51 protein-coding genes (1 of these 51 only partly in view) are annotated in these 57,671 nt (G+C 65.7%); 26 read left to right on the forward strand and 25 right to left on the reverse strand.

What is annotated here, in order from left to right; all coding sequences use genetic code 11:
• The first annotated feature begins 217 nt into the window (after positions 1-217).
• Genes A5645_RS15130 through A5645_RS15140 form a run of 3 tightly spaced genes read left to right on the forward strand, consistent with a single transcriptional unit; the run spans position 218 to position 2,963 of the window.
• Positions 218-517 carry a PE family protein gene (locus A5645_RS15130; protein WP_065034560.1) on the forward strand — a complete coding sequence of 100 codons (300 nt, stop codon included), beginning with the start codon at positions 218-220 and terminating at the stop codon, positions 515-517.
• A 27-nt stretch (positions 518-544) separates the two neighbouring features.
• Positions 545-1,753 carry a PPE family protein gene (locus A5645_RS15135; RefSeq protein ID WP_065130098.1) on the forward strand — a complete coding sequence of 403 codons (1,209 nt, stop codon included), beginning with the start codon at positions 545-547 and terminating at the stop codon, positions 1,751-1,753.
• Positions 1,754-1,757: 4 nt separating this feature from the next.
• A complete protein-coding gene (locus A5645_RS15140) occupies positions 1,758-2,963 on the forward strand; it encodes a PPE family protein (RefSeq protein WP_065130099.1) in 1,206 nt (401 codons plus the stop codon).
• An 8-nt stretch (positions 2,964-2,971) separates the two neighbouring features.
• Here A5645_RS15140 and A5645_RS15145 read toward each other — a convergent pair whose 3' ends face one another.
• From A5645_RS15145 to A5645_RS27805, 7 genes are all read right to left on the reverse strand, one after another.
• The gene (locus tag A5645_RS15145; RefSeq protein ID WP_065034557.1) at positions 2,972-4,213 is read right to left on the reverse strand and encodes an SLC13 family permease; all 1,242 of its coding nucleotides are present in this window, start codon (positions 4,211-4,213) and stop codon (positions 2,972-2,974) included.
• Between the two features lie 4 nt (positions 4,214-4,217).
• Positions 4,218-5,141: an MBL fold metallo-hydrolase gene (locus A5645_RS15150; protein WP_065130100.1), complete on the reverse strand. Its 924-nt coding sequence runs from the start codon at positions 5,139-5,141 to the stop codon at positions 4,218-4,220.
• Entirely contained in the window at positions 5,141-5,899 is a 759-nt protein-coding gene (locus A5645_RS15155; RefSeq protein WP_065130101.1) for a LamB/YcsF family protein, read from the reverse strand. Before A5645_RS15155 ends, A5645_RS15150 begins: the two co-directional genes overlap by 1 nt.
• Before the next feature lie 72 nt (positions 5,900-5,971).
• The gene (locus A5645_RS15160; protein ID WP_065034554.1) at positions 5,972-6,685 is read right to left on the reverse strand and encodes a sensor domain-containing protein; all 714 of its coding nucleotides are present in this window, start codon (positions 6,683-6,685) and stop codon (positions 5,972-5,974) included.
• 52 nt (positions 6,686-6,737) lie between these two features.
• Entirely contained in the window at positions 6,738-7,577 is an 840-nt protein-coding gene (locus A5645_RS15165; RefSeq protein ID WP_065034579.1) for a metal ABC transporter permease, read from the reverse strand.
• Between the two features lie 17 nt (positions 7,578-7,594).
• Complete coding sequence (locus A5645_RS27800; protein ID WP_065130102.1) at positions 7,595-8,362, reverse strand: metal ABC transporter ATP-binding protein; 768 nt, start codon at positions 8,360-8,362, stop codon at positions 7,595-7,597.
• Between the two features lie 6 nt (positions 8,363-8,368).
• Positions 8,369-9,232, reverse strand: a complete 864-nt coding sequence (locus tag A5645_RS27805; protein ID WP_414467382.1) for a metal ABC transporter solute-binding protein, Zn/Mn family — start codon at positions 9,230-9,232, stop codon at positions 8,369-8,371.
• 149 nt (positions 9,233-9,381) lie between these two features.
• Here A5645_RS27805 and A5645_RS15180 point away from each other — a divergent pair, with 149 nt between their 5' ends.
• Positions 9,382-10,461 carry an Rv3575c family transcriptional regulator gene (locus A5645_RS15180; RefSeq protein WP_065130103.1) on the forward strand — a complete coding sequence of 360 codons (1,080 nt, stop codon included), beginning with the start codon at positions 9,382-9,384 and terminating at the stop codon, positions 10,459-10,461.
• Positions 10,462-10,464: 3 nt separating this feature from the next.
• Here A5645_RS15180 and kstR read toward each other — a convergent pair whose 3' ends face one another.
• On the reverse strand, positions 10,465-11,064 hold the full coding sequence (gene kstR, locus A5645_RS15185) for a cholesterol catabolism transcriptional regulator KstR (protein ID WP_036363883.1): 600 nt from the start codon (positions 11,062-11,064) through the stop codon (positions 10,465-10,467).
• A gap of 252 nt (positions 11,065-11,316) precedes the next feature.
• On the opposite strand from kstR, the gene A5645_RS15190 reads away from it, so the two are divergent.
• Positions 11,317-13,434: an acyl-CoA dehydrogenase family protein gene (locus A5645_RS15190; protein WP_065130104.1), complete on the forward strand. Its 2,118-nt coding sequence runs from the start codon at positions 11,317-11,319 to the stop codon at positions 13,432-13,434.
• Between the two features lie 104 nt (positions 13,435-13,538).
• On the opposite strand, the gene A5645_RS15195 is transcribed toward A5645_RS15190, so the two are convergent.
• Both A5645_RS15195 and A5645_RS15200 read right to left on the reverse strand, forming a co-directional pair.
• Positions 13,539-14,069, reverse strand: coding sequence for a hypothetical protein (locus A5645_RS15195; protein ID WP_065130105.1), 531 nt, complete (start codon positions 14,067-14,069; stop codon positions 13,539-13,541).
• 32 nt (positions 14,070-14,101) lie between these two features.
• Positions 14,102-15,190, reverse strand: coding sequence for a ferredoxin--NADP reductase (locus tag A5645_RS15200; RefSeq protein ID WP_065130106.1), 1,089 nt, complete (start codon positions 15,188-15,190; stop codon positions 14,102-14,104).
• 147 nt (positions 15,191-15,337) lie between these two features.
• Between A5645_RS15200 and hsaA the strand changes: the two genes are divergently transcribed.
• The 5 genes from hsaA (at position 15,338) to A5645_RS15225 (ending at position 19,634) form a co-directional block, all read left to right on the forward strand.
• Positions 15,338-16,522, forward strand: coding sequence for a 3-hydroxy-9,10-secoandrosta-1,3,5(10)-triene-9,17-dione monooxygenase oxygenase subunit (gene hsaA, locus A5645_RS15205; RefSeq protein ID WP_065038490.1), 1,185 nt, complete (start codon positions 15,338-15,340; stop codon positions 16,520-16,522).
• Positions 16,519-17,394: a 4,5:9,10-diseco-3-hydroxy-5,9,17-trioxoandrosta-1(10),2-diene-4-oate hydrolase gene (gene hsaD / locus A5645_RS15210; protein WP_065130107.1), complete on the forward strand. Its 876-nt coding sequence runs from the start codon at positions 16,519-16,521 to the stop codon at positions 17,392-17,394. The genes hsaA and hsaD overlap by 4 nt, the downstream gene beginning before the upstream one ends.
• Complete coding sequence (gene hsaC / locus A5645_RS15215; protein WP_065130108.1) at positions 17,391-18,293, forward strand: iron-dependent extradiol dioxygenase HsaC; 903 nt, start codon at positions 17,391-17,393, stop codon at positions 18,291-18,293. Before hsaD ends, hsaC begins: the two co-directional genes overlap by 4 nt.
• A gap of 2 nt (positions 18,294-18,295) precedes the next feature.
• Positions 18,296-18,862, forward strand: coding sequence for a 3-hydroxy-9,10-secoandrosta-1,3,5(10)-triene-9,17-dione monooxygenase reductase subunit (gene hsaB, locus A5645_RS15220; protein ID WP_065038493.1), 567 nt, complete (start codon positions 18,296-18,298; stop codon positions 18,860-18,862).
• A 163-nt stretch (positions 18,863-19,025) separates the two neighbouring features.
• Positions 19,026-19,634 carry a hypothetical protein gene (locus A5645_RS15225; protein ID WP_065130109.1) on the forward strand — a complete coding sequence of 203 codons (609 nt, stop codon included), beginning with the start codon at positions 19,026-19,028 and terminating at the stop codon, positions 19,632-19,634.
• A 9-nt stretch (positions 19,635-19,643) separates the two neighbouring features.
• Here the strand turns inward: A5645_RS15225 and A5645_RS15230 are convergent, their stop codons facing one another.
• Positions 19,644-21,362 (reverse strand): GMC oxidoreductase, encoded by a 1,719-nt coding sequence (locus tag A5645_RS15230; protein ID WP_065130110.1) that lies wholly within the window; start codon positions 21,360-21,362, stop codon positions 19,644-19,646.
• Positions 21,363-21,626: 264 nt separating this feature from the next.
• On the opposite strand from A5645_RS15230, the gene A5645_RS15235 reads away from it, so the two are divergent.
• From A5645_RS15235 to A5645_RS15280, 10 genes are read left to right on the forward strand one after another with little or no spacing between them, the layout of a single operon-like run.
• Positions 21,627-22,538, forward strand: coding sequence for an MlaE family ABC transporter permease (locus tag A5645_RS15235; protein WP_081288366.1), 912 nt, complete (start codon positions 21,627-21,629; stop codon positions 22,536-22,538).
• Positions 22,538-23,422, forward strand: coding sequence for an MlaE family ABC transporter permease (locus A5645_RS15240; protein ID WP_065130111.1), 885 nt, complete (start codon positions 22,538-22,540; stop codon positions 23,420-23,422). The genes A5645_RS15235 and A5645_RS15240 overlap by 1 nt, the downstream gene beginning before the upstream one ends.
• Positions 23,423-23,425: 3 nt before the next feature.
• Positions 23,426-24,391 carry an MlaD family protein gene (locus A5645_RS15245; protein ID WP_065130112.1) on the forward strand — a complete coding sequence of 322 codons (966 nt, stop codon included), beginning with the start codon at positions 23,426-23,428 and terminating at the stop codon, positions 24,389-24,391.
• Positions 24,388-25,392 (forward strand): MlaD family protein, encoded by a 1,005-nt coding sequence (locus tag A5645_RS15250; RefSeq protein ID WP_065130113.1) that lies wholly within the window; start codon positions 24,388-24,390, stop codon positions 25,390-25,392. The genes A5645_RS15245 and A5645_RS15250 overlap by 4 nt, the downstream gene beginning before the upstream one ends.
• On the forward strand, positions 25,389-26,390 hold the full coding sequence (locus tag A5645_RS15255; RefSeq protein ID WP_253867009.1) for an MlaD family protein: 1,002 nt from the start codon (positions 25,389-25,391) through the stop codon (positions 26,388-26,390). Before A5645_RS15250 ends, A5645_RS15255 begins: the two co-directional genes overlap by 4 nt.
• Position 26,391: 1 nt before the next feature.
• The gene (locus tag A5645_RS15260) at positions 26,392-27,519 is read left to right on the forward strand and encodes an MlaD family protein (protein WP_065130114.1); all 1,128 of its coding nucleotides are present in this window, start codon (positions 26,392-26,394) and stop codon (positions 27,517-27,519) included.
• A complete protein-coding gene (locus tag A5645_RS15265; protein ID WP_065035264.1) occupies positions 27,516-28,514 on the forward strand; it encodes an MlaD family protein in 999 nt (332 codons plus the stop codon). The genes A5645_RS15260 and A5645_RS15265 overlap by 4 nt, the downstream gene beginning before the upstream one ends.
• A complete protein-coding gene (locus A5645_RS15270; protein WP_065130115.1) occupies positions 28,511-29,476 on the forward strand; it encodes an MlaD family protein in 966 nt (321 codons plus the stop codon). Before A5645_RS15265 ends, A5645_RS15270 begins: the two co-directional genes overlap by 4 nt.
• A complete protein-coding gene (locus tag A5645_RS15275; RefSeq protein WP_065130116.1) occupies positions 29,473-30,138 on the forward strand; it encodes a hypothetical protein in 666 nt (221 codons plus the stop codon). The genes A5645_RS15270 and A5645_RS15275 overlap by 4 nt, the downstream gene beginning before the upstream one ends.
• 38 nt (positions 30,139-30,176) lie before the next feature.
• Positions 30,177-31,001 carry a CHAD domain-containing protein gene (locus A5645_RS15280; RefSeq protein ID WP_065130117.1) on the forward strand — a complete coding sequence of 275 codons (825 nt, stop codon included), beginning with the start codon at positions 30,177-30,179 and terminating at the stop codon, positions 30,999-31,001.
• A gap of 19 nt (positions 31,002-31,020) precedes the next feature.
• Here A5645_RS15280 and A5645_RS15285 read toward each other — a convergent pair whose 3' ends face one another.
• Both A5645_RS15285 and A5645_RS15290 read right to left on the reverse strand, forming a co-directional pair.
• A complete protein-coding gene (locus A5645_RS15285; protein ID WP_065130118.1) occupies positions 31,021-31,512 on the reverse strand; it encodes a hypothetical protein in 492 nt (163 codons plus the stop codon).
• 96 nt (positions 31,513-31,608) lie between these two features.
• Positions 31,609-34,692: a serine/threonine-protein kinase gene (locus A5645_RS15290; RefSeq protein WP_065130119.1), complete on the reverse strand. Its 3,084-nt coding sequence runs from the start codon at positions 34,690-34,692 to the stop codon at positions 31,609-31,611.
• Between the two features lie 183 nt (positions 34,693-34,875).
• On the opposite strand from A5645_RS15290, the gene A5645_RS15295 reads away from it, so the two are divergent.
• Entirely contained in the window at positions 34,876-35,721 is an 846-nt protein-coding gene (locus A5645_RS15295; RefSeq protein WP_065130120.1) for an arylamine N-acetyltransferase family protein, read from the forward strand.
• Here A5645_RS15295 and A5645_RS15300 read toward each other — a convergent pair.
• The 5 genes from A5645_RS15300 to fadD3 are packed head-to-tail and all read right to left on the reverse strand — an operon-like array spanning position 35,686 to position 41,437.
• A complete protein-coding gene (locus A5645_RS15300) occupies positions 35,686-36,852 on the reverse strand; it encodes a pyridoxal phosphate-dependent aminotransferase (RefSeq protein WP_065034316.1) in 1,167 nt (388 codons plus the stop codon). The genes A5645_RS15295 and A5645_RS15300 overlap by 36 nt on opposite strands.
• The gene (gene ipdE2 / locus A5645_RS15305; protein WP_065130121.1) at positions 36,849-37,805 is read right to left on the reverse strand and encodes an acyl-CoA dehydrogenase IpdE2; all 957 of its coding nucleotides are present in this window, start codon (positions 37,803-37,805) and stop codon (positions 36,849-36,851) included. Before ipdE2 ends, A5645_RS15300 begins: the two co-directional genes overlap by 4 nt.
• Complete coding sequence (locus A5645_RS15310) at positions 37,802-38,737, reverse strand: acyl-CoA dehydrogenase family protein (RefSeq protein ID WP_065130122.1); 936 nt, start codon at positions 38,735-38,737, stop codon at positions 37,802-37,804. Before A5645_RS15310 ends, ipdE2 begins: the two co-directional genes overlap by 4 nt.
• Positions 38,737-39,870, reverse strand: coding sequence for an acyl-CoA dehydrogenase family protein (locus A5645_RS15315; RefSeq protein WP_065130123.1), 1,134 nt, complete (start codon positions 39,868-39,870; stop codon positions 38,737-38,739). The genes A5645_RS15310 and A5645_RS15315 overlap by 1 nt, the downstream gene beginning before the upstream one ends.
• A gap of 1 nt (position 39,871) precedes the next feature.
• Positions 39,872-41,437: a 3-((3aS,4S,7aS)-7a-methyl-1,5-dioxo-octahydro-1H-inden-4-yl)propanoate--CoA ligase FadD3 gene (gene fadD3 / locus A5645_RS15320; RefSeq protein WP_065130124.1), complete on the reverse strand. Its 1,566-nt coding sequence runs from the start codon at positions 41,435-41,437 to the stop codon at positions 39,872-39,874.
• A 61-nt stretch (positions 41,438-41,498) separates the two neighbouring features.
• Here fadD3 and ipdE1 point away from each other — a divergent pair, with 61 nt between their 5' ends.
• Together ipdE1 and ipdF are read left to right on the forward strand one after the other, a co-directional pair.
• A complete protein-coding gene (gene ipdE1, locus A5645_RS15325; RefSeq protein WP_065130125.1) occupies positions 41,499-42,647 on the forward strand; it encodes an acyl-CoA dehydrogenase IpdE1 in 1,149 nt (382 codons plus the stop codon).
• Positions 42,644-43,432, forward strand: coding sequence for a (5R,7aS)-5-hydroxy-7a-methyl-1-oxo-2,3,5,6,7,7a-hexahydro-1H-indene-carboxyl-CoA reductase (gene ipdF / locus A5645_RS15330; protein WP_065034322.1), 789 nt, complete (start codon positions 42,644-42,646; stop codon positions 43,430-43,432). Before ipdE1 ends, ipdF begins: the two co-directional genes overlap by 4 nt.
• Before the next feature lie 43 nt (positions 43,433-43,475).
• On the opposite strand, the gene A5645_RS15335 is transcribed toward ipdF, so the two are convergent.
• The 4 genes from A5645_RS15335 to A5645_RS15350 all read right to left on the reverse strand — a co-directional run bounded on the left by A5645_RS15335 (position 43,476) and on the right by A5645_RS15350 (position 51,505).
• The gene (locus tag A5645_RS15335) at positions 43,476-45,179 is read right to left on the reverse strand and encodes a PPE family protein (RefSeq protein WP_065130126.1); all 1,704 of its coding nucleotides are present in this window, start codon (positions 45,177-45,179) and stop codon (positions 43,476-43,478) included.
• Positions 45,180-45,348: 169 nt separating this feature from the next.
• Complete coding sequence (locus A5645_RS15340) at positions 45,349-46,977, reverse strand: PPE family protein (protein ID WP_065130127.1); 1,629 nt, start codon at positions 46,975-46,977, stop codon at positions 45,349-45,351.
• A 437-nt stretch (positions 46,978-47,414) separates the two neighbouring features.
• Positions 47,415-49,217, reverse strand: a complete 1,803-nt coding sequence (locus A5645_RS15345; RefSeq protein ID WP_065130128.1) for a PPE family protein — start codon at positions 49,215-49,217, stop codon at positions 47,415-47,417.
• Positions 49,218-49,801: 584 nt separating this feature from the next.
• Positions 49,802-51,505 carry a PPE family protein gene (locus A5645_RS15350; protein WP_065130129.1) on the reverse strand — a complete coding sequence of 568 codons (1,704 nt, stop codon included), beginning with the start codon at positions 51,503-51,505 and terminating at the stop codon, positions 49,802-49,804.
• Positions 51,506-51,676: 171 nt separating this feature from the next.
• Here A5645_RS15350 and kstR2 point away from each other — a divergent pair, with 171 nt between their 5' ends.
• The 3 genes from kstR2 (at position 51,677) to A5645_RS15365 (ending at position 54,420) form a co-directional block, all read left to right on the forward strand.
• Positions 51,677-52,279, forward strand: coding sequence for a TetR family transcriptional regulator KstR2 (kstR2, locus tag A5645_RS15355; protein ID WP_155768029.1), 603 nt, complete (start codon positions 51,677-51,679; stop codon positions 52,277-52,279).
• 1 nt (position 52,280) lies between these two features.
• Complete coding sequence (fadA6, locus tag A5645_RS15360) at positions 52,281-53,441, forward strand: steroid 3-ketoacyl-CoA thiolase FadA6 (RefSeq protein WP_065130130.1); 1,161 nt, start codon at positions 52,281-52,283, stop codon at positions 53,439-53,441.
• Between the two features lie 109 nt (positions 53,442-53,550).
• A complete protein-coding gene (locus tag A5645_RS15365) occupies positions 53,551-54,420 on the forward strand; it encodes an endonuclease domain-containing protein (protein ID WP_065130131.1) in 870 nt (289 codons plus the stop codon).
• Between the two features lie 74 nt (positions 54,421-54,494).
• Here A5645_RS15365 and A5645_RS15370 read toward each other — a convergent pair whose 3' ends face one another.
• The 3 genes in view from A5645_RS15370 to ipdB are tightly spaced (at most 34 nt apart) and all read right to left on the reverse strand, a layout consistent with a single transcriptional unit that may run on beyond the window.
• Complete coding sequence (locus tag A5645_RS15370) at positions 54,495-56,513, reverse strand: fatty acid desaturase (protein WP_065130132.1); 2,019 nt, start codon at positions 56,511-56,513, stop codon at positions 54,495-54,497.
• Positions 56,514-56,547: 34 nt separating this feature from the next.
• On the reverse strand, positions 56,548-57,615 hold the full coding sequence (gene ipdC, locus A5645_RS15375; RefSeq protein WP_065130133.1) for a (3aS,4S,5R,7aS)-5-hydroxy-7a-methyl-1-oxo-octahydro-1H-indene-4-carboxyl-CoA dehydrogenase: 1,068 nt from the start codon (positions 57,613-57,615) through the stop codon (positions 56,548-56,550).
• Between the two features lie 10 nt (positions 57,616-57,625).
• A protein-coding gene (gene ipdB / locus A5645_RS15380) for a cholesterol ring-cleaving hydrolase subunit IpdB (protein WP_065036157.1) crosses the window boundary here: on the reverse strand, positions 57,626-57,671 show its final stretch. 698 nt of this gene lie beyond the right edge of the window; 46 of the gene's 744 nt are visible here — the last part of the coding sequence; the start codon falls outside the window, past its right edge — the gene reads right to left on this strand; its stop codon occupies positions 57,626-57,628.

The raw sequence follows: 57,671 nt of genomic DNA on the forward strand, positions 1-57,671 counted from the left end.
TGAAGTGAATAGTTGGCTGCATCGGTTTCTGTGTCTTCTCATCCAATCTACTGTGTTTCACATGAGAAGACGCCAAAGTTGTTGACCACAAACATCACCGACACTAAGATCACCGGCCTTTTCGCGCCTATCAATGAGTGGATAGACGCCCTCTCGCACCAGCGGCAATAACTTCGCCGTTCTTGCCAAGCATCTACATCTACCCGGAGGAATCTCGATGTCTTTCGTACGCACATACCCAGAACACCTCGCGGCCGCCGCCAGCAATCTGCAGACCTTGGGCACGGCCCTGAATGCGGGCACCGCGGCCGCTGCGGCGCCGATCACGGGGGTGATCCCCGCCGCTATCGACGAGGTGTCGATCCTGACGGCGGCGCAGTTCGCCATGCACGGTCAGCGGTTCCAAGAACTGAGTGCGCAGGCTGCTCGGATCCAGGCGATGCTTGCGGCGGCGCTGGCCACCAGTGGCGGCTCCTACGGCGAGACCGAGGCGGCCAACGCCGTCTTGGCGCACTGAACGGCCGAGGCGCGAGGAGCCAAAGCAATGGTCGACTACGGTTTGCTGCCGCCCGAAATCAATTCCGCCCGAATCTATGCCGGGCCGGGGGCGGCGTCGCTGATCACGGCAGCGGTGGCATGGAACAACCTGGCGGCTGACTTCCAGGCCGCGGCCTCGGGGCACCGTTCGGTGATCGAAGGGTTGACGAGCGGTCCGTGGCTGGGTCCGGCTTCGACGAAGCTTGTCGCCGCTGTTTCCCCGTTCATCATCTGGCTGAACAGCAGCTCGGAACAGGCGGCTGAGGCCGCCAGCCAGGCGGCCGCCGCGGCGTCAGCTTACGAAAGGGCTTACGCGGCAAGCGTTCCACCACCGCTGATCGCGGCCAACCGCAACCTGTTGCAGGAGCTGGTCGCGACGAATCTGCTCGGGCAGAACAGTGCGGCGATCTCGATGCTGGAGGCCCAGTACGGAGAGTTCTGGGCTCAAGACTCGGGGGCGATGTACACCTATGCCGGAAGCTCCTCAGCGGCAACAAATTTGACCCCCTTGGCCGCACCCGCCGAGGTGGTGGATCCGCTCGGGGTGGCCGACCAGGCTTCCGCCGTTCTCAAGGCGGCGGGTCAAGGCGTACAGAACCAAATGAACAGCATGGGATCCCAGATAACTCCGCGCGTGAGCGACATGGTGAAGGCGTTGTCCTCGCCGCTCAATGGTCAAGGCCCGGCGCTGGACGCCTGGATCATGGCTAACACCCCCTTTGACGACATCGTCCCGCTGTACAGCAAGTACCTATCGCCGTACGTCAACTCGCTCGCAGCCATGATCCAGTCGACGCAGACCGTCGGTCAGAACACCAGCGGTTGGTCCGGCATCGGCAACCTGGCGAACACGCTGCTCAAGCCGGCAGCGCCGGCGGCGGCGAAGGCCGCCGAGGGTGCCGCGCAGGCCGCGGCCGGCGCCGCGCAGGCGGCGAGCGGGGCCGCCGGCAACCTCGGAACTGGACTGGGGGGCATCACCGGAAGTCTGGGTAAGGCACTGCCGATCGGCGGTTTGTCGGTGCCGTCCAACTGGGTCCCGTGGCATGCCACCACGAATCCTGGTGTCGCCGCGGCCATTCCAGCTGCCGCGGAAGGTGCCAACACCTTCCCGATGGCCCCGCCGTTCGGACAGTTCGTCAACGGCGGTTATGGCCGCAACGTCCCGACGTATGGCTTCAAGCCGTTGGTCATGGCGAAGCCACCGGCCGCCGGTTGAACCAATGGTGGACTATGGCATGTTGCCGCCCGAGATCAACTCCGGGCGCATATACACCGGGCCGGGGGCCGGTCCGCTACTGGCTGCCGCAGCGGCATGGGGTGGCGTGGCGGGCGACTTCGAATCCGCTGCGGCAGGCCATCGTTCGGTGATCGGGGAGCTGACCAGCGGTCCGTGGCTCGGGCCTGCGTCGGAGTCGCTGCTGTCCGCGGTGACGCCGTTCATCGCGTGGCTGGACAACAGCGCCGAGGAAGCCGGCCAGGCGGCGAGCCAAGCGTTCGCGGCCGCGGCGGCTTACGAAGCGGCGTTTGCAGCGTCAATACCCCCACCGGTGATTGCGGCCAACCGCGCGCTACTGGCGGCGTTGGTCGCGACCAACTTCCTCGGGCAGAACACTGCGGCTATCGCGGCGACCGAAGCGCTGTACATGGAGTTTTGGGCTGAGGACGCCGCGGCCATGTACAACTATGCAGGCAGCTCGGCGGCCGCGACGGAGCTGGACGAGTTGCCGCAGCCGGCCGAGGTGGTCAACCCGGGCGGGGCGGCCGACCAGGCCGCCGTGGTCGCCAAGAGCGCGGGTGAAGCCGTTCAGACGCAACTCAATAGCATTCAGGCGCAGCTCATGCCGCGACTCGGCGACGTGCTGCAGACGCTGTCGTCGCCGCTCAACGGTCAGGGCACTGCAATCGATCAGTGGCTGATGGCAAACACACCGTTCGACGACCTCGTTCCGCTCTACAACAAATACATCTCGCCTTATATGAACTCGGTAGCGTTCATGTTTCAGGACACGCTCTTCGTCGGCGACGAAACCGCCGGCTTCGCCAAGCTTGGCAGTTTTGCCAACGATCTGGCTCCTACGCTGCAGGCCGCGGGCCAGGCGGCGCAGGCTGCAGGGCAGGCGGCGGCCAGCGCCGGGGCCAATCTCGGTAACAGCCTCGGCGGCGTGGCGGCCGGCTTGGGTAAGGCCGTTCCTCTTGGCAGCGGTTTGTCGGTCCCGGCGAGCTGGACATCGGCGACCGGATCGGCGGGGTCGGGGGTGACGGCGATCGGTAATGCGACGACGGCTTCGGTGGCAGCCGAAGGCGCGGCAAGTAATGTGCCGATGCCTCCGCCGTTCGGGCAGTTCGTGAACGCCGGCGGCGGTCGGAAAACTCCGGCATACGGACACCGACTGACATTCATGACCAGGCCGCCGGCGGCCGGCTAGCAACCGCACTAAAGACCGAAAACGCGGACACTGATCCAAAGCGCGACTACGGATATCACAAGGGCCGCGGGCACGGTGCACAGGCCGAGCCGGGTGTACTCACCCACGCTCGGCGCGACGTTGTGCTGGCGCAGCACCCGGCGCCACAGCAGATTCGACAGCGAGCCGACGTAGGTCAGGTTCGGGCCGATGTTGACGCCGATCAGCGTGGCCAGCACGGCCGGGGGGCCGCTGGCCGCGACCAGCGGCACCAACACCAGCGTCGCCGGCAGGTTGTTGACCATGTTGGCCAGCACCGCGGCCAGCGCGGCGATGCCCAGCAGGGCCGGCAGGCCGGTTCCGGTCGGCACCAGCGACGACATCTTGGCCGTCATTCCGTTGAGCATCACAGCTTGTACGACGATGCCCAGAGCCGGGACGAATACCAGGAACGGCACGTTCGCCGAGCGAACGATCTCGACAAGGGAGGTGTGCCGACGGCGCAGACTCCGTACCGCCAGCACGGACGCGCCGGCCAGCGCCGCCCACGCCGGCGCGACGTCCAACCATTCGGCAACGGCAAACCCGACCAGGGTCAGCCCGACCACCACCAGCACGAATACCGGGGGAGTCGGGGGCGGACCAAGGTCGGTGCGGTCGGGCTGGGTGCGCAGGTCGCGGGCGAAGAACCAGCGGAAGACGACGTACACCGCGGCTATTGCCGACAGCCACGGTAACGCCATGACCAGGGTGAACTTGACGAACGAGATGTGCGCACTGCGGAAGACGAGCAGGTTCGTCAGATTCGACACCGGAAGCAGCAGCGACGCCGAGTTGGCAAGATGCGCCGTGGCATAGGCGTACGGCGGGGCCGGGGTCCGCAACTGGCGCACGGTGACGAGCACCACCGGCGTCAGCAGCACGACCGTCGCGTCCAGGCTGAGTACCGCGGTGATGACGCCGGAGATGACGAACACCTGCCGCAGCAGACCGTACGACCCCGAACTGCCGCGCGCCATCGCCGCACCGGCCGCCTCGAACAAACCCTCGTCGTCGCACAGCTTGGCCAGCACCAGCACCGCGCCCAGGAAACCGACCACCCGGCCGAGCCCCACGATCTGCGCTCCGGCCTGATGCGTGGAGATCGCTCCCATCGCGATCAGGATGGCCGCCGCGGGGACGGCCGCCGCAGCCTCCGGCCAACCCCGCGGGCGCGCGACCGCGAACCCGAGCACGACAGCCAGCAGTACCAGCGAAAGGGTCAGTATCAACGTGTCAGGCCCAGGGATCCTCGCGCTGCCAGACCGTCGGCATCTGCACCGCTATTCCGTCCTCGGCGGCCAACTCTTCGAGCACCCGGATAGAGACATCCAGGTCATCCCCGGCATAGGGCAAGGCCCGCAACGGCTTTGACAGCGGGCGGAAAAAGTCGTCCCAATGGATGAGGACCACGCGCCGGGCTCCCACCGCCCGTACGGTCTCGTTCCAGTATTCGACGACATAGGAGCGCGGCTGCAGGCCTAGTTGTCCCACGCTGAGATAGACGGCATCGGCACGCATACCGTTGAGCGCCCCGGCGACGTAGCCGGCGCTGCCCTGGACCAGCAGTCGCCGGTCCGACGGGCGATGGTGGATCAGCGTCGACCAGGACTCGCCGCAGCGGTAGGCCGAGGCCTTCACCGGCGGGCGGACCGGAGCGCTGATCACCCCGGGAAAGCGGTCCGGCGGGCAGTGGTGTGACTCGACCAGCGTTACATCGAAGGCGCCCAACGTCATTGGCACCCTCGATGCCGCCACGACGAGCCGGTCCTCCGGCAACCCGTGTCCACGTCCCACGTTGGCCGCCGACTGCCCGCCGACCAGTGGGGCACCGGTGCGTTCGGCCACCAAGGCCGAATCCAGCACGTGGTCGATGTGGGTGTGCACGGGAATCACCGCGGCAAGCCGAGAAACCTTGGCCCGGGCCAGGCAACCGTCGACCCGGGCCGCTGACGGGGCCACCCTGCCCGCCGCGACTTGGGCCAGGCCCGGACGGGAAAAATAGCCGTCGGTCAGCAGCGGCGGGGATGATCCGTCGTCGACCAGCAGCGTCGCCACACCCATCCATGTCACCGAAAGCGGTGAATCGTTTTCTGCCGCTGGGACATTGAAGCGATCCGTGTAGCGCGCGAGATCCGGACGACCGAATTTCAGCCGCATCAGCAGAACGCTCCGATCTCGACGCCGGCCGCTTCCAGTCCAGCACGCACCCCGCGGGCGATATCCACGGCGCCTGGCGAATCACCGTGCACACAAACGGATTTGACAGTTATAGGAATCGTCGACCCATCGATCGCGGTGACCTGCCCGTCGGACACCATGCGCGCCACCCGCTGCGCGATCGTCCTCGGATCGTGCAGCACCGCATCCGGTTCACGACGGGAGACCAAACTTCCGTCAGGCCGGTAGGCGCGGTCGGCGAACGCTTCGGCCACGGTGCGCAGGCCCAGGCGTTCGGCTTCGTCGAAGAACGCCGAACCGACCATGCCCAGTACCGGCAGCGCGGAATCGACACTGTCGACCGCCTCGGCGACCGCGGCGGCCTGCTCCCGGTTGGTCACTATCGTGTTGTACAGCGCGCCATGAGGTTTGACGTAGGACACCACCGAACCGGCCGTCTGCGCCAGCGCCTGTAGCGCACCGATCTGGTAGATGATGTCGGCGAGCAGATCCTCGGCCGCGACGTCGATGAAGCGCCGACCGAAGCCGGCCAGGTCCCGGTAACTGACCTGCGCGCCGATGCGTACGCCGCGGTCGGCGGCCGACCGGCATACCCGCAACAGCCCGGCCGGGTCTCCGGCATGGAAACCGCACGCCACGTTGGCGCTGGTGACGATCTCGAGCATCGCGTCGTCGTCGCCGAGCTGCCAGACGCCGAACCCTTCGCCCAGGTCGGCGTTGAGATCGATGCGGTCCACCTGGCTAGCTTAGGCCCGCCGACGATGTCCGCCGCTTGCGGTAGCGGAGGAGGTGGGCGATCCAGGTCCGGCCTACAGCTTCGCGATGTTGCCCGCGATCTGGTTGGCGATCTCGACTGCGGCCGAGCCCATTTGGTCGTAGGAGCACGCCACGATGTCGATCGCAATGTTGTTGCGCACCGTCAGGGCCCGCTGGCAGGCCCAGCCGTTGCCGGCTTCCTGGGTTTGCGAGCTGGTCAGAATGCCATTGTCGTCGGTCACGTCGCCCACCGACCAGATGGTGTCGGGCTGAGTCGGGCTGACGTCGTTGAAGCGACGGTTCGAGCAGGCCTTCCAGCTCTGCACCGAAGACCGGTAAAAGTTGCTGGCGTCTTGGGCATTCGGGAACGCCACCACCGCCTGGATGGCGTAGTGCTTGCGTTTCTTGGAGTCGTCGACGCTGTCGTCCAGGCGCTGTCCGCGCATGGCGGTCCACCCGGTGCCCGCATAGACCTTGTCCTGCGCGGCACCGTCCACAGCCAGGCAATCCTTGTCGGACACGTTCTTGCTCCAGTCCCACATCCCCTTGGCGGGAAACCAGACCTTCATCGAGGTGGCGCCCAACGCGCTGTTGATCTGGCTGGAATCCAGCAACAGCCCCTCCAGAGCGTTGACGGCAACTGGCCTCTGGTTAGCCAGGCCTGCTTTCTCCCCGGCAATCGCGCTGCCGTCAACCAGATCCGTGCAGCCGGCGGCGAGCAAGCACACGCCGGCCAGCGCGACGAGCGCGACGATTCGCTGGCGCACGTGATTCCCTCCCCACCTTCACGGGCTGCGGTTCCCCAACCGAATCTCCAGCTTAGTGCCGCGCCACGCGGTATTTCCCCAGCATCCAGCAAAACAGGTAGATGACAAACGAAATGGCGGCCACGAATACCGAGACGGGAACCCCCGGCGCCAGGGACAGCACGATCCCGCCGACCGCGGCGACCTCAGCGAACAGCACCGACGTCGCTATCGCCAACGCGGGCGCGGTGACCACGCGCGCGGCCGCGGCCGCCGGAGTGATCAGCAACGACATCACCAGCAGCGCCCCGACGATCTGGACGGCCTGGGCGGCGACCACCCCGACCAACGCTGCGAACACGATCCCCAGCGCGCGCACCGGGACCCCGCGGGCCGCCGCGACGTCCGGGTCGACCGTCGCAAACAGCAACGGCCGGTAGCAGCAGCCCAGGACGGCGATGACGAGCACGCATACCGCCGCGAGCATGGCCAAACCCGCGTAGCCGACTCCGACGATCTGACCGGTCAGCAACGCGAAACTGGTGCCGGTACGGCCGGGGTACAGGTGGATGAACAGCACAGCCAGGCCCAGGCCGAAAGCGAGCACCACCCCGATCGCCGAATCTCGTTCCCGGGCGCGCTGGCCGAGCACCCCGAACAGGGCGGCCGCCAGCGCGCTGCCCACCAGAGCGCCCACCCCGACGTCGAACCCGGCCAGCAAAGCGAATGCCGCTCCGGTCAAAGATAATTCGCTAGACCCGTGCACAGCGAACGACATCTGGCGCAGCACGATGAACGGCCCGATCAACCCGGCCACCAGACCCAACAATGCCGCGGCGATCAGCGCCTGCTGCACGAAATCATGCCGGAGCAGATGCGCGGTCAGATCGACCGCGAACAGATGGTCCAACATCTCGGTGAGGCGTTCGTTCACAGGTGCCGCCCGTCCGGAACGCCAACCACGAAGTACTGGTCCTTGACCCTGACGACTTCGACGTCGGCCCGATACAGTTCCGACAGCGTCCGGGCGGTCATCACCGACTCGACGGTGCCGACCCGGAACCGTCCGTCCACCAGGTACAGCACCCGGTCCACATACGGCAGGATCGGATTCACCTCGTGGGTGACGACGATGACCGCTGTGCCGGCATCGCGGCGGCGCCGGTCGATCAGCGCCGCGATGAGCCTCGCGTTGGCCGGGTCAAGCGCCAGCAGCGGCTCATCGCACAGCATGACGGCTGGGTCGCTGGCCAGCGCCTGCGCTATCCGTACCCGCTGTAGTTCACCGCCGGACATCAGCCCGACCCGCACATCGGCCAACCGTTCGCCGCTGACCTGCTGCAGTGCCCGCTGCACGGCCGCCCGCCGCCGCGCCCGGTCGCTGCGCCGCAGCGCCAACACACCCCAGCGGTGGCCGTCGACGCCCATGCCGACCAGGTCGCGTCCGCGCAGTAGCACCTCCCGATCCAACGGATGATGCTGCGGCACATAGCCAACCGGCCCCTGCACCGTCGCGGTCCCGGCGCTCAACGGTAGTTGCCCGAGCAGCACCTTGAGCAGCGACGTCTTGCCGCTGCCGTTGGGACCCAGTACCGCGATGAATTCGCCGGCAGAGACGTTCAATTCGAGATTGTCCCAGAGCACGCGGTCACCGAAGGCCAGTCGCGCGCCGGCCAGCGCGACCGCTTCAGCGCCCACGGATCCTCAGCTGTCCGACTTCAGCGCGTCCGTCAACTGGCTGACGGTATTGCGCTGCCAGGTCAGGTAATCGGAACCGCTGGGTAGGTTCTCGGACACTTCGGCCACCGGAACCCCGGCTCGGCGGGCGGCGGCCTGAAGGTCGGCGATGGCGGGGGTGCTGGTCTGCGGGTTGATCAACAGCGCCGCGACGTCGCGATTGTTGATCAGGTCCAGGACGGACGCCATGTCGGCGGGGGCGGGGTCGTCGTCGTTCTCATTGGCTTCGGCGAAGGCCGGCGGAGTGCGGTTGATCAGTCCCGATGCAGTCAGCAGGTAGTGCACCACCGGTTCGGTCGCGATGACGCCGGTGGCTGGGTGCGCGGCCGCGATGGCGTGCTCGGACTTGACGATCGCATCGGCGCCGCGGCCGAATTCGATTGCGTTGGCCCGATAATCCATCGAGTTGGACGGGTCGATCACCGCGAGGCGCTCGGCGATGGCCGCGGCCACCGCCTTGGCGACTGTCAGGTTGTAAAAGACGTGCTCGTCGGGAGCGTCGTTCACGGTTCCCAGATAGGCAAAAGCATCGACCGCCTGAATGCCGCGATGTACGGTCAGCACCCGTTCCACCCACGGGTCATAGCCGCCGCCGTTGTAGACCACCAGATCCGCGTCAGCCAGCGCGGCCGCGTCGGCGGCGGTGGCCTGATACGAGTGGGGGTCGGCGTTGGCGCCGTTGAGGATGGACTTGACGGCGATGTGGTTACCGGCGACCGCCCGTGCCACGCTGCCCCACACCTCTGTGGAGGCCACGACCGCAACGGCTCCCGGGTGAGCCGGACCGGTGGATGCGCAACCCGACAGCGCGGTCGAGCCGAGCAGGCCCACCGCGACGGCACGCAGCCACGTCCGCCAGCATTTCCGCACGTCGATTCCTTCCACCCGGCCGAGAGGCCGACGCACCATACTAATGAAAACCGTTTCCATTAGAAAGTCGGGTGCAGGCCTACCGCCGCATCCGTTGTAGCCTCCCGAGCATGAGTCCCACACCGCGCAGGCGGGCGACTCTGGCGTCGTTGGCGGCCGAACTCAAGGTGTCCCGCACCACGATCTCCAACGCCTTCAACAGACCGGATCAGCTCTCGCCCCAACTCCGGGAGCGGGTGCTCGCCACCGCCAAGCGCCTAGGTTACGCGGGACCGGACCCGGTCGCGCGATCACTGCGCACCCGCAAGGCCGGTGCCGTCGGCCTGGTGATGACCGAGGCGCTGACGTACTCGTTCAGCGACCCGGCGGCACGGGATTTCGTTGCGGGAGTAGCGCAGTCGTGCGAGGAGCTCGGACAGGGGCTGCTGCTGGTGGCGGTGGGACCCAGCCGCAGCATCGAGGACGGCACCGCGGCCGTGCTGGGGGCCGGGGTGGATGGTTTCGTGGTCTATTCGGTCCGCGACGACGACCCGTACCTGCAGGCCGTGTTGCAACGTCGCCTGCCCGTGGTGGTGGTCGACCAACCGGTCGGCCTGTCGGGGGTGTCGCGGGTCGGCATCGACGACCGCGCCGCCATGCGCGAGCTCGCGGAGTATGTGCTGGGCCTGGGGCATCGTGAGATCGGTTTGCTGACAATGCGACTCGGCGACGACCGGCGCATGGGCCTGGTGGACGCCGAACGGCTGCGGTCGCTGACCTTCGACGTGCAGCGGGAACGCATCATCGGCATCTGGGAGGCAATGACGGCGGCCGGTGTCGACCCGGATTCGCTGACGGTGGTGGAGAGCGACGAGCACCTGCCGACCTCGGGCGGTGATGCCGCGAAGCTGGCGCTGGAAGCCAATCCGCGCATCACCGCACTGATGTGCACCGCGGACATCCTGGCCCTGTCGGCGATGGATTACCTTCGCGCACACGGGATTTACGTGCCTGGTCAGATGACGGTCACCGGGTTCGACGGTGTCGACGATGCCATCAGCCGTGGGCTGACCACGGTCGCACAGCCGAGCTTGCAGAAGGGCCGGCGCGCCGGTGAATTGGTGCTCAAGCCGCCGCGGTCCGGGCTGCCGGTGGTCGAACTGCTCGCCACCGAGCTGATCAGGGGCCGCACTTGCGGGCCGCCCGCGTGACGGTCAGCTCGCGGACTGATCGCCGATCAGCAACCGCACGGCCAGATCCAGTCGCTTGCTGACGTCGGTGGCCGAGGCACGGCGGGTGAGCCAGGCCAGCAGGTTGGAAAGCCACACATCCGAGATGACCCGGGCGATGTGGTACTGGTCCTCGGTCGGTTCGCCGTCGCTCATCGCCCGCGCGAACATGCTGTCGATCAGCTTCTCAACCTGATCGACCTCGGCGGCCGCGGATGCGTCGGCGAACACGTAGGCGCGCGTCATGGCCTCGGTCAGCAGCGGATTGCGCTGCATCGCCCGGTTGAGCTTGCCGACCATGAAGTTCAACCGCTGGAACGGAGTGCCGCCGGCTACGGCCGACCGGTCGGTCTTGGCGTCGATGCGGCTGAACTCCCGCCCCAGCGCCGACACGAGCAGGTGCACCTTGGACGGGAAGTACCGGTACAGCGTGCCGACGGCCACGTCGGCGCGGTCGGCCACGGCGCGCATCTGCACGGCCTCGTAGCCACCCTTGGACGCGATTGCCATGGTGGCGTCCAGGATTCGCTTGCGGCGTTCGCGTTGCGCCTCCGAGCCGAGTTCGGACTCAGCCAGTACCGCCATGTTCAGAACCTCACCGGGCCGGCGGCCGGGAGCAGTGTGCCGAGTCTGGTCCGCGGACGACATGCCCACGAACGATACGCATTCTCAGCGTGCATCTCCCACCTCCCCGCAGCCGGGACAACGACGTGTACTGGCCGAATAACCGCCGACTTGACGGTTGATCGCTTCCACTATTAGAACACGTTCTAGTGTGGAGGAAAGATTCCCGGACCCATCTCGGCCATGTGGCCACGCCGACGCGGAGGACTACTGGTGGTAGCGACCGTCACCGATGAACAGTTCGCGGCGCGCGAACTGGTGCGCGACTGGGCCCGCGGCGCGGCCTCGGGCTCGTCCGCGACGGTGGCGGTGCGCGCCGTCGAGCAGGGTGACGCCGACGCCTGGCGTCCGGTGTTTTCCGGGCTGGCCGACCTGGGCCTGTTCGGGGTGGCCGTCGCCGAGGACGCCGGCGGCGCCGGTGGCAGCATCGAGGACCTGTGCGCGATGGTCGAGGAGGCGGCCAAGGCGCTGGTGCCGGGACCGGTGGCGACGACCGCGCTGGCCACTTTGCTGGTCACCGACCCCGAGTTGCTGGGTGCGCTGGCATCCGGGGAACGGTTCGCCGGCCTCGCGCTCGAGGCCGACGTGCGATTCGACGGTCAGGTGGCCTCCGGCACCGTGGCGTGGGTGCTCGGCGCCGCCGCCGGCGGTGTTTTGCTGGTGCCCGCCGAAGAGAACTGGCTGCTCGTCGACACTTCGGCCGAGGGTGTCGAGTTGGAGCCGCTGCAGGCCGCGGACTTCTCCCGGCCGCTGGCGCGGGTGGCGCTGACGTCGGTGCCGGCCACCGTTGTGGAGGTATCGGATCAGCGGGTGCGCGATCTGGCGGCGACCCTGCTGGCCGCCGAGGCCGCCGGCATCACCCGGTATTCGCTGGAGACGGCGGTGGCCTACGCCAAGGTGCGCGAGCAGTTCGGCAAGCCGATCGGAAGTTTCCAGGCCATCAAGCACCTCTGCGCGGAGATGCTGTGCCGCGCCGAGCAGGCCGAAGTGGCCGCTGCCGATGGGGCGCGCGCCGCATCGGATCCCGACCCGCAGCAGTTCGCCATCGCCGCCGCACTGGCCGCGAGCGTCGGTATCACCGCCGCGAAAGCCAACGCCAAGGACTGCATCCAGGTGCTCGGCGGGATCGGTTGCACCTGGGAACACGACGCGCACCTGTATCTCCGCCGGGCCCACAGCATCGGCCGTTTCCTGGGCGGCTCAGAGCGCTGGCTGCGCCGGGTCGCCGCGCTGACCCAGCAGGGTGTCCGCCGCCAGTTGGGCATCGACCTGTCCGACGTCGAGGGATCCCGACCCGAGATCGCCGCCGCGGTCGCGAAGGTCGCCGAACTTCCGCAGGAAAAGCGGCAAGTGGCGCTGGCCGAAGCCGGCCTGTTGGCGCCGCACTGGCCGGCCCCCTATGGGCGCGCCGCGCTGCCGGCCGAGCAGCTGCTGATCGACCAGGAGATGGCGGCCGCCGGGGTGGTGCGGCCGGATCTGGTGATCGGCTGGTGGGCGGCGCCCACTCTGCTCGAACACGGCACACCCGAACAGATCGAGCGCTTCGTGCCGGCCACCCTGCGCGGCGATTTCCTTTGGTGCCAACTGTTTTCCGAGCCGGGAGCCGGTTCGGACCTGGCGTCGTTGCGCACCAAAGCCGTGCGCGGTGACGGCGGCTGGCTGCTCACCGGACAGAAGGTCTGGACGTCGGCGGCCCACAAGGCGGCCTGGGGCGTGTGCCTGGCCAGGACCGACCCCGACGCGCCCAAGCACAAGGGCATCACGTACTTCCTGATCGACATGAAGTCGCCGGGCATCGAGATCCGGCCGCTGCGCGAGATCACGGGTGACTCGCTGTTCAACGAGGTGTTCCTGGACAACGTCTTTGCACCTGACGACATGGTCGTCGGCGCGGTCAACGACGGGTGGCGGCTGGCCCGCACCACCCTGGCCAACGAACGCATCGCGATGGCCACCGGCACCGCGCTGGGCAACCCGATGGAAGAGCTACTCAAGGTCCTCGCCGAGATCGACCTCGACGCCGCCCAACAGGATCGGCTGGCCGGGCTCATCCTGCTCACCCAGGCCGGCGCGCTGCTCGACCAGCGCATCGCGCAGCTCGCCGTGGGCGGCCGTGACCCGGGGGCGCAATCCAGCGTCCGCAAGCTGATCGGCGTGCGCTACCGGCAGGCGCTCGCCGAATACATGATGGACGTCTCCGAAGGGGGCGGTCTGGTGCACAACTGCGCCGTGTACGACTTCCTCAACACGCGGTGCCTGACCATCGCCGGCGGGACGGAGCAGATTTTGCTGACGGTCGCCGCCGAACGGCTGCTGGGCCTGCCGCGCTAGGTTCTGCGACCCGGTTTCGCCGAGACTGAAAGTCTGCGGGTCCCTACTCGCACTTCGCTGCGGATTTTCAATCTCGGTGGGGCGCAGCCGCACCCGCTCGAACCCTAGGTGATCTGCGTCTGTGCGCAGGTACTGGGCGAGGTCAGGTTCACGCCCGAATAGACCACCTGCATGTGGGTGCACACGAACACCATCGCGTTGCCCATCGGCTGGCCCGTCGACCAGCTCGTCGAGTTGATGACGCCGGTGGTCTGATACTTGTCCGGCGGGCCTTCACCGAAGTACTGGGTGGTGATCGTGTCGGTCCCACCCTCTTTGAACACCCGCTCGAACTGGCTGGTGGCGTGCGCGTCCAGATACGCCAGTCGGTTGTTGGACCGGATCTCGGTGGTCTGCCGGGCCCACAGTCCGGGCGGGAAACCCGCCGGGCCGTCGGGCGTGCGCAGGTTGGCACCCGCAACGAAGTCACAGGTGCCGCCACCGTGGCAGTTGACGTAGGAGTGAGTCTCGAGCTGGTTCGCCTCGTCCACCGGGAACAGCGTGGTGGCCATGTTGTCGCCGGCGGCCGCGATGGGGCTGGGCAAGAACGCCACCATGAGCCCGACCAGCGCGAGACCCGGTAACAGCCGTTTCATCCTGTTGTCCCTTCCCGGGGTGACTCCTGTGCCTACTCGTCGTAGGTGACTTCTACCGAATCAGATTCCGGGTGAGATTGACAGGCCAAAATTAGCCCCTCGTCTAGGTCTTCTTGCTCCAGCACGTCGTTGACCTCCATCGAGACTTTGCCGCTGCGCAGGGTGCAGGCGCACGCGCCGCAGTGGCCCTCCCGGCAGGAGAAGGGCGCGTCGAGGCCCTTGGCCAGCAGCACATCGAGCAGCTTGGCGCTGCGCGGCCAGGAGACGGTGTGGGTTTCGCCGTCCAGCTCCACCACCGCGGTGGCTGGCGGCTCGTCGCCCGTCTGCTCGACCTTGACCGCCGCGAACGGATCGGACTCCAGCGACTTGAACACCTCGATGTGTATCTGACCGGCCGGCACCTTGAGGGCTTCCAGGGCTTGGCGCGCCGCCTCCATGAACGGCCCGGGCCCACAGATGTAGGCGGGCCGGTCGGTGAACGGCCCGGCCAGCTTGGCCAACGCGGCCGCGCTGGGCAGTCCCTGCAGCGATTCCAGCCAGTGCACCACGGTCAGCCGGTCCGGGTACTTGGTCGCCAACTCCTGCAGGGCGTCACCGAAAATCACCGAGCGGTCGTCCCGGTTGGCGTAGACGAGCGTCACCTGCCCACTGCCTTCGATCAGCGCCGACTTGCAGATCGACATGATCGGGGTGATCCCACTGCCGGCCGCCAGCAACAGGAAATCGTCGTCCAGCGTCTTGGGCACGAAGGTGCCCGACGGGGCCAGCACATGGATCCGCATGCCCTGGTGCGCGTTGTCACACAGCCAATTGGACCCGTACCCGTCCGCGGTTCGCTTGACGGTGACCGTCAGCGCCTCGTCGGTGTACGGCGAGCTGCACAACGAGTAGCAGCGGGCGACCGAGCCGGTGCGGTCGCTGGGGATGCGCAGCGTCAGGAACTGGCCGGGCGCATACCGCAGCCGCCCCGGCGGGAGCTCGGGGTCTCCGGCGCCGTCCGGGACGGTGAACACCAGCGACCGCGCGTCATCGGTTTCGGCGACCACTTCGGCGATCTGCAGCTCTAGGACGTGATCGCCGAGCGGCTCGTCGGGGACGCCCCCGGAAGTATCCGCTGTCACGACCTGCCCTTCCTTCCGTCTGAACTAGAACATGTTATAGAAAACCCGTTTAGTACCGCTACCAGCCGCAGGAATACCCTGCTCGACACAAATCGGAACGTGTTCTAGTCTTTTGTCTATGTCCGCTCTCCCAGGAGGCAAACGTAAGTGACGTCCATTCAACAACGTGACGCGCAGTCGGTCCTCACCGCCATCGACGATCTGCTGCCACGGATTCGGGAGCGCGCCCAGGCGACGGAAGACCGGCGCCGGTTGCTCGACGAGACGGTCCAGGAACTGGACGAGGTTGGTTTCTTCACCCTGCTGCAGCCTGAGCAGTGGGGCGGGCTGCAATGCGACCCGGCCCTGTTCTACGAGGCGACCCGGCGGCTGGCTAGCGCGTGCGGCTCCACCGGCTGGGTCAGCTCCATCATCGGCGTGCACAACTGGCACCTGGCGTTGTTCGACCAGCAGGCGCAGGAAGAGGTCTGGGGCGACGACCCCAGGACGCGGATCTCGTCGTCGTACGCCCCGATGGGTGCCGGCGTCGTGGTCGACGGCGGCTACCTGGTCAACGGCTCGTGGAACTGGTCATCGGGGTGTGACCACGCGTCCTGGGCATTCCTGGGCGGACCAGTCATCAAAGACGGCCGGCCGGTCGACTTCGGCAGCTTCCTGATCCCGCGCAGCGAGTACCGCATCGACGACGTCTGGCACGTGGTGGGGCTGCGTGGCACCGGCAGCAACACGATCGTCGTCAAGGACGTGTTCGTGCCCCGGCACCGGTTCCTGTCCTACAAGGCGATGAACGACGGCACCGCCGGCGGATATCAGACCAACACCGCGCCGGTGTACAAGATGCCTTGGGGCACAATGCATCCCACTACAATCTCGGCGCCGATCGTCGGGATGGCCTACGGCGCCTATCAGGCGCACGTCGAGCATCAAGGCAAGCGGGTGCGCGCGGCGTTCGCCGGTGAGAAAGCCAAGGACGACCCGTTCGCCAAGGTGCGCATCGCCGAAGCGGCCAGTGACATCGACGCGGCGTGGCGGCAGTTGAGCGGCAACGTCGCCGACGAGTACGCGCTGCTGTCCGCCGGCAAGGAGATCCCGTTCGACCTGCGCGCCCGCGCCCGCCGCGACCAGGTGCGTGCCACCGGGCGGGCGATCGCGTCGATCGACCGGCTCTTCGAAGCTTCCGGCGCCACCGCCCTGGGCAACGATCAACCGGTGCAACGCTTCTGGCGCGATGCGCACGCCGGCCGGGTGCACGCGGCGAACGACCCCGAGCGGGCCTACCAAATCTTCGGGAACCACGAGTTCGGGTTGCCGCCCGGCGACACGATGGTATGACCGCGACCGACGAGATAACGTTCGAGTCCACCTCGCGTTATGCGGAGGTCGATGTCGATGGGCCGCTGAAGCTGCACTACCACGAGGCGGGGATCGGCAACGCGCCGACGGTGGTGCTGTTACACGGCGGCGGGCCCGGCGCGTCGAGCTGGACGAACTTCTCCCGCAACATCGCGGTCCTGGCCGAGCGCTTCCACGTGCTGGCCGTCGATCAGCCCGGCTACGGGCACTCCGACAAACGCGCCGAGCACGGGCAGTTCAACCGCTACGCGGCCAGGGCGCTCAAGGGCCTGTTCGACCAGCTCGGTCTGAAACGCATTCCGCTGGTGGGTAATTCGCTGGGCGGGGGCACCGCGGTGCGCTTCGCGCTGGACTATCCCGACCTGGCCGGCCGCTTGGTGCTGATGGGTCCGGGCGGTCTGAGTGTCAACCTGTTCGCCCCCGACCCGACCGAGGGCGTGAAGCGGCTCGGCAAGTTTTCCATGGAGCCCACCCGGGAAAATCTCGAAGCGTTCCTTCGGGTGATGGTCTACGACCAGAAGCTGATCACCCCGGAATTGATCGACCAGCGGTTCGAGCTGGCCAGCACGCCGGAATCGCTAACCGCTACGCGCGCGATGGGAATGTCGTTCTCCGGGGCCGACTTCGAGCTCGGCATGATGTGGCGCGAGGTGTACAAACTGCGCCAGCCGGTGCTGCTGATCTGGGGTCGCGAAGACCGGGTCAACCCGCTCGATGGCGCCCTGGTTGCGCTGAAAACCATCCCGCGGGCTCAATTGCACGTTTTCGGGCAGTGTGGACATTGGGCCCAGGTGGAGAAGTTCGACGAGTTCAACAGACTCACGATTGATTTCTTAGGAGGTGCGAGATGAGCATCCGGTCACTGGGCTATCTACGCATCGAGGCCACCGACATGGCTGCGTGGCGCGAGTACGGCCTGAAGGTCCTCGGCATGGTCGAGGGGAAGGGCACCACCGAAGGTGCGCTGTACCTGCGCATGGACGACTTCCCCGCACGTCTGGTGATTGTGCCGGGTGAACACGACCGGCTCGCCGAGGCCGGCTGGGAATGCGCGAATGCCGAAGGGCTGCAGGAGATTCGCAATCGGCTCGACGTCGAGGGCACCCCGTATAAGGAGGCCACCGCCGCCGAACTCGCCGACCGCAGGGTCGACGAGATGATCCGGTTCTCCGACCCGTCGGGCAACTGCCTGGAGGTCTTCCACGGCGCCGCGCTGGAACACCGGCGGGTGGTGAGCCCCTATGGGCACACGTTCGTCACCGGTGAGCAGGGTCTGGGCCACGTGGTGTTGACCACCCGCGACGACGCCGAGACATTGCATTTTTACCGGGATGTGTTGGGCTTCAAGCTGCGTGACTCGATGCGGCTGCCACCGCAGCTTGTTGGACGGCCTGCCGATGGAGCGCCGGTGTGGCTGCGCTTTTTGGGCTGCAACCCCCGTCACCACAGCCTCGCCTTCATGCCCGGGCAGACGCCCAGTGGCATCGTGCACCTGATGGTGGAGGTGGAGAACGCCGACGACGTCGGGCTGTGCCTGGACCGGGCGCTGCGCAAGAAGGTGAAGATGTCGGCAACCCTGGGCCGGCACGTCAACGACCTGATGTTGTCCTTCTACATGAAAACGCCGAGCGGCTTCGACATCGAATTCGGTTGCGAAGGAAGGAAAGTCGCCGACGACGACTGGATCGCCCGGGAAAGCACCGCGGTGAGCCTATGGGGCCACGACTTCTCGGTCGGCTTCAAGAGCTAGCCATGAATGCTGCGCCGATCGATCCGCGCGCGTTCCGTAGCGTGCTGGGCCAATTCTGCACCGGCATCACCATCATCACCACCGTGCACGACGACGTGCCGATCGGTTTCGCCTGCCAGTCGTTCGCCGCGCTGTCGCTGGACCCGCCACTGGTGTTGTTCTGCCCGACCAAGGTCTCGAGATCGTGGAAAGCCATCGAGGCCAGCGGCCGGTTCTGCGTGAACGTGCTGACCGAGAGCCAGAAACACGTCTCCGCGCGCTTCGGCTCCAAGGAGCCCGACAAGTTCGCCGGAATCGACTGGCAGCCATCGGAACTCGGTTCGCCCGTCATCGAGGGATCACTGGCCTACATCGACTGCACGGTCGCGTCCGTGCATGACGGTGGCGACCACTTCGTCGTCTTCGGTGCGGTCAACTCGCTGTCCGAGGTGCCCAAGATCAAGCCGCGCCCGTTGCTGTTCTACCGCGGCGAGTACACCGGCATCGAGCCGGACAAGACCACCCCCGCTCAGTGGCGCGACGACCTGGAAGCCTTCCTCACCACGACCACCCAGGACACCTGGCTCTAGCGAGCCGATGTAAACAAATTCGACAAAGCATTGGTGCATCGGAAAATGTCCAATAATTGGACTTTTGCCCGCTCGATTATCGCCATTGTTTTTTGCAATAACTGCATTTAATTTCTCTGTGACGGCCCCGTGCCGGGGTACCGACCACAGATAGGGCAAAGCAATGACAATCGAAGCAGCCGAATCCCGGGTTTCCGAACTGCGCAAGCGCGAGGCGTCCGACGAAGCCTGGCAATGGATTCTCGAACTGAAAGAGCGGGCTAAGTCCGATGGGGCGGCCGCGGAGGTCGAGCTCAACGCGATCTTCAGCAAAGGCGCCGTACCGACCAGCCTGGACGGTCCGACGAACGGGATCCTGGTCATGACCACGACCAACCCGGTTGTCGACGCGGCCGTCCGGTTCGTCACCAACCTGTGGATGCCGTGGCAAGGGAAGCGCTTCGACTCCGAGGGTCGCGCCGGCGACAACCGGATGACATCCAGCTCGCGCCTGCCGTCGAAGCTGCTGTGGCCGCTGTACCGGATGAAAGACGCCGCCGACGGCAAGCTCGCCTTCGACTTCAAGACCTATCACGACGCCGGCAAGCTGGACCCGGACGTGCAGGTCCTGGTCATCGACTATGCCGACGTCAAGGAGAACCCGTACGTCATCATCCGCAGCATCCGCGACGAGCTGGTCGAGGTGGTGCCGGGCACCTATCTCGGCAAGATCCTGTTCCGGCTGCCGAAGGGGCGCTACGAGATGATCGGCTTTTTCGCGCTGCGCACCTAGACGTCCGGCTCAGGCCCGGTCGTCAGCCTCGACGGCCGGGTCGTAGCCGGGCAGGTCCAGTTCCTCGCGCAACAGTTCGGCGGCACGTTCGGCGAACATCGAGATCGTCAGGAACGGGTTGACCCCGATGGCGCGCGGGATCACCGAGGCGTCGCACACGTACAGGCCGTCGTAGGTGCCACCGTCGGGCCGGAACACCCGCCCGGCGTGGTCGACCACTCCGGCGTCGACGTTGTCGGCGGTGACGCACCCACCCATCGGGTGAGCGGTGATCAGGTGTTTGCCCAGGAAGCGCTTGTCCCAGCGCGGGTTCTTGATGTACGTGCCGCCGATGGCCTCCACGGCCGGGCGCATCACGGCGTCCACGTCCTTGTACACCCGCTCGGTCGGGGCACCCGGCCAGTCGATCTTCACGCTGCCGTTCTTGCGCAGCACCAGCTCTCCGTCGGAGTTGTCGTGCACCATGATCAAGAAGCCCAGCGAGTGATTCATCGCCCCATCGGTGTTGAACGTGATGTCGCGGCGCCAACGCTCCAACTTGGCCTTGCGGTAGTCGCGGTGGCTGGCCGCCGCCAGTCCCATCAGGCCGAACCGAAAGCTGTCGACGAGCGCTCGTGGCAGCGAGAGATCTTGAACCGTGAATCGTTTTCGCAGGTCAGACTGGTCGGCACCGAAGCGCATCGCCGCCGTGATGCTGGGGCCGCAGGCCAGCAGTGAGCGTGGCGGGCCATCGGTGGTCGCCCAGGTCTGGGTGTCGGTGCGCATGTCGGTGTTGTAGGCGATGCCGAAGTTGTCGCCGTTGCCGCTGAAGTTCTTGCCGAGCCGGGTGGACAACGGCAATCCCGCCTGGCTTGAGCGCAGCAGGATCCCGTTGCTGCCCAGCGTCCCCGCCGACACCACCACCCGCCGCGCGACGACTGCGATCTCCTTGCCCGCGCCCTTGTCACCGGTGCGCCGGGTCACCACGCGCCAGCGTCCGTCGCCTGCCGGCTCGATGCGCTGTGCCTCGATGCCGGCGAACAACTCCACGCCGAAGTGGGCGGCCATCGGCAGGTAGTTGGTCATCAACGTGTTCTTCGAACCGGTGTTGTCGCCGGTGCCGTCGCCGCCGTGATTGGGGCAGCGCCGCCGCCGCACGCCGTACTTGGTGACCCGATCCTCGGTGCTGACCGTGATGTCGAGCAGCTGCAGCTGGGCCCCGGCGTTCTTGGCGATCTGCGTGAACGCCTCTACCCGGCGCAGCGGCACGTTCTCGGCGTAGGGCACGGCACCGAGCATCCGCTTGGCCCGCGCATAGTACGTTTCCAGACCTCCGACGGACGGGCCTTGGTCCACCGACCGTTGGAACTCCCGCGGCCACGAGGACAGGAAGACTTCCCGGTCAGGCACGATCGCCACGTTGAAGTTGATCAACGAGGTGCCGCCGAGGCCGTTGGCGTGGATGACATCGATGGTCTTGAACCGCTCGACCTCGATCAGGCCCAGCGGGTTGAACGGCGATCGCAACTGCGCCGCCGCCGCCTTCTCGGTCTCGGGGAAGCTGCCCGTCGGATGCTCCGACCCGCGCTCGAGCACCGCAATGCGCAGCTTGGCGCCCGCGCGCGCATTGGCGACCCCGAGCCGTGCGGCGGTGATTGCGCCGCCGTACCCGGAACCCAGGATCACCACGTCGTACTCGCCGCCCAATGCTTGCGGCGGTGTCGCCAGAGGCGCAGCCATTTCCGCCATGTCAGCAACCTCCGAATCGGTCGAATGTGTAGCGCAGCTTAAACCCTCGACCACGCTGCTACCAGAGTTGTCGCGACATTCGCTCCGCGATTTACGTTCGCCGCATTCAATGGCGATAATCGTGTCAGCGTAAAGTTGCTTTACATCACGAATTCGGCACCCGGTGTCAGCAATGAAAAAATGGCGGATAAGTCTCGCTTTAATAATCTGCGGTGTTGTACTGTGCGAACTCACCACTTTCCAGCTTCACTGATCGGGACCGCCATGCCGTTTTTGTCTGCCGCGCCGGATTTGTCGGCGACAGCCGCGGAATTGCAGGCACCTCGGCAGTCGGCTCCCGAGACCACCCGCCGCGCGCCCGGTGGGGCTGTCGTCAAAGTGGGACGCCGCGCGGTGGGCAAGGCCGACCGTTCGCTGCAGACCCTCGGCCGCTTCTTCGAACTGGCCGCTCAGTCGGCGATCTACCTGGCCACCGACCTCGTCCGGCTGCGCCACCCGTGGCGGGACACCCTCAACCAGGCGGCGTTCATCGTCAGCGTCACCGCCATACCGGCTCTGCTGATCTCCATCCCGTTCGGTGTCATCGTCGCCGTCCAGGTGGGCAGCCTCATCCAACAAGTGGGCGCGACGTCGATCTCCGGCGCGGCCGGCGGCCTCGGGGTGATCCGTCAGGCCGCGCCGATCGTGGCCGCGCTGCTGCTGGGTGGGGCCGCCGGTGCCGCGGTGACCACCGACTTGGGCGCCCGGAACATCCGCGACGAGGTGGACGCCCTGCGGGTGATGGGTATCGACCCGGTGCAGCGCCTCGTCACGCCGCGGCTGGCGGCGATGGTCCTGGTGGCGCCGCTGCTGTGCGTCTTCATCATCTTCATGGGGCTGTCCGCCGGCTACGTGATCAACGTCGGCTATCAGTCCGGCACCCCGGGCAGCTACATCGCCTCCTTCGGATCGTTTGCCACGACAACAGATCTCGTGGTGGCCCTGCTCAAGACCTGGCTGTTCGGTGTGATCGTCACCTTGATCGCCTGCCAGCGCGGGCTGGAGGCCCGAGGCGGCCCACGCGGTGTCGCCGACGCCGTCAACGCCTCGGTGGTGCTGGGCGTGGTCACGGTATTCCTGCTCAACCTGGTGATCACGCAGTTCGTCACCATGTTCATGCCGACCAGGGTCGGCTGATGACCGGGTTCACCGCGCGACCGTCGCGCTACCTACCGCACGGACTGGCCACCGCCGTCCGGTTGCCGATGTCACTGGGCCACCGCGGCCTGTCGTTCTTCGAGCGCCTCGGCCATCAGGCGACATTCGTCGTCCAGATGCTTGGCGCGGTACCGCGGACATTCGCCAGGTACCGGCGCCATACCGGCACCATCCTGGTCGACATGGTCTGGGGGAGTGGGTCACTCATCGTCGGTGGCGGAACGGTCGGCGTGCTGGTTTTCATGGGCGCCGCGATCGGGGCGTCGGTCGGAATCGAAGGGTATGCCGCCCTGGACATGGTCGGCATGGGACCGCTCACCGGATTCATCTCCGCCTACGCCAACACCCGCGAAATGGCGCCGATGATCGCCGCGATCGGATTCGGGGCCCAGGCCGGCACCCGGATGACCGCCGAGCTCGGCGCCATGCGTATCTCCGAGGAGATCGATGCCCTTGAGGTGCAGGGGATTCAGTCGATTCCGTACGTGGTGACCCCACGGGTGATCGCCAGCGTGATCACCATCGTCCCGCTCTACCTGCTGGCGTTGGTGCTCAGCTACCTGTGTTGCGCGCTGGTGGTCAATGTGGTGCACCGGCAGTCGTCGGGCACCTACGGCCACTACTTCGACCCGTTCATCCAGCCGTCCGACGTGCTGCTCTCGATCGTCAAGGCAAGCATCTTCGTGCTGCTGATCGTGGCGATCCACTGCTACGAGGGTTACTACGCCGCTGGTGGCCCAGAAGGCGTCGGGCACGCTTCCGGGCGGGCGATCCGCGCCAGCCTGATCTCGGTGGTCGTGGCCGACATGGTGCTGACGTTGGTGTTCTGGGGCAACAATCCGGGTCTGCGGCTGTCGGGGTAGCGGATGACTAGTTCTCGCGCCCTGCGCATTCGGGGTTTGATCGTCGCGGCCGCATTGGTCGCGGCCGGCGGCGTGCTCTACGAGACCGCACACGGCACCTATGACGACACCTTCAAATTGACGTTGGTGGCCAATACGATTGGCGAGGGCCTGGCACCCGGGGCGGAGGTCAAGTTCCACGGTCTGGCCATCGGTTCGGTGAAGGCGCTGGAGTCCGTCGGCTACAACAAACAGAAGATGACCGTGGTGCTCGACCCGAATCAGGCCCGCGCGCTGACCACCGACACCAAGGCCAGGTTCACATCGTCGAATGTCTTCGGCACGGCCGCAGTCGAACTCGTCAGCACGGGCACCGGGCCGTCGTTGCGATCAGACCAAACCTTGGTGATGGCCGCCGACGTGCAGGCGGCCTCGATCACCGGGCTGCTGCGCCAGGGGCAACGGTTGAGCCGCAGCTTCGATACACCTGAGTTCGCGCATGTGATCGAGGTGCTGCGCCGGCACGCCGGCATCGTCGAGCCGGTCGCCAGGGCCGGTGCGGACCTGGCCAGAATCGTCGCTGATACGGACACCATGCCGGTGGCGCAATCACTTTCGGTGCTGGCATCGTTTGTGGGCGGGCTGCGTGACGTGCTGCCCGTCGTCGGCTTGACCACCGGACTGCTCGACGGGCTGACCCCGCTGGTGTCGCCCGGTGCTGTCGACCGCACCAACCTCGTTTTCCAGCAGACCGGTCAGCTGCTGACGGATGTCGGCCAGATCTCCGCCCGGAACAACCCCTGGGTCATCCAGTTGGTCAACGCGATCATGAACCTCGGAATCCCGGCGTCGTTCGCCGCCGGCAGCCTGGCGCCGGCCTATGACCGGCTCTCCGGACTACTCGACCGCGCCGACGGTGCGCTCACGGTGGTCGACGGCCGAGTGCAGCTGCGCACCGAGGTGACGCTGGACGCCGGAGCACCTCAATGAGACAGCTTGGCAAACCGCTGTTTTGGTTGATGGCATTCACCGCGATAGCGGTGGTATGCGCGATCCTGCTCCTCACCGCCTTACGCAGTCCGGTCAGCGGTCCGGTTTCGCACTACACCGCGACGTTCACCGACGTATCGGGTCTCGACGTGGGCAACGACGTGCGGATCTCGGGCGTGCAGGTCGGCAAGGTCGAGGCCATTCTTCTCGAAGGCCGCACCGCGAAAGTCGACTTCACCGCCCTGAACACACACCCGTTGTATCGCAACACCATTGCCGCGGTGCGCTACCAGAACCTGCTGGGCCAGCGCTATGTCGAGCTGGTCCAGCCGCCCGCCGCGGGTGACAGACTGCCCACCGGCGCAGCCATCCCGCTCGGGCAGACCGTGCCGTCTTTCGACATCACTCGACTGTTCAACGGGTTCCGTCCGGTGTTCCAGACACTTGATGCCGCGCAACTCAACCAGTTCGGCGAGAATCTGCTCCGCCTGATCCAGGGTGACGACAGCGGGATCGGGCCGGTACTGCGAGACCTCGACGCCATCTCCAAATACGCCGTCAACCGCCAGGCCGTCATTACCGTGCTGCTGCGCAATCTCAGCGCGCTTTCCCAGGACCTGGGCGGTAAGTCCCAACAGCTGTTCCACCTCATCGATGCGCTGACCGACGCCCTGAACACCTTCACGTCCCGGGCCGAGCAGTTCCGCACCTCCATCGACATCGAGCTGCCGATGTTGCGCAGCCTGGTTCAGGTATTGCGAACCGCGGAACAAGGTTTCGACGCTTCGACTTCTCCGCTATACGGCCTGACCACCAGGTTGTTCCCGCAGACGCCGACCGTCATCGCCGGCCTGTCGCTGACCCCGACGCTGATTCAGGGCTTGCGGGATTCTCTGGTCGACGACGAACGCCCCGCGTTCACCTGCTCCAACGGTGAGTTGCACCTGCCTGGAATCGGCGAAGTGTCATTTGCCCAACAGGGTTTGGTGATGTGCCGGTGACCAGGTTCAGGTTGCGCAGCCGGCGGATGCTGCACGACCGCGACGAAGCGACGCGCAGTCGCCGGCTCGGGATCGTCGGTGTATTGGCGATCGCGGTCGCGTTGGCCACGACCGGGCTGGCCTATGTCAATCCCACCGGGCAGGCCGACTACACGGCCCACGCCACCACCTCCGGCGGCGCGCGGACCGGCGACGAGGTTCGGATTGCCGGTGTCCCGGTCGGAAAGGTCACCAGTGTGCGGCTTGACCGGACGCTGGTCGAGTTGAAGTTCAGTGTCAAACGGTCGCTGCTGATCGGGTCCGAGTCAACTTTGGACATCAGGCTGCTGACACCGCTGGGCGGACACTACCTCGCACTGGACCCGCAGGGCGGCGCACCACTGGGCCGTAACGGAATTCCCCCGCACCGGGTGAAGGTCCCGTTCGAAGGCAACGACATCATCCAGGCGGTGACCCCGTTCCTGCGGGATGTCAACGGCCAAGTCATTCACGACACCTTCACCGAACTGGCCGACGCGACCAACAAGTACCCCAATGCGCTGCGCGAAATCATGCAGTCCGCCAACGAGTTGACCCGATCGCTGAGCAAGATGAGCGGCGACTTCCACCGCGGCGTGGACTTCGTCGACCATGCCGGTAGCGCGCTCGCGGCCGGCCGTCACCAACTCACGGCGTTGCTGGAACAGTTCGCGTTGGTTGGGCAGCGCTACACCTCGAAATCCGTTGACATCATCGAGTTCTTCACGCTGCTGGCCGAACTGACCCGCATCATCGACCGAGTCATGGTGTTCTACAACCGCGAGCTCGCACCGTCGATCAACGGCATCGACGACATCGTCTCGGCGCTGGTAGCCCATCCCGAGCGGGTGGGCAAGGCCAGCGAGGGCCTCGGTCAGATCATCAACGTGTTGCTGCCCATGCTGCGCGGGAACGGTGTCGTCGTGGACCGGCGCAATGCGCCGACGATCTGTCTGCCGAACATGGTGAAGCAGTGCTGAAATGAAGAGGCCAATACTGATAGCCGTGTCCGCGGCGGGTGTGGTTGCCACGGTGGCGACGGGAGCCAAGCTGATGGCACCCGACTTCGGCACTTCCTGGACACTGTGTGCGGAATTCCGTGACGCCGTCGGCCTGTACCCGGGCAACAAGGTGCAGTTGCTGGGCATCGACGTGGGCGCCGTGACCGCGATCACCAACGAGGCCGACCATGTCCGGGTCGACTTCAGTGTGCCGAACGACCTCGTGTTGCCGGCCGATGTGGGGGCGCTGAGCTATTCTCAGTCGGTCGTCGCCGACCGGCATGTCGAACTCACCAAGCCGTATGCTGCCGGTCCGAAACTGACTGGCGCGCAATGTATCAAGCTCGAGTCAACCCGAACCCCGATCAGTGTCAGCCAAACTTTCTCCGCCGTCGACAAACTCGCCGGCACCATCCTGGGTTCAGGCGAGGGCCAGGACCCGATGAAGGCGCCCGGGGCTCACGCGATCAACGAAAGTCTGGCCGCGCTGAGTAGCTCGCTGGCAGGCACTGGCCCACAACTCGGCGAGACGCTGCGCAACCTGGTGGCCCTCGTCGGCGATCCCAGCAATGCCGACGCCGAATCCCGCCGGCTGCTGGCGAACAGCGAAGTGCTCACGTCTGACTTGCTGCAGCACTGGGACACGTTCAGCGCCGTGATCCAGACGCTGCCCGAGAGCCTGCGGATGATCGAGGGACTGTCGACCGGCTTCGGGTCGGCGCTGGGCTACTTGGCGCACTCGCTGCCGCTCCTGGTCGATGCGTTGAACAGGTTCGGCCCCCGGGCGTACAACAACATTGGCGACAAGCTGATCCCGTGGCTGCGGGACGTCCTCACCGCGTTCACACCGCAGATCGTCGGATTCATCAACGCGTTGCCGCCCGTGACCAACTGGATCGCTTCGCAGTACCAGCCGGCCTGGGGCACCCACAACGTCACCTACCTTCCGCCGCAGGTTTCGATATCACCCGCTCAAGCGCGTACGGTCTGTGATGCCTTGCGGCAGAACAACATACCGGGTGCCGAGGCGGCGTGTGCACCGGACAGGTCCCCGGACGCGGTCTCGCTGGGCCTGACCGACCTCTTGCTGGGGGCGGCGGTCTCATGATCCGGCGCTTCCTGCCTGCCCTGATGGTGATCGGGCTGCTGTCCGGCTGTGCGCTGGACCCGACCCGGCTCCCGGTACCCGGTGCGTATACGCCAATCGACAAGTACTCCATCAAGATCGAGTTCTCCAGCGTGCTGAATCTGCCGGCCCGGGCCAAGGTCGATTTGGGTGGAGTGCAGGTGGGCGTCCTGGACCGGGTCCAATTGGTCGGCAACACGGCGGTCGCCCACGTCGACGTCGACAACACCGTCAGGCTGCCGCGTGACATCCGCGCCGAGTTGCGCCAGGCAACGGTGCTGGGCGACATCTACATCGCGTTGCTGCCCTCGGAGAGCCCGGCGCCGTCATGGTTGCGTGACGGCGACACCATTGCGCTGCGCAACACCGTTCCGGCGGACAACGTCGAGGACATTTTGCGCTCCGTGTCGACCCTGGTATCGGGTGGCTCGCTGAACACCCTGCAAGAGTCGGTTGTCAACTTCAACCACGCGTTCTCCAAGGACCCGGCCGAGCTGGACCGGATGCGGCAGAAGCTCGCCGGGATGCTGCACGACCTGGCGGCGAACGAAGAGGTGATCGACGAGATCCTCAGCAGCACCGCAACTGTGAGCGAAGGCCTGCTCGCCGACACGTGGGCGTTCGACCGGCTGGTCAACGAGGGGCCCGCCAGGCTCCGGGGCATGGCCGCCGTGCTACCGGGCATCATCCAGCTCCTTGTCTGCGCACAGGATCTCGGCCGTTACGGCGGCGAACTGCTGGTCCCCAATACTCCGGACTTGCTGCGGATGCTGTCCTACATCACCCCGACGGTACGGACCATCGCATCGGCCGACACCACCTTGCCGGCCATCGCCGAGAAGTTCGTCGCATTGATGCGGGACAAGTTGATCCCGTTCTACAGCAACGGCGGTCCCAAACTGAGCGTCACCACCGACCCCGGAACGCGCGCGGACGAAGCTATCTCGGTACTGCGGACGATGGGGATGCTGCCATGAGGTTCAACGCGACGATCACCTCGGCCATCCTGGCGGTGGTGACATTGCTCGGAGCTGCCTATCTGACGTTCGGTGTGCTCAAAGTCGAACCGACCGGCCAGACCACCCGGCTCACCCTGCTGCTGGACAACTCCGGTGGATTGATGCCTACCTCGCAGGTGACGATGCGGGGGATCCGTATCGGCAAGGTATCCGGAATTCAAACCACCCCCAGTGGATTGCGGGTTGCGATCGATATCGACCGGCAGCATCCGGTCCCGGCCGACAGCGCCATCAGCATCCAGAATCTTTCCCTGGTCGGTGAGCAGTACATCGACTTCACGCCGAATCGTGTTGCGCCGCCCTACTTCACCGACAACACCGTCATCCCGGCGGAGCGGGTCGCCGCGGCCGTCACCGTCAGCGATTTGCTCAACAAGGCCAATGCGTTGCTTTCGGTGCTCAACCCGAGCTACGTGAACAACATCGTCGGCAGCATCTCCCAGGCTTTCGCCGGCAACGACGCCGCCCTGGACTCGCTGGCGACCACTGCACGGCTGGCCGCGAACATGGAGCGGGACAACAAACTTCTGCTGACCACGCTGTTCGGCAACGTCGCGATGCTGACCACCGGCATCAGTAACCAGGATGTCGGGTCAGTACTCACCAGAACCGGTGCGGCGCTGCCCAGTTCGGTGTCGGCCTTGGCGGATCTGACCCGCAGGGTCGACGAATATGCGCACACCGGTGACGGCGTCTTCGCCCCCGGCGCCCCGGTCCCCACCCTGGTGTCCAACCTCCAGCGGTACCTCGACATGCTGTCCGGGCCGCTGAGTACCTTCGCCGCGGCGCTGGAACCGGCCACCGCACCACTGCGCGAATTCAAAGTGGACGCAGGACACTTCGTCGACGTGTGGGAGTCGACGTTCAACGACGCAGGCGGCGTCCGCGTGCACGTCACCGTACCGAAAGGACACCCATGAGCAATGACACCTTGATCGAGGAGACGATCGAAGACGTCACCGAGACCGACGACGTCACCGAGACTGACGACGTCACCGAGGCGCCCGACGTTGGCGCCCAGCGCGCTCCGCGCCGCCGGCGTGGGCTATGGGTGCTGCTGGTTCTGGCGCTGCTCGCGGCCGGATGGTTCGGATTCGACGAATACCGCAACGTCTCCGGGGAGTTGACGGCGCTGCGGCGCAGCGAAGCCGATCGCCAAACCGCGTCGCAGCTCGCCAGGGACTACGCGATGAAATCGCTCACCTACAGCTTCGAGGATCCCGACGCGTTCTTCCGTGCGGTGGAGGATGGCGTCTCGCAGGCGCTCAAGGACAAGTACGTCAACGCCACCGAATTGCTCAAAGGCATCATGACGCAAGCGCAGGTCACCTCATCCGGGGAGGTACTGGCCACCGACGCGGTAGCGCAGGCGGGACAGGTTTACCAGGTTGTGGTATCGGCCGCGCAGACCACCCGCAATCTGCAGAACCCGAAGTCACGGGTGTCGCTGATTTTGTTGCAGGTCACCGTCAACAAGGCCGGCGACAGGTGGCAGGTGTCCGACATCGGACCCAAGGCGGGCAGCCACGCCAACGCAGACCCGATGTCACCACCGGACCCAGGTCCCGTCCCCGGCCGATAAAGGTTTGGCGACCGCATTGTGCGGAAATGCGGTGCCGTATGCCGGACACTCGGGCCGTCGAGGCACTCACTGACTACCTGAACACCCAACTCGACGAAATCACCGCCGGGGATGCCGGGCTGCGCCGTGGAGACGACCCGATCCACGACACCCGGGTGGCGATCCGACGGCTGCGCAGCACGCTGCGGGCGTTCCGCAAGGTGCTTGACGGTTCGGCGGTGGGTGACATGGACGACGAACTCAAGTGGTTCGCGGGCCTGCTCGGCGAGGTCCGCGACTGCCACGTCCAATCACGCCGCTTCTCCGATGCGCTCGACGCGCTGCCCGAAACCCTGGTTCTGGGCCCGGTCCGGTCGCGAATTCGCAACGAGCTGAAGGCGATTGAGTTGCCGGCCCGCACCCGCGTCAGCGAGGCGATGGAGTCCGAACGCTACCTCGCTCTCACCGCGGTGCTACGCGACTGGCGCGACGACCCACCCATTGCTGCCGGGCTCACGCGCAAGCAACTGCGCAAGCGTACCGATCGCGCGCGGCACAAAGCCGACAAGCGCCTGGCCGAAGCTCTTGACGACGGGTCCGGCGAGATGCTGCACCGCGCACGCAAGGCCGCCAAGCGTGCCCGGTACGCCGCCGAACTGTGCCGTCCGATCGACAAGGGTGCCAAGCGGGGTGTCAAGCGGTACAAGCATATTCAACGGGTATTGGGCGACCACCAGGATGCCGAGGTGGCTACCGCGACACTCTGGCGGTTGGCGATCGGAGCCGGCACCACTCCCGGAGAGAACGGGTTCACCTACGGGCTGCTGTATGCGGGGGAGCGTCAAATCGCAACGCGCAGCCGGGATGCGGTGCGCCGGCTCTGACTATCTTTGACTATGGGGACTATGGGGTGGTGTTCGCCCCGCGGTAATGCTCGGCGTCGCGCCGGGAGCCGTCCTGGTAAGTGGGGCTGGTGAACTCCTGGCTCCACGCCGTGTCTTCGGTTGGCGTGTCATCCTGGTCGGCGCGCTCGGCCTTGTCCCTGCGGACCGTCGGGTCGATGGAGTCGGCGTGCTTCAGCTGCTCGTCGAGCTGCTCGCGCGATGTCGCCACCTCGTCCTGGTGGGCGGCGGCGCGTTCCTGCAGCCGGGCGGCTTCGGCGGCTTTGGCCTCCGCTTCGGCTTGCGCGGCACGCGCTTTGGCAGCGGTTTCCTGGGCGAGCGCCTCGCGGCGTTCCACTCGGGCGGCGTCCACCCGGGCCTGCTCGCGGATCTGTTCTGCTTGCTCCAGCTGGCGGCGGCGCTTGGCCCTGTTCGAGACGACGACCAGTGCGGCAATGAGCGCGATGACCACCAGGGCGGCAATCACAATCCAGACGATATTGCTGGTACTCATAATGAGCTCCATCGATAGATCGGTGTGCGGTTGTGCGGCAGCCGTCTCTACCGGATCCCCATCTTGTACAGAGATAAAACAAGCGATCTGAGACCGCTAGCTGAAATCGAGCGCCTCAACCGTCGCAGTCCCGCCCTCGTGCGAGGGACGGTTGGCGCCACCGATCACATAGATCGTCCGGCCCACCGTCGCGACCGCTTCACCGTGCCGCGCGGTCGGCATGGGGGTCAGGGTCGACCACTTGCCGTCGGCGATGTCATAGGACTCCACCACGGCCAGGACCCGGGTCGGTTCCTCCCCGCCGACGGCCACGACGCGGCCGTCGATGTAGGTGGCACCGTAGCTTCCGCGCGGGGTGGGCATGTCGACCAGCTTGGTCCAGGTGCCGGACGCCGGGTCATATCGCTCGAAGGCGGCCGAGTTCTTGTCGGCCGACAGGAAGCGGCCGCCCACCACGTAAACGTAGGTCCCGTCCGATACTGCGGCCAGGTGTTCGCGCGGGGTCGGCATGTCGGCCGTGTCTTTCCAGGAGGTGCCATCGAAGACTTCGGTCTGCGGCACCACCTGCTTGGCATTCTGGCCACCGACGACCACCAGCTTGTCACCGACCACGGCGGCGGCCGGTGCGGCTCGGGGGTGGCTGAGGGGCGGCAGCTCAACCCAGTTGTTGCCCCGCAACGCGAACACCTTGTTGGAGGCATCGGCGATGTTTTCAGTCGCGCCGCCGAGCACCACCACTTCGCCGCGATAGGTGGCGGCCGCGGCGTGGTGCAGCGCCACGGGTAACGGCGGACCGGTCTCCCAGGCCCCGGACCGCGGGTCGTAGCTCTCGACAGTGTTCAGCACGGTGCCGTTCAACAGACCGCTGATCACCCAGATCTTGTCGTTCAGCACCGTCCACGCCATCATCAGCCGCGGTGTCTTCGCGTCGGGCAGGCTGCGCCACTGCGCCGCCGGCTGAATCTTGCGCGCAGGCAGCGTGAGCGCCTCCGCCGAGGAGACCACCCGCTGATCCGCGGGACCCGTCGACCCACCGATCGCATACACGGTCTTCTCCACCGCGGCGACCGCCATCCCGTGCCGCGCCGTCGACATGTCCGGCAGCGCGTCCCACACTTTGGCCGTCAAGTCGAACACCGACACACTCTTGAGGGTTTCGCCACCGGACAAACCACCGACAGCGACCAGACGTCCATCGGCGATCGCCACACCGAGATCGCTGCGCGGCCGCTGCAATGGTGGCAACGTGCTCCAGGACTTGGCGGCGGGGTCGTACGCCTCGACCGCGGCGGAGTCCGTGCTGCCGCTGGCTCCGCCGACGGCGTACACCAATTTGCCGTCGGTGGCCGCGGCCAACAACTGCCGTGGCGTCGGGATGGGCGCTCCAAGAGTCCAGGTATTGCCGTCGAAGATCTCGGTGGTGTTCAGCAGGGCGCCGTCGGCGTCCACACCACCAGTGACGACGATGCGGTCACCGACCACCGCCGCGGCGGCCGCCGCCCGGGGCTGCAGCAGGCGCGGCAACTCGACCCAGTGACTGTTGATTACTCGCCAAACCTGGTCGGTCGCAGCAGGTTTCGTCCCGGTAGTCTTCCAGCCGCCCAGGACCACCGGGTTGCCCTGCCAGGTCACCGCTGCGGCGCGCTGCACGGGGACGGGAAGGTCGTCGCCGCCTTTCCACTCGTCGATGGCGGGGTCGTAGCCCTCGTGGCGCGCGGTAACCGATCCGTCGCTGCCGATGCCGCCGAAAATCCAGATGGTGCCGTCGGATTGGGTCGTCGCTGTCGCGTCGCGCGCGGTGCGCGCATTGGTGATCGGTTTCCACTGGACGGGCGCCTGGGTCCGCGGCTGGCTCGTCGCTTGGTTGTGCTTGTTGTCGTCCTGGGACATCGCGATGACGACACCGCCGATAACCAGCAGCAGGACCACCGCGATCGCCCCGGCGATCATCAGCCGGTTCTTCTTGGTGGCGGACCGACCGAGGAGCGCTTTGGGGCCCTTCGGGCCCGTGGATTTGCCTGGGACGGCGGGCGGCGGTGCCTTGGCGACCTGGGGCTCGGTGTGTGCCTGCATGCCGCGCAGGATGTTGGTGGCCTCGGCGAAGTCGCTCTGACCTGAGTCTCCGCGGGGTGGGGGCGGCGGACTGATGGGTGGCGTGATCGGGGAAGTGCGGTTGTCGGTAGGCGGGCCGGGGGGCCGCGGCTGGCGGCTATCGCCGGCTGCACTGGGTGGGCCGCCCGGGGCGCCCGGAGCCAGGATGGCGGTGCGCCCGGTGTCACCGACCCGGGTGATCGCCATGGCATCGGGCTTGAGGCCGTTGGCCCGCTGCGCGGCCTGCAGATCGTGCCCGAACTCCTCCGCCGTGGCCGGGCGTTGGGTTGGGTCGATCGACATCGCCCGCTCGATCGCCGAGCACACCGAGTCCGGGATGCCCTCCGGTCGCATATCCGGGATCCCCGAGGAGCTGATCCGCAGGTACTGCGCGATCAGGTCCTCACCCTTCCTGCGCTCGTGGGCGGCGTTGCCGGCGATCAGCGCATAAATCGTCGCGCCCAGCGAGTAGATGTCCGCCGCCACCGTCGCGGGATTACCGGTCATCACTTCCGGCGCGGTGTAGTCGATGGTGCCGGAGAAGAATCCGGTCGCCGTTTCGTAACCGCCCTCGATGTGCGCGATCCCGAAGTCGCTGAGTTGCGGCTCCCCGTAGTCGTTGATCAGCACATTCGCCGGCTTGATGTCGCGGTGCAGGGTGCCGTTGCGATGCGCGGTCTCGAGCGCTCCGCACAACTTCACGCCGATCCGCAGTGCCTCGGGCCAGGGGATGGGCCCCTCGTGCCGCAATCGCACAGCCAGCGAGTCCGCGGCGTGGTAGGGCATGACGATGTAGGGCCGATTGCTGGTCGTCATTCCGACGCGCAGGATGTGGACGATGTTGGGATGGCCGGACAGCCCGCCCATCGCGTAGCCCTCGCGCAGGAAGCGTTCCCGGCTGTCCTCCTCGTCGAGGTGGGACGGCAGCACCTTGACGGCGACGCTTCGCCCCAGCGACGTCTCGTAGCAGCGGTAAATCACCCCTGCCCCGCCGCGACCAACCTGGCGGGCATCCTCGAAGCCTGCGGCGGCCAGTTCCGTGATGATCGCGCTCGGCGCCGCCCCCTCCGCTGAAGGTTCTTCAGGCATGTCGTCGGCGCTTCCCTCCGCGGAATTTGGTTGTTCGCGAAATCAACAGTAGCGAACCTCACCTCCGCTAGGAACCGTTCTGGCAACGATCGTTTCGGCGAGTCTTCTGGGCTAAACGCCAGCCCGGCAAAGCCGGAAGGGGTACCCACCGCGGCGGGGACGCCTGGCCGGAGAATGGCTGTTATGGGATTGGATTTGACTGCGTACTTCGATCGCATCGGCTATGGCGGGGCAAGCGAACCGACTCTCGATGTCCTGCAAGGCCTGGTGACCGCGCACACCCGCGCCATTCCGTTCGAAAACCTCGACCCGTTCACCGGTGTGCCTGTCGCTGACCTCGGTCCAGAAGCGTTGTTCGACAAGCTTGTTCGCCGCCGCCGGGGTGGTTACTGCTATGAGCAGAACGGGCTGATGGGCTACGTGCTGGCCGACCTCGGATATCGGGTGCGCCGACTCGCCGGGCGGGTGGTGTGGATGCGGCCGCAGGACGCACCGCTGCCGGCCCAGACCCACACAGTGCTGGCGGTGACGTTTCCCGGCTGCGTGGGGCCGTACCTCGTGGATGTGGGTTTCGGTGGGCAGACACCGACCTCGCCGTTGCGCCTGCAGACCGGCGGCGTGCAACAGACCACGCACGAGCCGTACCGGCTCGAAGACCGCGGCGACGGGCTGGTGCTGCAAGCCCAGGTGCGCGGGGAATGGCAGGCGCTGTACGAGTTCAGTACCCAGACCCGGCCGCAGATCGATCTGACCGTCGGGAGTTGGTACGTCTCGACCCATCCCGATTCACACTTCGTCACCGGCCTGATGGTCGCGGCGGTTACCGACGACGCCCGGGTGAACCTGTCCGGCCGTGATCTCGCCATCCATCGCGCCGGAGGCAGCGAGAAGATCCTGCTCGACGACGCCGCCGCGGTGCTGGACGCGTTGAGCGAAAAGTTCGGCATAAATGTGGCGGACCTCGGTGCCGTCCTCGAACCGCGGATCCGCAGCCTACTGGCCAGGCAGCCAGGACCCGATCCGGCGTAGCGCCTCCCCGATATCTTCGGTGGGGCCGGCGAAAGACAGTCGGACGTAGGAGTTTCCACGGCCGGGGTCGAAGTCGATGCCCGGTGCGATCGCAACACCTGTGTCGGCCAACAACTTCGAGCAGAAGGCCAGCGAGTCGTTGGTGAAATCCGAGACATCGGCGTAGACGTAGAACGCGCCATCGGTGGGTGCGAGGCGATCCAAGCCCATTCCGCTCAGGCCGTCGAGCAGCTTGCGGCGGTTGATCGAATAGTGCGTCAGATTCGCCTCGGCCTCCGCTATGGCCTCGGGAGTGAACGCCGAGACCGCGGCGATCTGGGACAGCACCGGGGGACAGATGGTGAAGTTGCCGGTCAGGCAGTCGACCGCGCGCCGCAATTCGGTGGGCACCACCAGCCAACCCAGCCGCCAGCCCGTCATGGCGAAATATTTCGAAAAGCTGTTGACCAGTACCGCATTTCGCGACGTCTGCCAAGCGCAGCTGGTCGGCGGGGCTCCGTCGTAAACCAGGCCGTGGTAGACCTCGTCGCTGATCAATCGAACACCGGTGCTGTCACACCAGGATGCGATCGCCGCCAGCTCTTCGGGCGGTATCACCGTTCCGGTGGGGTTGGCCGGGCTGGCGACGACGACACCTTGGATGGGCGGGTCTAGCTCGGCGAGCAGCTGAGCGGTGGGCTGAAACCGGGTCTCCGGGCCGCACGGAATCTCGACGACCTCACATCCTAACGCGGACAGGATGTTTCGATAACACGGGTAACCGGGGCTGGCCATTGCCACCCGGTCGCCTACATCGAAGCAAGCCAGAAACGCCAGCAGGAAGCCGCCCGACGAGCCGGTGGTGATGACGACGGCGTCCGGCTCGACGGAAATCCCGTGCTGGCGTTGGTAATCCGCGGCTATTGCCGAGCGGAGTTCCGGGATGCCCAGGGCGACGGTGTAACCCAACTGGTTGAGATGCAGTGCTGCCGCCGCGGCGGCGCGGACGGGCTCCGGCGCACCCACGCTCGGCTGCCCGGCGGACAGGTTCACCAGATCGCCGTGCGTGCGCTGACGTTGGGCGGCTGCCAGCCAGACATCCATCACGTAGAACGGTGGGATGCCGGCCCGGGCGGCGACGCGGTCGGTCACGGTGTGGTGAGCACCTCGGATTCCAGCCGGCGCAGTACCTCTCGCGGAGGGTCGAGCAACTGCGCACTGCCGTGCGCGCGTTTGAAGTACAGATGCATGTCGTGTTCCCAGGTGATCGCGATGCCGCCGTGCAATTGGATGCCTTCGGCGGTCACGACGTTGAAAGCCTCGGTGGCGGCCAATCGCGCGGTGGCGGCATTGGTTGGCGTGGGTTGCTCGCAGGCGTCGTTGACCACGGCTCGTGCCGCGGCGACCGTGACGTACAGGTCGGCCATCCGGTGCTTGAGGGCCTGGAAGCTGCCGATCGGGCGCCCGAATTGCACGCGGTTCTTCGCGTAGTCGACGGTGAGCTCGAGGCAGCGTTCCGCGGCGCCGATCTGCTCGGCCGCCAGCAGAATCGCCGCGGTGTCGGCCAGCCCCGGGTCGGTGCCGAGGGCGGTTGCCTGCTGCGGCTGCAGGCGGGCGAGCCGGCGGGTCAGGTCCATCGTGGTGACCGGCTCGGCGGTGAATTCGTTCCACCTGCTGAGCTGGCCCTCGGCGGTGGCGACGACGACGTCGGCGATGTCGCCGTTGACCACGAAGTCGGGATCGAGCACCAGCGCGCCGATCGAGGTGCCCTCGGCGAGCGCCGCCAGCGCCTCGGCGTCGGGCTCGTCGGCGGCCAGCAGCGCGAGTTCTGCGAGCGTGGTGCCGAGTAGTGGTGAGGGCACCAGGGCACGCCCTAGCTCCTGCAGCACCACGGCCGCGTCGGCAAGTTCACCGCCGGCTCCGCCCAACTCCTCGGGCACCACCAGGGCGGCCGCACCGACCTGTTCGCACAGCAGCTGCCACAGCGCCTCGTCGTAACCGCGCTCGGACTCGATCGCCGCCCGTACCGCCGCGGGATTGGCATGCTTGGCGACCAGGGCGGCCACGGTCTCGCGCAGCATCTCCCGCTCGTCGGTGGACGTCATAGCGCCTCCAATACTCGCCGCCGGTGCGCCTCGGGGGTGCCCCAGGCCGTGCGCAACGCCTGTACCCGTAGCAGCAGCAGCGAAAGGTCGTGCTCCTGAGTGAAACCGATGGCCCCGTGCGTCTGCAACGCCGAACGCGCGGCCAACAGACCCGCCTCGCCCGCCGCAACCTTGGCCGCACTGATGTCTCGGGGCTCCAGCGTCAGCGCGGCGCCGTAGACCAGCGGGCGGGCCAGCTCGACCGCGATGTGCACGTCGGCGAGCTTGTGCTTGATCGCCTGGTACGAGCCGATCACCCGGCCGAACTGGGACCGCTGTTTGGCGTATTCGACGCTGCCGGCCAGCAGCGCTTCGGCCGCCCCGACCAGTTGCGCCGCCGTGGCCAGCACCCCGGACTCGTAGGCCCGCGCCACATCGGCCTGCCAGGGTTGTCCCGTCGCCGTCACGTCGTAGAGCTGACGGCTGGGGTCGACGGATTCGTGACCGTCGGCGACCTGAGCCTCGTTGACGCCGTCCGGTCCGGCCAGCAGCACCAGGCCGGCGGTATCCGCATTGACGGCCCGGGGGACCTCGGGCGGCAGGGCGACGCTGACGATCAGTTCACCGGCCGCCAGCGCAGCCGCCCGGTCGTCTTCGGCCAGCAGAACTGGTGCGACGGCGACGGATTCGGTGACCGGTCCGGGCACACACCAGTGACCTAGACGCTCGAGGGCAACCACCAGGTCGACCGGCGAGGCGTCCAGGCCGTCGAACTTCTCCGGCACGATCAGCGCGGTAACGCCGAGGTTGGCCAGTTGCTCCCAAACCTTCAGCCCGGGTGCGACGTCTCCGGCGGACCAGGCCCGCACGGCGCCGGGCAGGTCGGCGGCGCCGAGCGCCGCGTCGATGCTGGCGGCGAAATCGCGTTGCTGAGCGTCGAGTGCGAATTCCATCAGCGCTTCTCCCGGGGCAGGCCGAGCAGTCGTTCGGAGATGATATTGCGCTGGATCTCGTTGGTGCCGGCGTAAATCGGCCCCCCGAGCGCGAACAGCAGGCCTTCGGTCCACGGCCCGGCCAGTTCACCGTCCGCGCCGCGGAGGTCCAGCGCCGTCTGGTGCAACTGCACGTCCAGGTCGGACCAGAACACCTTCGTGACCGACGATTCCGCGCCCAACTCGCCGCCGTTGGCGAGGCGGGCGACGGTACCGAACGTCTGCAATCGATACGCCTGCGCCTTGATCCATCCGTCGGCCACCCGGTCGGCGAATTCCGGCGGGGAGCCGGTGTCCTTCCAGAGTTGGACCAGTCGTTCGGCCGCGGCGAGGAAGCGGGCGGGGCTGCGCAGCGACATGCCCCGCTCGTTGCTCGACGTGCTCATCGCCGCGCGCCAGCCCTCGTTGGGAGTGCCGATCACGTCCTCGTCCGGCACGAAGACGTCGTCGAGGAAGATCTCACCGAAGCCGGTGTCGCCGCCGAGCTGGACGATCGGGCGGACCGTGACGCCCTGAGCTTTGAGGTCGAACATGAAGTACGTCAGGCCGTTGTGGCGTTGTGCGGACGGGTCGGACCGAAACAGCCCGAAACCCATGTCGGCGAACGGGGCTCGCGAACTCCAGATCTTCTGTCCGTTGAGCAGCCAGCCGCCGTCGGTCTTGGTGGCGGTGGACCGCAGCGAGGCCAGGTCGCTGCCGGATTCCGGCTCCGACCAGGCCTGGGCCCAGATCTGTTCCCCGCTGGCCATTTTCAGCAGGATCCGGTCCAGCTGTTCCTCGGTGCCGTGTGCGAACAGGGTCGGCGCCAGCATGGATGTGCCGTTGGCGCTGGCCCGGCCGGGAGCGCCGGCGCGGAAGTACTCCTCCTCGTAGACCACCCAGTGCAGCAGTTGCGCGTCTCGGCCGCCGTACTTTTGCGGCCAGGTGATCACCGACAGGCCCGCGTCGAACAGCACCTTGTCCCAAACACGGTGCTGGGCAAACCCTTCGGCGTTGTCGTAGGACTTTGTCGGGATCGAGTCCCGGTTGGCCGCCAGGAACTCGCGCACCTCGGCCTGGAAGGCCAGCGTCTCTTCGTCAAAAGCTAGATCCATCTCAGGCCAACTCTCGCAATTGTGGTTTGACCACCTTGCCACCGGCATTGCGCGGCAATGTGTCGACGAATCGCACCGATCGCGGTGTCTTGAAGTTCGCCAAATGCTCACGGGTGTAAGCGATCACCGATTCCTCGTCGAGTTCGGCCCCGGGCCGGGTGACCACGAATGCCCGGCCGACCTCACCGAGCCGCTCGTCGGGTACGCCGATCACCGCGGCGTCGGCGATGCCGTCCATCCGGGCCAGCAGCTGTTCGATCTCGGCGGGGTAGACGTTGAAACCGCCGCAGATATACATGTCTTTGAGCCGATCGGTGATCCGCAGGTTTCCGTTGGCGTCGATGGCGCCGATGTCGCCGGTGTGCAGCCAGCCGTCCGAATCGATTGCGGCAGCGGTTGCTTCGGGGTCGTCGAGGTAGCCCAACATGACATTCGGACCGCGCAGCAGCACTTCGCCTGTTTCGGACCCCGTTTCAGACCCTGTTTCGGACCCTGTTTCGGCGATACGCAGTTCGAAGTCGGCGAACGGGCGTCCGCAGGTGGTGGCCACCGTCACGGCGTCGTCCTCGGCCCGGCACATGGTGCCCATTCCGTTGGCCTCGGTCAGGCCATAGGCGGTGAGCACGATGTCGATGTCGAGTTCGGATTGCATTCGCTCCACCAGCACCACCGGCACGGTGGCCGCACCGGTCACCGCGAACCGTAGCGAGCTCAGGTCGTAGTCGCCGCGGGCCGGGTGATCCAGCAGCACTTGATAGATGGTGGGCGGACCGGGCAAGACGGTGATGCGGTGTTGCTCGATCGCCTGCAGGGCCCGCAACGGGTCGAACGTGAGGTGCGGGATCAAGGTGGCGCCGGTTTGCAGGCAGGCCAGGATGCCCGCCTTGTAACCGAAGTTGTGGAAGAACGGGTTGATGCACAGGTAGCGGTCGTCGCTGGTGATCTTGCCGTTGGCCGCCCATGACGCCGAGGCCGCCAGCGACTGCCGGTGCGCGCACAGCACGCCTTTGCTGCGGCCGGTGGTGCCCGAAGTGAACAGGATGTCGCTGACGTCGTCGGGAGTCACCGCGGCGGCACGTTCTTGCGCCGTCTGCCGGGCAGCCTGATGGTCGCCGTGGGCTATGAACTCATCCCACGTCCCGTCATCTTCGTCGATCGGGATCCGCACGATGTGGCGCAGCTTGGGCAGCGCGGCGCGGTCCAGGTCGACCGTACGGTCGGCACCCAGGAAGCGTCCGGCCGCGAACAGGACGGGGGCCTCGGTGCGGGCGACGATGTCGGCGGCCTCGACGGCGGTGTATCGAGTGTTCAACGGCACCATGGCCGCGCCGGCGTGGTGGATGGCCAGGCAGGCCACCACCCAGTGCCAGGTGTTCGGCGACCAGATCGCCACCCGGTCTTTCGGCTCGACGCCGAGCGCGACCAGTGCGGCGGCGGCGCGGTGCACCTCGTCACGCAGGGCGGTCGCGGTGAATGTCCGATCGTCGGTGATCAGGGCGTCGTGGCCGGGATGTTGTTCGACGAGACGATCCAGCGCCGCAGGCACGGTGCGGGGATCGGTAGTCACGAATACTCCTAGGCCAGACGCTCCTAACAAAGCAAGTGCTTGGTAGGTTAGCCTACAGGTTATGCAGGACGTCGAAGAGTTCCGGGCCGAGGTCCGCGGATGGCTCGCCGACAATCTGGTCGGTGAATTCGCAGCGTTGAGGGGTCTCGGCGGGCCGGGTCGCGAGCATGAGGCGTTCGAAGAACGTCGGGCATGGAACCAGCATCTGGCGAAGGCCGGGCTGACCTGCCTGGGATGGCCGGTCGAGCACGGCGGGCGCGGACTCTCGGTCGCGCACCGGGTGGCGTTCTATGAGGAATATGCCCTGGCTGACGCCCCGGACAAGGTCAATCACTTCGGTGAGGAGTTGCTCGGCCCGACCCTGATCGCGTTCGGCACCCCCGAGCAACAGCAGCGGTTCCTGCCGCGCATCCTCGACGTGACCGAGTTGTGGTGCCAGGGCTACTCGGAGCCCGGCGCCGGCAGCGACCTGGCCAACGTCGCCACCACCGCCGAACTCGATGGCGACGAGTGGGTGATCAACGGTCAGAAGGTATGGACGTCGCTCGCGCATCTGTCGCAGTGGTGTTTTGTGGTGGCGCGCACCGAGAAGGGCTCCAAGCGCCATGCTGGGCTGTCGTATCTGCTTGTGCCACTGGACCAGCCGGGCGTTCAGGTGCGGCCGATCGTGCAGATCACCGGGACCGCGGAGTTCAACGAGGTGTTCTTCGACGATGCCCGCACCGATGCTTCGTTGGTGGTCGGGCAGCCCGGTGATGGCTGGCGGGTCGCGATGGGGACGTTGACGTTCGAGCGCGGTGTGTCCACGCTGGGCCAGCAGATCGTCTATGCCCGTGAGCTTTCCAACTTGGCCAAGCTGGCGCAGCGCACCGGCGCCGCCGACGACCCCTTCATTCGGGAGCGGCTGACCCGGGCCTGGACGGGCCTGCGCGCGATGCGGTCCTACGCCCTGGCCACCATGGATGTCGAGCAGCCCGGCCAGGACAACGTCTCAAAGTTGTTGTGGGCGAACTGGCATCGCAGTCTGGGCGAGTTGGCCATGGAGGTGATCGGCCGGCCTGGTTTGCTGCTCAACGAGGGTGAGTTCGACGAATGGCAGCGGCTGTATCTGTTCACCCGCGCCGACACGATCTACGGCGGATCCAACGAGATCCAGCGCAACATCATCGCTGAGCGGGTGCTCGGTTTGCCGAGGGAGGTTAAAGGGTGAGCTTGTCCGAAGCGCCCAAAGAGATTGCCGGACACGGTCTTCTGGAAGGCAAGGTGGTGGTGGTGACCGCCGCCGCAGGCACCGGCATCGGGTCGGCAACCGCCCGCCGCGCCCTGGCCGAGGGTGCCGATGTGCTGGTTTCGGATCACCACGAACGACGGCTGGGGGAGACGGCCGAGCAACTCTCCGCGTTGGGGTTGGGCCGCGTGGAAAGCGTGGTGTGCGACGTGACTTCGACCGCACAGGTGGATGCCCTGATTCAGTCGACCACCGCACGGCTGGGCCGGCTCGATGTGCTGGTCAACAACGCCGGGTTGGGTGGGCAGACGCCGGTCGCGGACATGACCGACGAGGAGTGGGATCGGGTGCTGGACGTCTCGCTGACATCGGTCTTCCGGGCAACGCGCGCCGCACTACGGTACTTCCGGGAGGCCGCCCACGGCGGCGTGATCGTCAACAACGCCAGCGTGCTGGGCTGGCGGGCCCAGCACTCGCAGTCACACTACGCCGCGGCCAAGGCCGGGGTGATGGCGTTAACTCGTTGCAGCGCAATCGAAGCGGCCGAGTACGGAGTGCGGATCAACGCCGTCTCGCCCAGCATCGCCCGGCACAAATTCCTGGACAAGACGTCTTCTCCCGAGCTGCTGGACCGGCTTTCGGCGGGCGAGGCTTTCGGGCGCGCCGCCGAGCCGTGGGAGGTGGCGGCCACCATCGCGTTCCTGGCCAGCGACTACTCGAGTTACCTGACCGGAGAAGTGATTTCGGTTTCCAGCCAGCATCCGTGATCTCGGCGGGTGCGCTATCCGAGCAACCGGCCGCGGCTGGCTATCAGGTCAGCTCTTGGAGTAGCCGGGTGATACTGAAGAAGCCCGTCAAGAGAGACCCATTGTTGAAAAAGCCAGAGTTGAAACCGGCAATCGTGGGCCCACTGAGGTTAGTCGGGACCCCGGTGTTGAAAAAGCCCGATCCCATTCCGGTTATGCTGCCGGGGCCGGTGGTACCGCTCGCAGTATTGAAGAAGCCTGACTGGTATCCGCTGAATATAGTGCCGTCGGTCGCCCTGTTGTAGAAGCCGGACATGTTTGTACCGGTATTTCCGATGCCTGAGCTGGTGGCGCCGCTATCGGTAGTGAATCCGAAGCCCGTATTGAAATTGCCGGAATTGAAAAACCCGGTGTTGGTGATGCCGGAATTTCCGTCGAAAGTGTTGAAACCGCCCGAGTTGTTTATGCCCGTATTCTGCGGGCCGCTATTGAAGAGCCCCGTGTTGGTGGGGCCCGCGTTTCCGATACCGGTGTTGAATCCGCTGGTGTTGCCGAAGCCGAAGTTCGCCTCGCCGCTGTTGCCGAACCCGATGTTGCCGAAGCCGCTGTTCCCGATACCGATCCCCTGTAGCTTGCCTACGTCCGGCGAGGCAGGGAAGTGAGCGCCCGAGTTAAAGATGCCCACGTTGCCGTCGCCGGAGTTGAAGAAGCCGATGTTGCCGTTGCCCGAATTGCCGAAGCCGATGTTGTTGATGCCTTCGTTGAAACCGGTGAAGTGGAACGTTCCGGTCGTTCGGTCGATGTAGGCGTTGCCGATGCCGGCCAGATTGTTTCCGGTGAGGCCGAAGCCGATGTTGTTGTTACCGGTGTTGCCGGCGCCCTGGTTCCCGTTGCCGCTGTTGCCGATACCAAAGTTGTTATTGCCGGCATTGCCTAGGCCAATGTTGTTATTACCGGGCACAGACATTAATCCACTGTTGCCCAAACCGCTGTTGCCCAGACCGATGTTGCCGTCACCGCGATTGCCGGCGCCGAAGTTGCCCGCGCCCCAGTTGCCGCTACCAATGTTGCTGTTGCCGTTATTACCGCCACCGAAGTTGCCGCTGCCGGTGTTGCCATTACCGATGTTGCCGCTGCCGGTGTTGCCGTTGCCGATGTTGCTGCCGCCGAGGTTGCCGATACCGAAGTTCGGGTCACCGGGCGCGGCGGGACCGATTCCGCCGAAAAGTTGTCCGATGCCGGGCAGGCCCTGAAGGGTCTGCTGCCACGAGGAGAGCTGCGCCGCGGCGGCCGAGGCGCCGCCGTGGTAGCCGAACATCGCGGCGACGTCGGCGGCCCAGAACTCCTCGTAGATGCTTTCGGCGGCGGCGATCGCAGGAGCGTTGAGGCCCAGAAAGTTTGAGCGAACCAGGTTGAGGAAGATCTGCCGATTGGCGGCGATGATCTCCGGGTGGATGGTGGCGGCCTTGGCCGCCTCGAAGGCACCTGCCACGGCCTGGGCTTGGCTGGAGGCGCTCAACGCGCGCGCGGACGCGGCCTCCAGGAACGCGGCATACGGTGCCGCGGCCGCGGACATGGCTTTAGCTGCCGGTCCCTGCCAGGCCTGACCGGCCAGGTTCGAGGTCACCGAGGCGAACGAGCTTGCCGCTGAACCCAACTCCTCAGCTAACCCCGACCACGCGGCCGAGGCCTGCAGCATGGGAGCTGAGCCCGCGCCCAGGAACATTCGCAAAGAATTGATCTCCGGTGGGAGTAGCGAAAAGTTCATGGTGCGACCTCCGGCAACGGATGCCCACAGCGGGCAAACCTTGAATGTCAGAGACCATACGTTGAAGACTGGATTTGGTGTGCTGTTTTGCAGAATAAGGGGGCGGAGCATATGTTCTGCCCGCAAACGTGAGAGACGATGCCAGGTAGCCTCCGGTTGCTAACTTGTTCTATCCGAGCAACCGGCTGAGGCCGAAGATCCCCGACAGCGCGGCACCGGCATTCAGGAAGCCCGAGTTGAAGGCGCTGGCAATGTCACCGGGTTCGTCACTCAGGGCAGTCGGGAGGCCGAAGTTGAGGAAGCCGGAGCTGTAGCCCGGGAACTCGGCACCGCTAGCTGTGTTGCCGAAACCGGAGAGCGAGCCACCGCCGCGGGCGGAATTGAAGAAGCCCGAAGTGTTCTCGGCGGTGTTGAAGAACCCGGAACCCGATGCGCCGCTGTCGGTCGTCGCGGCGAAACCGGTGTTCACGTCGCCCGAGTTCCACAGCCCGGTGTTCGTGTCACCCGAGTTTGCATTACCGGTGTTGAAGAAGCCCGAGTTGTCCCAACCTGTGTTGTAGCCACCGGAATTGCCGAATCCGGTGTTGACGATCCCGCCGTTGGCGAAGCCGGTATTGGTGCTGCCCCCATTCCCGAGCCCGGTGTTGCCGAACGCGGCATTGAACAGGCCGACGTTGTGGATGCCGGAGTTGCCCAAGCCGAGATTGTTCAGGCCACCGGCGAGGCTGGTGCCGGAGTTGAAGACGCCGACGTTGCCGTCGCCGGAATTGAAGAAGCCGATATTGCCGTGGCCTGAGTTGAACAAGCCCAGGTTTCCGGTGCCGGAGTTCAGGCCGTGGAAAGAGAACTGACCGGTCGAGGTGTCGAAATATGCGTTGCCGAGACCGATGAGGTTGTTGCCGGTCAGGCCGAATCCGATGTTGTTGTTGCCGGTATTGCCGCCGCCCCGATTGCCGTCACCGCTGTTGCCGATGCCGAAGTTGTTGTTTCCGCCGTTGCCAAAACCGATGTTGTTGTTGCCTTCGCCCGCGAACCGTAATCCGTTGCCCAGACCGCTGTTTCCGAAACCGATATTGCCGTGGCCGAAATTGCCGCCGCCGATGTTCTCGTTGCCGACGTTCCCGCTGCCGATGTTCAGGCTGCCGGTGTTCCCGCTGCCGAGGTTGGAACTGCCCGTGTTGCCGCTACCGATATTGCCGCCACCGAGGTTGCCGTTGCCCAGGTTGGCGTTGCCCTGATTGCCGAAGCCGAGGCTGGGCAAGGTCTGCACCAGTTCCCGCAGTTGTGCCGGAACGGGTATCAGTTGCGCGGCCGCGGCGGAGGCGCCGGAGTAGTACTCGAACATCGCCGACACGTCGGTGGCCCACATCTCCTCGTAGATGCCTTCGGCGGCCGCGATCGCCGGCGCGTTGAGGCCGAGGAAGTTCGACCGCACCAGCTGGACGAACGCATTGCGGTTGGTCTCGACCGCGAGCGGATGGACCGTGGCCGAACGGGCGGCCTCGAAGACGCTGACGACCGCGTTGGCCTGGGCGGCCGCCCCGGCGGCCTGTACCGACGCGGCCTGCAGGAATCCGGCATAGGGTGCGGCAGCGGCCGTCATCGCAGCGGCCGCAGGGCCCTGCCACGCCTGGTCGGCCAGGCCTTGCGTCACCGATAAGAAGGTGCTGGCGGCCGTGCTGAGTTCATCGGCCAGGCCGGTCCACGCAGTCGCTGCTTCGAGCATGGGTGCCGAACCCGCGCCGATGAACATCCGCAACGAGTTGATCTCCGGCGGCAAAAGCGCAAAGTTCACCACGATGTCCCCCTGCAGCCGTCACCGACCGCGATCTTGAGTGAGTTTGATGTCGGACGTGGACCCCGAAGCCACGACATCGAGCACTCTACGACGCAAAATCGACGGAAGCGTCAGTTTTCGTGGTATTGCCATAAACCGTTGCGGTGCAGCGGGTTAGGTCATGTGGGGCGCTTTCGCCGAGCGGACGATCTGCGCCGCAGGCGAAGAAGTTACGCGCGGACGAGGGTTGATTTGATGCCCCGCGAGCCGGCTCAAGCGAACCGGGTGCTGTAGCTGCCAGAGTCATCCATTCCGGTTAACCCTTGGGGGCCAACGAAAACGGATAGGGCTACGCACGCTCTGAGGCGAGGAAGCTGCTAATCACGCCAAGATACGTAGTGCCAACAATGAGGCCAATGACCTATTGGACTGGTACTCGGAACTCGTGAATTGACTAGTTACCCCGCAAGGGCCTTTTGCAGGTTAAACACGGCCGAGAATCCGGTGTTGGCATTCAACAAGCCGGAGCCGACGCCGCTAATGGCACCTGCCGGGATGAGCCCGAGCAATGGGGCCGTAACACCGTTGTTGAAGAGTCCCGAGATCAGGCCGTTCACCACAAAGCCGAGTGCGGGCGCGTTGGCGCCGCTGGCGAAGTTATTGAAGCCCGACATGCCGCCTGCGACCGATGCTCCGACGACAGTGCTGCCAATGGCTGTGTTGTTAAAGCCTGACATGTTGCCGTTTACAGTGACTGCGGGGATGGAGCCGACAGCGCCGCTAGCCGAATTGTTGAAGCCCGAAACATTGGTGCCCGTGTTATTGAAGCCCGATTGAGTAAGCCCGGAGTCGGTGGTGATTCCGAAGCCGGTGTTGACATTGCCCGAATTGGCAAAGCCCGTGTTCACGTTGCCTGAATTCCAGCCGCCAGTGTTCAGGTGGCCGGCGTTCCCGAAGCCGGTGTTGCCGTAGCCGGAGTTCCCGAAGCCGGTGTTGCCTGGTTGCGGTGACAACGGGTTGAGCACACTTGTGAGGGCGCTCCCGCCCGAGTTTCCACCGCCACTGTTCAGGTCGCCGGAGTTTCCCCAGCCAGTGTTCAAGGTGCCCGAGTTGCCGAAGCCAAAGTTTCCGCTGGAGGTATTCCCGAATCCGATGTTGCCGTAGCCGGTGTTGCCGAAACCGAGGCCCTGAAGTTTGCCCAGGTTTGCGGGATCGATATTGACACCGGAGCTGAAGAACCCGAGGTTGCCGTCACCGGAATTGAAGAAACCGATGTTGCCGTTGCCCGAGTTGCCGAAACCGATGTTGTTAGCGCCTGAATTCAGGCCGTTGAAGTGGAACTGCCCGGTCGTCGTGTCCAAATAGGCGTTGCCCAGGCCGATCAAGTTACTGCCGGTGAGGCCGAAACCGATGTTGTTGTTGCCGGTGTTGCCCCCTCCGGTGTTGTTGTTGCCGGTATTACCAAGACCGAAGTTGTTGTTGCCGAAGTTGCCGAAGCCCACGCTCCCGCGCTCGGTAACAGAGCCGCCGTTATTGCCGAAGCCGAAGTTGGTGGCGCCCGTGTTTCCTAGGCCGAAGTTGCCGTTGCCCTTATTCCCGGTGCCGAAGTTGGTGTTGCCGGTGTTGCCGCTACCGAAGTTGCTGTCGCCGGTGTTGCCATTGCCCACATTGCCGCCGCCCAGGTTGCCAAGGCCCAGGTTAGGGAGGGTACTTGCGGCCGCCCCAATGCTGCCGGGTAGGCCCTGCAGCGTCTGCGCCCACGACGAAAGCTGCGCGGCGGCGGCCGACGCGCCGCCGTGGTAGCCGAACATCGCGGCAACGTCGGCGGCCCAGAACTCTTCATAGATGCTTTCGGCGGCGGCGATCGCCGGGGCGTTGAGGCCGAAGAAATTCGACCTGACCAGGTTCACGAAGGCCTGCCGGTTGGCGGCGATGATCTCCGGGTGAATCGTCGCTGCCTTCGCCGCCTCGAATGCGCTGACCACGGCCTGGGCCTGGCTGGCGGCGCTCAGGGCGCGCGCAGAGGCGGCCTCGAGGAAGGCGGCGTACGGCGCCGCGGCGGCGGACATGGCTTTGGCCGCCGGACCCTGCCATGCCTGTCCCGCCAAATTCGAGGTCACCGACGAGAACGAGCTCGCGGCCGCACCTAATTCCTCGGCCAATCCCGACCAGGCCGCCGAAGCTTGCAGCATGGGTGCCGAGCCCGCGCCCGAGAACATCCGCAAGGAATTGATCTCCGGTGGGAGTAGCGAAAAGTTCATAGCGTTGACCTCCAATGGCCCCGTCGCCGTAGCTGAGCAAACCCGAACGACGAGACCATACGACTGGCTCGTAGCATTTGTGTCCAATTTCGAGCAATTGCTGTCATTAAATTCAAAGGAAATTTCGGAATGTTTGCTCCGGAATGGAATGGGTCCAGAATGGGTGCTTGCGGCGCCAGAAACTCCGCCGGCGATTCCGCCGTGCGAGTGAAGGATGAGCGTGTGTCGATGGCCAGCACGCGCCTATGTCGGCGATAGGGGCGGCGCTGGAGAACTGCACGAAGTCCGCGAGGCTGGCGCCGCGGGGTGCCCAAGCAGGCCCCTGATCCGGACGTCGTGGACGGCACCGTCAGTTCAGCCCCGGGACGTGTCACAGACGCCGCCGGCGGTGTCGATGCCATGACCGCACAGGCCGACGTCGAGTCGTGTTGTCCGCTCCGGCGTTTCGAGCCCAGCCACTCGATTTCGCATGACCTAGTACTCGTAGGTGGCTGAGGCTGAAGAAGCCCCAAACCTTCGCCGCGGTCAAGAGCCGGCGCCCGCTGGGCGAGCCGCAATGTCGGTGAGACGACGGGTAATTGCCGTCAGGTGAGCTGTCGTAGCAGTTGAGTGAAGCTGAACAGGCCCGCGACACCAGTGCCAGAATTCAGGAATCCAGTGTTGAGGCCGCTTGCAAGACCGCTGACCGGATAGGACGGTGGTAGGGCACCCGTGACGCCGGTGTTGAAGAAGCCAGAACCCTGCCCGTTCAGTAGCGTGCCGCCGCTGGCTGTGTTGAAGAACCCTGACAGCCCACCCGCTAATCCACCGGAAGCCGTATTGAAGAAGCCCGAACTTGGGAAGTTGCCGGTGTTGCCGAAGCCCGAATGCGTGGCCGCAGTGTCGACGGTGGAGCCGAAGCCGGTGTTTACGTCGCCGGAATTGTAGAATCCGGTATTGGTGCTACCCGAGTTGCCGTCGAAGGTGTTGTAGTTTCCGGAGTTCTCCATTCCGGTGTTGAAGTTCCCCGCATTGAAGAAGCCAGTATTGTAGCTTCCTTGGTTTCCGAAGCCAGTATTGAGCGACCCTGAGTTGCCGAAGCCAAAGTTCCCGGCGCCCGTATTGCCGAAGCCGACGTTACCGAAGCCAGAGTTACCGAAGCCAAGGCTTTGGATCTGGCCCAGATTAGCGGCAATCGTGTTGCTTCCCGAGTTGAAAAATCCTACGTTGCCGTCGCCCGAATTGAAGAAGCCGATGTTGTTGGTACCGGAGTTGCCGAAGCCGATGTTACCGATACCCTCGTTGAAGCCGGTGAAGTGGAAGGTGCCGGTCGTTCGGTCAAGATAGGCATTTCCGATACCCAGCAGATTGTCTCCGGTCAGGCCGAAGCCGGTGTTGTTGTTGCCGCTATTGCCGGCGCCCTGGTTTCCGTTTCCGGTGTTGCCGATTCCGAAGTTGTTGTTGCCGAAGTTGCCGAGACCGATGTTGCCACCATTGTTCAGAGGCGCGGCATTCCCCAGACCGATATTGCCGTTGCCAGCGTTCCCGAAGCCGAAGTTGTTATTGCCGGCGTTTCCGCTGCCGATATTGTTGTTGCCGATGTTGCCGCCACCGAAGTTGGAGCTGCCGGAGTTGCCGTTGCCGACGTTGCCGCCGCCGTTGGGGGTGTAGTAGGTGCCGTTGTTGCCATTGCCAATGTTGCCGCTGCCCTTGTTGCCGATCCCCAGGTTGGGGAGGCCGGTGGCCGCTGACCCGACGCCACTGACAAGTTGCCCGATACCTGGCAGGCTCTTCAGCGTCTGCTGCCAGGACGCCAATTGGCCTGCCGCCGCCGACGCCAAACCGTGGTAGTCAACCAGGGCGGCCACATCGGCGGCCCAGAATTCTTCGTAGATACTCTCCGCTGCGGCGATTGCCGGCGCGTTGAGGCCGAACCAGTTGGATCGGACCAGCTGCACGAATGCGTTGCGGTTGGCAGCAACCGCCTCGGGGTGGATTGTGGCGGCTTTGGCGGCTTCGAATGCCGTGGCTATCGTCTGTGCTGAACCGGACGCGCCAAGTGCTTGCGTCGACGCGGCTTGTAGGAACGCCGCGTATGGTGCCGCCGCGGCGGACATCGCAGCGGCGGCTGGGCCTTGCCAAGCCTGACTCGCTAGGTTCGACGTCACCGAGGCGAACGAGTCGGCAGCCGAACCCAACTCTTCGGCTAACCCGGACCAAGCGGCCGAGGCTTGCAGCATGGGCGAAGAGCCCGCACCCAAGAACATCCGTAGAGAATTGATCTCCGGCGGAAGACCGAAGAAACTCATATCGCCTCCATGAACCGTCGCCCGTCATTGCGCAAGCCCGAACGTCAGAGACCATACGGCGGCCGCGAACAGTCCATATGCGTTTTCAATGAAATCAGCTGCGCAGTAAATAAAGGGCCAACGACGTGCCACCGTTGGCCCTAGCAAGCGCTTGGTTGATACCCTGTTGGGGTGGAGCGAGTGGCCGGACAGGCTAACAGCCGCCGAGACGAGTTGTTAGACCTCGCCGCGGTGATGTTCGCCGAACGCGGCCTGCGGGCCACCACGGTGCGCGACATCGCCGACGGGGCCGGAATCCTGTCCGGCAGTCTCTACCACCACTTCGCCTCGAAAGAGGAGATGGTCGACGAACTGCTGCGCGGCTTCCTGGACTGGTTGTTCGCCCGCTACCGGGAGATCGTCGAGGGCAATTCTAATCCGCTCGATCGCCTCAAAGGTCTGTTCATGGCCTCGTTCGAGGCGATCGAGCAGCGGCACGCGCAAGTCGTCATCTATCAGGACGAGGCGCAACGGCTTTCGTCGCAGCCCCGGTTCTCCTATATCGAGGATCTCAACAAGCAGCAGCGACAGATGTGGATCGACGTCATCCATCAGGGCATCGCGCAGGGTTACTTCCGGCCCGATCTGGACGTCGACCTGGTCTACCGCTTCATCCGTGACACCACCTGGGTGTCGGTGCGCTGGTACCAGCCGGGCGGACCGCTCACCGCACAGCAGGTGGGCCAGCAATATCTCGCCATTGTTCTGGGCGGAATACAAAAAGAAGGAGACTGAAATGCCGGAGGCGTACGTCATCGATGCTGTACGTACCGCGGTGGGCAAGCGCGGCGGTGCCCTGTCCGGGGTGCACCCCGTCGACCTGGGCGCACTGGGATGGCGTGGGCTGCTCGACCGCAACGACGTCGACCCCGCCGCCGTCGACGATGTGATCGCCGGTTGCGTCGACGCAGTCGGTGCCCAGGCCGGCAATATCGCCCGGTTGTCGTGGCTGGCGGCCGGCTACCCCGAAGAGGTTCCCGGCGTCACCGTCGACCGCCAGTGCGGCTCCAGCCAGCAGGCCGTTTCCTTCGGTGCGCAGGCCATCATGTCCGGAACGGCCGACCTGATAGTGGCGGGCGGCGTGCAGAACATGAGCCAGATCCCGATTTCGTCGGCGATGATCGTCGGCGAACAATTCGGCTATACCTCGCCGACCAACGAGTCCAAGCAGTGGCTGCACCGGTATGGCGACCAGGAGATCTCGCAGTTCCGCGGTTCGGAACTGATCGCCGAGAAGTGGAACCTGTCACGCGAGGAAATGGAGCGCTACGCGCTGACCAGCCATGAGCGTGCTTTCGCGGCGATCCGCGGCGGCAATTTCGACAACGAGATCATCACTGTGGAAACGGAATCAGGGCCGTTCCGGGTCGACGAAGGCCCGCGCGAGTCGTCGCTGGCAAAGATGGCCGGACTCAAGCCGTTGGTGGAGGGTGGCCGACTGACGGCGGCCATGGCCAGCCAGATTTCCGACGGAGCAAGCGCGGTGCTGCTGGCATCCGAGCAAGCGGTCAAGGACCACGGGCTGACACCGCGAGCCCGTATCCACCACATCAGCGCCCGCGCCGCCGACCCGGTGTTCATGCTGACCGGCCCCATCCCGGCAACCCGCTACGCGCTGGAGAAGACCGGCCTGTCCATCGACGACATCGACACCGTCGAGATCAACGAGGCTTTCGCGCCCGTCGTGCTGGCCTGGCTCAAGGAGATCAAGGCCGACCCGGAAAAGGTCAACCCCAGCGGCGGCGCGATCGCGCTCGGGCACCCGCTGGGCGCCACCGGCGCCAAGCTGTTCACCACCATGCTCAACACGCTGGAGCGCACCGGCGGTCGCTACGGTCTGCAGACGATGTGTGAGGGCGGCGGCACCGCGAACGTGACGATCATCGAGCGGCTCTAGATTCGGCGAGCGTGCAATTTCCGACGCGACGGCGGAGTGTCGTGTCGTGAGATGCACACTCGGCGGCCCTGTTGATGGGTGACGGCGGTTTGCCGCCGACGATGGCAGCATGCGGCGCGTGGAGTGGCCGTTTGTCGGCGCTGAGGCGCTGACATCCAAGGCCATTCCCGAGCGCGCAATGCGCTGTCTCTATGAACCGGTGTATCCGGGCGTCTACGCGCCAGTGGGTATCGAGCTCACCGCGGTCCAGCGAGCGCAAGCGGCTTGGCTGTGGTCGCGCCGACGCGCGGTGGTCGCCGGCAATTCCGCGGCGGCGCTCCTCGGCGCGAAGTGGGTAAGTCCAACACTCGACGCGGAATTGGTGCATACCAATCGCCGCCCGCCGCCGCGTCTCGTCGTGCATCTCGACATGTTGTCGGGTTCGGAAGCGCTGATGATCGACGGGATTTCGGTGACCACCCCGGCGCGCACCGCCTTCGATATCGGACGGCGGACCACTGTCCGACTGCACGCCGTCCAACGGCTCGATGCTCTGCTGAACGCGACCGATGTCAAGGTCGAAGACGTGGAAGCCGTTGCCGCTCAACACCTCGGGGTGCGGGGGCTGGTCCAGCTCCGGCGGGTGTTGCCGTTGGTCGACGGCGGTGCAGAATCGCCGCAGGAGACGCGAACACGATTGGCGCTGATTGACGCGGGCCTGCCGAAACCACAGACGCAGATCCGCGTCTATAACGAATACGGCGATTTCGTCGCTCGTATCGACATGGGTTACCGGGAGTTGCGCGTCGGCGTCGAGTACGACGGACCGCAGCACTGGACGGACCCGGCCCAGCACGCCCGGGACATCGAGCGCCAGGCCGCGTTGACCGACCTGGGATGGACGATCGTCAGGGTCAGCAGCGAGCTATTGCGTTACCGCCGGGGCACCTTCATCGCACGCGTGGTCGCGGCCATGGAGGCCGCGGGATGGCGACCGTGACCGCCGAGTGTGCATTTTCCGACGCTCCATCGGCGCGTCGCGTCGTGAAATGCACATTCGGCGCCAAGACGGGTCTAGCTGTCGAAGTCCACCGAGACGAACGGCGTCGTGGGGTGGGACTGGCAGGTCAGGATGTAGCCGGCGTCGAGCTCGGCCTTACCCAGCGCGAAGTTGTGGTCCATGTCCACCTCGCCCTGGACCAGCTTGGCCCGGCAGGTGCCGCACGCCCCGCCCATGCAGGCATACGGCGCATCGTCGCGGACCTGCAGCGTGCCTTCCAGAATCGAGTCGCCGGGCGTCAGATCGTAGCTGTATTCCTGCCCGGAAAGCTTGAAAGTGACTGTCGCCGAGCCATATTCGTGATCGGTGCTGGGCCCCGTGCCGTAGCCGTGGAACAGTTCCAAGTGAACGCGCTCACTGTCCACCAGGTGCTCGAGCAACACCTCATGCACTGCGGTGGTCATTTCCAGTGGACCGCAAATGAACCACTCATCCACGTTTGCGGGCGAAAGACTGCTGGTCAGCCACATGTTGAGCTTGACGCGGTCGATGCGGCCGCGGAGTTCGGGAGTGTGCAGTGGCTCGCCCGAGAGCACGTGCAGGATCTCCAAGCGGTCGGCGTAGCGGGACTCGAGCCGGTCGAGCTCAGCCCGGAACATCGTCGACTCTTTGGTGCGATTGCCGTAGATCAGCGTGAACCGGCTCTCGGTCTCCACCTCGAGCGTGGTCGCGAGGATGGACAGCACCGGAGTGATCCCGCTGCCGGCCACCAAGCCCACATAGTGCTTGGCGTTCAACGGGTGCAGGAGAGTGCCGAACCGCCCGGTCGGGGTCATCAACTCCAGCACGTCGCCGGCCTTGAGCTCGTTGGCCACGTAGGTCGAAAATGCCCCGCCGGGAATGTGTTTGACGGCGATACGCAGCTGCGCGCGGGTGGCCGGCGCGCAGATCGAATAGTTGCGCCGAATGCCATTACCGCCGAGATCGGTGCGCACGGTGACGTGCTGACCCGGCTCGAAACGGAAGGCGTCCTGCAGCTCTTCGGGCACCGCGAAGGTGACCATTGTGCTGTCGGCGGTGATGGGGTCGACCGACGCGACGGGGATCCGGTGCAGCACCCCGTGCGGCGAGCTCGACCGGGCGGGCATCCGCACCGGCAGCAGTTTGGCGAGCCGGCCGTTGAGCTCTTTCCACTCGCGGAACTCGTCCGGATTGAGTTGCTGGCCGAACACCGTGGAGATCGCGGCGTTGCGCTCCAGGTACGCCTCCTCGTTGCGTTTCCACGTCCGCAGGTAGCGGTAGAACGGCACGGACGGGTGCAGGTGGTGCACCAGGTGGTAGTTCTGTGACAGCAGCACCGGCGTGAACACCCACTCCGCGCCGACCCGATTACGGGTCGCGCGATAGCGGTTGGTGCGCTGGGTGTCCGCCAGCCCGTGGTGGGGCAGCCAGTCGAACCACCACGCCAGGATGGTCAGGCCGATGCGCTGGGGAATGAGGAAGACCACCGCCAGGGCCCAGAAGTTTCTGGTCAGCGCGGCCACGACCAAACCGGTGACGCTAAGTGCCATCATCACCAGCGTCTCGGCCACCTCGGCGACCGGTCGGCTACGGGCGCGGGGCAGATAAAAGCGCAGGTAGAAGTACTCCACCGCCGACCACCGGAACGGCAACTGCCACCACTTGCCGTGCGAGGCGAAGGTGTCTGGATCCTGATCGTCGTCGTTGGAATGCCGGTGGTGCTGGATGTGGATGTAGGCGAACGACGTGAAAGCGACCACCGGGCCGACGAATAGCCACGCCAGGCGCCCAAGCAGACCGTTCACCCAGCGGGTCGAGCTGATCGAGTAGTGCGATGCGTCATGTACCACGGTGAACATCACGAACGTCACCGCCGCGTTGACCGGGATGGTGACCCACCAGGGTGACCAGCCGTTGAGGTAGCCGACCGTCGAGACGACGAAGGCGGTCAGCGAAGCGATGAAAATCCCAACCGTAGGCAGCGCGAGTTTCGGCACCGCCTCGCCCGGATCGGGCAGCGCGTGGTGTGCGGCTGAGTCTGGAGCCGAGTGGTCCGTCTCGACAGTCGTCATAGCTGGCATAGCGTAGCCCAGTTGACACGCGCGACTATTCCACGAGCGCGGCCGCCGCTTGTAAATGTGTGATCGCGTCGCGCACGATCGAGTCGATCAGTTCCTTGCACGACGGCAGGTCCTCAAGAATGCCCGCCACCTGGCCGGATGCCAGCACCCCGGCGTCGGTGTTGCCCTCCACCAGCCCGGCCTTGAGCAACATCGGCGTGTTGGCCGCCATGACCACCTGCGACCAGGTCAACTCCTTGCCGTGCCGCATGGCCAGGCCGTCCTGGATCATCGAGCGCCAGGTCATCTGCGACATCTGCTTGAACTTGGCGGCGTTACGAACAGCCGCGGTGAAGCCCCTTGCCCGCGAACCGCTTTCCAGCTTCTCGACCAGCCCAGTGCGCAGCACCCGGTGCGGCATGCCGTCGACCCGGGTGGTGACCACGGTGCCGTCCAGCGCGGCTTCCAAGTACCGCCTCTTCACCGAGTCGGGCACGGTGGAATCCGAGGTGAGCAAAAACCGGGTGCCCATGGCAACTCCGGCCGCCCCGTACGAGAGCGCGGCGGCCAGTCCTCGCCCGTCGAAGAAGCCGCCGGCGGCGATCACCGGGATGCCGGTGCCCTGAACCGCGTCCAGCACGGACGGCAGCAGCAGTGTGGTGGCGACGGGGCCGGTGTGGCCGCCGCCCTCGCCGCCCTGAACGATCATCGCGTCGGCACCCCAGGCCGCCACCTTGCGGGCATGCTTGGCCGCCCCGATCGACGGAACAACCACCGCCCCAGCCTCCTTGAGACGGGCGATCAGCTCCTGCTTGGGCGCCAAAGCGAACGACGCCACCTTGACACCCTCGCGGATCATCAGTTCGACGCGATCGCCGGCATCGGCGGCGTCGGCGCGGATGTTCACTCCGAACGGTCTGTCGGTGGCGGCCTTGACCTTGCCGATGGCGGTTGCCAGTTCATCCAGGGTCATGGTGGCCGACGCCAAGATGCCCAGCCCGCCGGCATTGGCGGTGGCCGACACCAGCCGGGCACCGGCGACCCAGCCCATCCCGGTCTGCACCACCGGGTGCTCGATTCCGACCAGCTCGGTCAGCGGTGTCTTGAGCCTCACCAAAGCCTCACTAACGTATTTCTCGGTCGCGCAGCGCCTTCGGATCGATGACTTCG

Source organism: Mycobacterium asiaticum, assembly GCF_001673635.1.
Classification (GTDB): Bacteria; Actinomycetota; Actinomycetes; order Mycobacteriales; family Mycobacteriaceae; genus Mycobacterium; species Mycobacterium asiaticum_C.

Bases quoted from the DNA above. Each gene is read 5' to 3' on its own strand.
- hsaD (WP_065130107.1), top strand. From the start codon at position 16,519: ATGACCGCGACCGACGAGATAACGTTCGAGTCCACCTCGCGTTATGCG.
- hsaB (WP_065038493.1), top strand. From the start codon at position 18,296: ATGAATGCTGCGCCGATCGATCCGCGCGCGTTCCGTAGCGTGCTGGGC.
- ipdE2 (WP_065130121.1), bottom strand. From the start codon at position 37,805: ATGACGTCCACCGACGAGCGGGAGATGCTGCGCGAGACCGTGGCCGCC.
- A5645_RS15270 (WP_065130115.1), top strand. From the start codon at position 28,511: ATGAGGTTCAACGCGACGATCACCTCGGCCATCCTGGCGGTGGTGACA.
- A5645_RS15140 (WP_065130099.1), top strand. From the start codon at position 1,758: ATGGTGGACTATGGCATGTTGCCGCCCGAGATCAACTCCGGGCGCATA.
- A5645_RS15335 (WP_065130126.1), bottom strand. From the start codon at position 45,179: ATGAACTTTTCGCTACTCCCACCGGAGATCAATTCTTTGCGAATGTTC.
- A5645_RS15240 (WP_065130111.1), top strand. From the start codon at position 22,538: ATGACCGGGTTCACCGCGCGACCGTCGCGCTACCTACCGCACGGACTG.
- A5645_RS15235 (WP_081288366.1), top strand. From the start codon at position 21,627: ATGCCGTTTTTGTCTGCCGCGCCGGATTTGTCGGCGACAGCCGCGGAA.
- A5645_RS15265 (WP_065035264.1), top strand. From the start codon at position 27,516: ATGATCCGGCGCTTCCTGCCTGCCCTGATGGTGATCGGGCTGCTGTCC.
- A5645_RS15365 (WP_065130131.1), top strand. From the start codon at position 53,551: ATGCGGCGCGTGGAGTGGCCGTTTGTCGGCGCTGAGGCGCTGACATCC.
- A5645_RS15275 (WP_065130116.1), top strand. From the start codon at position 29,473: ATGAGCAATGACACCTTGATCGAGGAGACGATCGAAGACGTCACCGAG.
- A5645_RS15260 (WP_065130114.1), top strand. From the start codon at position 26,392: ATGAAGAGGCCAATACTGATAGCCGTGTCCGCGGCGGGTGTGGTTGCC.
- A5645_RS15230 (WP_065130110.1), bottom strand. From the start codon at position 21,362: ATGGCGGAAATGGCTGCGCCTCTGGCGACACCGCCGCAAGCATTGGGC.
- A5645_RS15150 (WP_065130100.1), bottom strand. From the start codon at position 5,141: ATGCGGCTGAAATTCGGTCGTCCGGATCTCGCGCGCTACACGGATCGC.
- A5645_RS15130 (WP_065034560.1), top strand. From the start codon at position 218: ATGTCTTTCGTACGCACATACCCAGAACACCTCGCGGCCGCCGCCAGC.
- A5645_RS15290 (WP_065130119.1), bottom strand. From the start codon at position 34,692: ATGCCTGAAGAACCTTCAGCGGAGGGGGCGGCGCCGAGCGCGATCATC.
- A5645_RS15225 (WP_065130109.1), top strand. From the start codon at position 19,026: ATGACAATCGAAGCAGCCGAATCCCGGGTTTCCGAACTGCGCAAGCGC.
- A5645_RS15350 (WP_065130129.1), bottom strand. From the start codon at position 51,505: ATGAGTTTCTTCGGTCTTCCGCCGGAGATCAATTCTCTACGGATGTTC.
- ipdE1 (WP_065130125.1), top strand. From the start codon at position 41,499: ATGCAGGACGTCGAAGAGTTCCGGGCCGAGGTCCGCGGATGGCTCGCC.
- A5645_RS15285 (WP_065130118.1), bottom strand. From the start codon at position 31,512: ATGAGTACCAGCAATATCGTCTGGATTGTGATTGCCGCCCTGGTGGTC.
- A5645_RS15345 (WP_065130128.1), bottom strand. From the start codon at position 49,217: ATGAACTTTTCGCTACTCCCACCGGAGATCAATTCCTTGCGGATGTTC.
- A5645_RS15195 (WP_065130105.1), bottom strand. From the start codon at position 14,069: ATGAAACGGCTGTTACCGGGTCTCGCGCTGGTCGGGCTCATGGTGGCG.
- hsaC (WP_065130108.1), top strand. From the start codon at position 17,391: ATGAGCATCCGGTCACTGGGCTATCTACGCATCGAGGCCACCGACATG.
- A5645_RS15180 (WP_065130103.1), top strand. From the start codon at position 9,382: ATGAGTCCCACACCGCGCAGGCGGGCGACTCTGGCGTCGTTGGCGGCC.
- A5645_RS15250 (WP_065130113.1), top strand. From the start codon at position 24,388: ATGAGACAGCTTGGCAAACCGCTGTTTTGGTTGATGGCATTCACCGCG.
- A5645_RS15280 (WP_065130117.1), top strand. From the start codon at position 30,177: ATGCCGGACACTCGGGCCGTCGAGGCACTCACTGACTACCTGAACACC.
- kstR (WP_036363883.1), bottom strand. From the start codon at position 11,064: ATGGCGGTACTGGCTGAGTCCGAACTCGGCTCGGAGGCGCAACGCGAA.
- A5645_RS15315 (WP_065130123.1), bottom strand. From the start codon at position 39,870: ATGGATCTAGCTTTTGACGAAGAGACGCTGGCCTTCCAGGCCGAGGTG.
- A5645_RS15245 (WP_065130112.1), top strand. From the start codon at position 23,426: ATGACTAGTTCTCGCGCCCTGCGCATTCGGGGTTTGATCGTCGCGGCC.
- fadA6 (WP_065130130.1), top strand. From the start codon at position 52,281: ATGCCGGAGGCGTACGTCATCGATGCTGTACGTACCGCGGTGGGCAAG.
- A5645_RS15295 (WP_065130120.1), top strand. From the start codon at position 34,876: ATGGGATTGGATTTGACTGCGTACTTCGATCGCATCGGCTATGGCGGG.
- A5645_RS15165 (WP_065034579.1), bottom strand. From the start codon at position 7,577: ATGTTGGACCATCTGTTCGCGGTCGATCTGACCGCGCATCTGCTCCGG.
- A5645_RS15310 (WP_065130122.1), bottom strand. From the start codon at position 38,737: ATGGAATTCGCACTCGACGCTCAGCAACGCGATTTCGCCGCCAGCATC.
- A5645_RS15370 (WP_065130132.1), bottom strand. From the start codon at position 56,513: ATGACGACTGTCGAGACGGACCACTCGGCTCCAGACTCAGCCGCACAC.
- A5645_RS15135 (WP_065130098.1), top strand. From the start codon at position 545: ATGGTCGACTACGGTTTGCTGCCGCCCGAAATCAATTCCGCCCGAATC.